We start from the raw sequence: 52190 nt of genomic DNA, 5'->3' as shown, positions 1-52190 counted from the left end.
GGCTGACACCTCGGGGTGAGCCCGCAGGTAGGTTGCCGAGTACTCGTCCCAGCCGGGATCGCGGCGGGTTGGGGGCGGAGTTGCCGCTGTACTCTCCACCCCCGCTGCCAACAAGGTGCGGTTGGCGCGCGCATCTGCGATACTGGTGTTACCAGTCATTTTCGGTTCCCTTCGATGTGACTTCGACCGTCGCCCTGTTGCAGCAGGACGGCGGTTTTCTTTTTGGGTCGGCTAATGCCGGATCGGTAGGACTCGCGTTCTACTTCGATCAGATTGGCTATGTGTTCGTCGATGGTTTGGCGCGCCTTCTCGGGACCGAAGATCCGTAAGGCGTCTCGGGCGAGCCGAGCCATTTGGCCGGTTGAGGTGCCGATGCACACCAACAAGCCGCTGTCATTGACGAATGACATTCCGTGACGTTCTAGTTCGTTCATCGCGTAGACGATGAGCCTGTCAACGTCGCGCGGGTCCAACTTCGCCCGCTTGGCAGTCTGGGTCATCCTGCGTCCGTGAACCCCGCTTCGATGAACTCGTTGAGGTCCGAGCGGCGGACAAGTCGACGACCGGCGATCTTGCCGGACTTGATCTGGTTCGTGTGGATGAGCCATCGAACCGACGCGGGCGTGCGTCGGGTCAGTTCGGCGACCTCCTCGACCGTGAGCAGTTCAGGCTCCGGCAGTGCGGTGAGGGTCATGCGTTCTCCTTCCATCAAAATTGTGGCGTGCAAACAGTATTGCATAGCCTCCAACGATTCTGCAACACCCCCACACTTGTGTGGGAGACTCGATACGTGGAACACACTGAAGAAGCCGCTTTCGCCCAAGCCGTCCAGAGACTGCGGGAAGACCGCGGTTGGAGTCAGGGCGAGCTGGCGCGCCGAATGGTCGCCGCCGGGTGGCCAAGCTACTCACAGATGACCGTGAGTCGAACCGAGAAGCTTGAACGTCCGATCCGTCTGAACGAAGCCCTCGCTCTCGCCCGGGTCTTCAATGTGACCTTGCCTCTGATGATCAGCGGTGGCGATGGCGGGCCCGAAGCCCTCGCTGCGCTCCGAGATGTGAGAGGTCAACTGCTTGCCGCCAACAGGAGTTTCAAGATTGGCGCCGAGTCGGCGGACGAGGTCCTCAGCAGTGTTCGCCGAATGCGGGAGGACGGCCGAATTCCGCCGGACTCCCCATATGCGGAGTGGATCGCGGAGTTGGAGGGCGACATCTACGACCTTCTAGACGGTGGAGATGGGACTAGGCGTGTCGAGCATCAAGCAGAGGCCTAACGGGGTCTGGCGCGCGCGCTACCGCGATCAGAATGGCAAGGAGCACTCAGCGCATCGGAAGACGAAGCGCGAGGCTCAGAGGTGGCTAGACGAGCAGACGGCCGCAGTGGTGACGGGGCAGTGGGCGGATCCGGCTGCCGGCCGCGTCTCCTGGGATGAATGGGTGTCGTCGTGGATGGCGATGCAGGTGTGGGCGCCGGGAACCCATAGCGCGGCGCTCACGGCGGTGGAATCAGTACCGTGGCGTCGCCGCTCGATCCGCGATATCAAGCAGGCCGATGTGCAGAGCTGGGTGACTGTCGAGCGGGATCGGGGGTTGGCCGCTTCGACGATCCGCACGCGACTGAACTACGTGCAGATGGCGTTCCGGGCAGCGGTCGACAATCAGGTGATCGCCCGCAACCCTGCATTGCGAGTTAAGACGCCACGGAAGCAAAAGGCCGAGATGGCTATCAAGATCCTGACTTCAGATCAGGTGGCGGCAGCACTCGAGGCGGCGGGGGAGTTCCGCCTGTTCGTTGCAGTGTGCGCTTTCGCGGGCTTGCGGTTGGGTGAGGCCGCGGGTCTGCAGGCGGGTGATATCGACGTCGACCGGGGAACGATCGCGGTTCGTCGGCAGGTGCAGGGCACATCTGTTCCATCCACCAAGGTGGCACCGCCGAAGGCGGGTTCGGAGCGCGAAGTGTTCGTGCCGCGGGAGCTCGTCGAGATGCTGGCACGTGAAGCACGCGTCTCATCTGATGCCTTCCTGTTCCGAACCCCGCGCGGGCACCTGTACAACCGGAACAACGCTGGACATGAGTGGCGCAAGGTCCGTGAAGCTCTTGGCCTCGACGAAGGGATCACGCTGCACGCACTCCGTCACACCTTCGCGTCGAACCTGATCGCGTCAGGCTGTGACGTGGTGACTGTGCAACGCGCGCTAGGGCACTCTCAGCCGTCGATCACGCTCGATGTCTACAGCCACCTGTGGCCGTCGGCGGAAGACAAGACGCGTTCCGCGACGGCCACATTCATGGGGGAAGTGCTGGGGATTGCGGACTCCCTGCGGACTCGCGACTAATAACCCCAGGTCAGGGCCAACCCCTACCGGTAGTTGATGAACTGCAGATCGATGTCGAGGTCGCTGCCCTTGAGGAGCGCGATCACGGCCTGGAGGTCGTCGCGGCTCTTGGACTGCACGCGCAGCTCGTCGCCCTGGATCTGGCTCTTCACGCCCTTGGGGCCCTCGTCGCGGATGATCTTGCCGATCTTCTTCGCGTTCTCGGAGGAGATGCCGTCCTTCAGGCTCGACAGGATGCGGAACTCCTTGCCGCTGGCGAAGGGCTCTCCCGAGTCGAGGCTCTTCAGGGAGATGCCGCGCTTGATGAGCTTGGACTGGAACACGTCGAGGACGGCGTTCGCGCGCTCCTCGGTGTTCGCGGTGATGAGGATCTGCTCGCCGCTCCAGGCGATCGACGCGCCGGTCCCCTTGAAGTCGTAGCGCTGCTCCACCTCTTTGCGCGCCTGGTTCAGGGCGTTCTCGGCCTCCTGGCGATCCACTTTCGAGACGATGTCAAAGGAACTGTCAGCCATGCCTCAACTGTATCCGGGGGTCTGCGGAAAGTCCCGTGGGCGAGCCTCCCCGAGGCGCGCGTCTTCGGATCACAGGACGCCATCGCCGCCTTGCCGCGTCGTGACTGGATCCACCGCGTCATCCGCGATGCACCCCATCGTCGTATCGGGGACACCGCGCGCTGACGCTTCCACCTCCGGCCGGGCCGAGCACCCGCTAGCCGCTGCTCGCCGTGTAGACGTTCTCGGAGACCCGAGTCATCCCCTCCGGAGCGGGCGCACCGTCGGGGACGACGGTGAACGTGCCCGTGACGCCTCCGAGCGAGAAGGGCGCGCCGTCACCGCCGCACCCGAGCACCCAGCTCTCCTCGTCGGCGTAGGCCAGGAGGCATGCGGAGGTATCGTCTCGAGCGCGAGCGAGCCACAAGGACGTCCCTTCGTCTTCGCCGACGAAGCGGGCTGTCGCCTGGTCCACGTCGTCCCACGCGTAGCCGGGAAGATCTGCCGGAACCTCGTCCCGCGCCCCGGCTTCCCGATCGAGCACCGCGTATGTGGCTCCCACCCCCGTGCATCCGCTGAGCGCGACCACGGACAGGACGGCGACGGAGGCGAGAGTCGCCCGAACGTGGATCCCCATTCAGCGATGCTCTCGCAGATGAGCCGTACGCGGAACCCGCTGACTCTGCCGCAGCGCCTCGGACGGTTCGAACTCCGGCCGAGATGGAAGCGTTTTCAGGCCTCGTGCCCCGCGCTGGGCCGATCACGGGTTGATATCAACGCGGTTGCGGATTGTGATCGCCTTTCGAAACGATGCATACTGTAAGCGCTTGCAGTCTTGCAGGCGCTCAGCACTGAGAGAGGCACACACCAATGAAGGTGAACAAGAGGGGCATGGTCGCCGCGGGCGCCATCGCCATCGTTTCGGCTCTGACGCTCGCCGGCTGCTCGACCGGCTCCGGCGGCGACGACTCTTCCTCCGGTGGAGACAGCGGCGGCACGCTGACCGTCTGGGTCGACGCCGAGCGGGTCGACGCGCTGCAGGGCGCGGCGGACGCGTACCAGGAGAAGACCGGTGTCACGGTCAAGCTGGTGGGGAAGTCCGTTGACGACATGAAGGACGACTTCATCCAGCAGGTCCCGACCGGCAAGGGCCCCGACGTGGTCATGGGCGCTCACGACTGGCTCGGCGAGCTCTCGACGAACGGCGTCGTCGCGCCGATCGAGCTCGGTGACAGCTCCGAGGACTACCTCCCCGTCGCGCTCCAGGCGGCGACCTACGAGGGCACCGTCTACATGCTCCCGTACGCGGTCGAGAACATCGCCGTCCTGCGCAACGCCGACCTCGTCCCCGAGCCCGCGACGAGCTTCGACGACATGGTCTCTAAAGGCACCTTCGTGGTGGAGCAGGGCGCCGAGGGCAACCCGTACCACCTGTACCCGTTCCAGACCGCGTTCGGCGCTCCGGTCTTCGGCACCGACGACAGCGGCAGCTACGACCCGACCGACCTGCAGCTCGGCAGCGAGGGCGGCTTCGCCTTCGCCGACTGGCTGGGTGCGCAGGGCGCGGCCGGCACGCTGAACACCGACATCGACGGTGAGATCGCCAAGCAGCAGTTCCTCGACGGCACCGCCGCCTTCTGGCTGACCGGCCCGTGGAACGTGGGCGCGGCCACCGAGGCGGGCATCAACGTCGAGATCGACCCGATCCCGAGCCCGACGGGGGAGACGGCCTCGCCGTTCGCCGGCGTCAAGGGCTTCTTCGTGAGCGCCGAGTCGAAGAACAAGGTCGCGGCCAACGACTTCCTCGTCAACTACCTCGGCACGGAGGACGTGCAGCTGGAGCTGTTCAAGGCCGGCAACGTCCTCCCGGCCCTCACGGCTGCCGCAGACACCGCGGCGTCCGACCCGATCATCGCCGGCTTCCAGTCCGTCGGCGCCGACGCGGTCCCCATGCCGGCGATCCCCGCCATGGGTGCGGTCTGGCAGTTCTGGGGCGTGGCCGAGGCCGCCATCATCAACGGCGAGGACCCGCAGGCGACGTGGCAGAAGCTCGTCGACGACGTGACCGCCGCGATCGAGTAACGGCCGACAAGATGACGACCCTGCCGGGGCGGGCCGCCCAGCCCGCCCCGGCAGGACCATGACGAGGACGACATGACAGACACCGAAGAGCGCACAGCGCCCCCCACGCCTCGGCAGCGCCAGGCGGCGAAGATCGCCGAGGCGGCCTCCCGACCGATCGGGTGGATGCTGCTCAAGATCCTGTTGCTGGCGATCGTGGACGCGATCGCCGTCTACGCCGTGTTCGTGCTGCTCGTGCAGCGCGAGTGGCTGGTGCTCGGCCTCGTCGTCGCGGTGACGGTCGTCGTCAACTACATCTACTTCTCCCGCAAGCGCATCGCGGCGAAGTACCTCACGCCCGGGATCATCTTCCTGGTGCTGTTCCAGGTCTTCACGCTGCTCTACACGGGCTACATCGGCTTCACGAACTACGGCACCGGTCACAACGGGAGCAAGGAGCAGGCGATCTCGTCGCTGCTCGCCTCCGCGCAGGAGCGCGTCGAGGACTCTCCGACGTACCCCGTGACGGTGGTCGAGCAGTTCGGCACCTACGGCCTCCTCGTCACGGATCCCGAGGACGGCGATGCGCTCCTCGGCACGGCGGAGCAGCCTCTCGCCGAGGTCGATGCGGAGTTCGAAGGCGGCAAGGCCGTCGCCGTGGACGGATGGACGACTCTTCCGCTCGCCACCGTCTTCACCCTGTCGGAGGAGCTGGAGCAGCTCTCCGTCCCCTTCAGCGACGACCCCAACGACGGCAGCCTCCGTGCGCCCGACGGGCAGAACGGCTATCTCTACGTCTCGACGCTGACCTACGACGCCGATGCCGACACGATCACGGACACCGCGACCGGCACGGTCTACAGCGACACCGGCGACGGTGCGTTCACCGCGGAGGACGGCGAGCAGCTGCTGCCCGGCTGGCAGACCACGGTCGGCTTCGACAACTTCGTCCGCGCGGTGACCGACGAGTCCATCCGCGGCCCGCTCATCTCCGTCACCGTCTGGACCTTCGTGTTCGCGCTGGTGTCCGTCGCGACGACCTTCTTCCTCGGCCTGCTGCTCGCACTCGTCTTCAACAACACGCGGATGCGCTTCCGCAACGGCTACCGGATCATCCTCATCCTCCCGTACGCCTTCCCCGCGTTCCTCTCCGCGCTCGTCTGGGCCGGGATGATGAACGAGAGCTTCGGGTTCATCAACCAGGTGCTGTTCGGCGGCGCGGCCATCCCGTGGCTCACCGACCCGGTGCTGGCGAAGGTGTCCGTGCTGCTGGTGAACCTCTGGCTCGGCTTCCCGTACATGTTCCTCGTCTGCATGGGGGCGCTGCAGGGCATCCCGGAGGACGTCAACGAGGCCGCCGTGATGGACGGCGCGAACCCCTGGCAGGTCTTCCGCCGGATCAAGCTGCCGCTGCTGCTGGTGACCGTGGCGCCGCTGCTGATCTCGTCGTTCGCGTTCAACTTCAACAACTTCAACCTGATCTACATGCTGACCAAGGGCGGCCCGCGCTTCAGCGACGTGTCGATCCCCGTCGGCCACACCGACATCCTCATCTCGATGGTCTACAAGGTGGCCTTCACCGGGCAGACCCGCGACTACGGACTCGCCTCCGCCTTCACGATCCTGATCTTCGTCGTGGTCGCGACGATCTCGATCATCAGCTTCCGCAAGACCAAGGCCCTCGAGGAGCTGAACTGACATGAGCACCGTCCCCAGCACCGCCACCGCCCCGCGCACCGCTCCGCCGCGTCGCTCCTTCGGCGCCTGGTTCGCCGACACCGGGTGGCGTCACCTCGTCGCCATCGTGGTGAGCGCCTTCGCCCTCTTCCCGCTCCTGTACGTCGTGTCGGCATCGCTCAACCCGAAGGGCACGCTCACCGGGTCGAACCAGCTCTTCTCGGCCATCGGGATCGACAGCTACGTGCGCATCCTCAGCGACCCGCAGAATCCGTACGGGACGTGGTTCCTGAACACGCTGCTCATCGCGGTCGTGACGGGCGCGGTCACCGTCTTCATCGGCGCCTGTGCGGCATATGCCTTCTCCCGCATGCGCTTCGCGGGCCGCCGCGTGGGGCTCGTCACCATCGTCGTGGTGCAGATGTTCCCGCAGCTCCTCGCGGTCGTCGCGATCTTCCTGCTGATGTCGACGCTGGGGGACTGGTTCCCGGCGATCGGCCTCAACACGCACACCGGCCTGATCCTCGTCTATCTCGGCGGCGCGCTCGGCGTGAACACCTACCTGATGTACGGCTTCTTCAACACGATCCCGAAGGAGATCGACGAGGCGGCCCGCATCGACGGCGCCGGGCACGCGCGGATCTTCTTCACGATCATCCTGCGTCTGGTCGCCCCGATCCTCGCGGTCGTCGGTCTGCTCTCCTTCATCGGCACGGTGAACGAATACGTGATCGCCAGCGTCATGCTCGTCGACGTGGATCAGCAGACCCTCGTCGTCGGTCTGACCAAGCTCGTGGCGAACCCTCGCTACGCCGACTGGTCGGCCTTCTCGGCCGGCGCGGTCATGGCGGCGATCCCGGTGATGGTGCTCTTCCTCTTCCTGCAGAAGTACATCGTCGGTGGTCTGACCGCGGGGGCGACCAAGGGCTGATCGACGCATCGGCGGGTACTAGCGTGCGTCACATGCTACCTTGTGAGGCATGACAGCGGACGTCGGGGCGCAGATGCGCAAAGGAGTGGTCGAGTACTGCGTGCTCGGCTTGCTCTCGCGTGAGCCCATGTACGGCTGGCAGCTGTCGGAGGCACTCACCGGCGCCGGGCTGATCGCCAGCATCGGCACGCTCTACCCGCTGCTCGGGCGGTTGCGCGACAACGGCTGGGTGACGACGTTCGACCGGCCGTCCGAGAGCGGTCCGGCGCGCAAGTACTACCGGCTCACGGATGCCGGTATCGATCAGCTCGCGCGCTTCCGGGCGCAGTGGGCGCCGTTCGCCCGTGCCGTCACGGGCATGGTGGGGGAAGGATGACCATGACCGAGAAGACCGCAGCCGAGCTGCGCGACGACTACCTGGCCCGGCTCGACGAGGCGATGCGCGGGCTCCCGCACGGCGTCGCCTCGGACATCCGCGGCGGGATCGCGGAGGAGCTCGACGGGCTCGACGCGGCGACGGTCGCGGAACGGATCGATCGGCTGGGCGATCCGCGAGGGATCGCGCGCGAGGCGGAGGACGAGGTGCCGACGGCGCTGCCCGTCGTGCTCCCCGCACCCACGCCGGCGCCGGCGGCACCACGCACGCCGACGACAGCGACGAGGGGATTCGCGATCGCGGCCGCGCTCACCCTGAGCTTCGGCGGGATCGTGGTGCCGGTCGTCGGCTGGTTCGTGGGCGCGGTGCTCGTGAGCCTCAGTGCGATGTGGCGGACCTGGGAGAAGGCCGTCGCGATCCTCGTGCCCTTCGTGGTCACCGGGCTGTCCTTCCTGATCGCCTCGACCATGACCGGCTTCTCGACGGGCTCGGCCTCCGGGAGCTCGACCGACGGCGACGCGGTGTCGGAGGTGGTGAACCCGCTCGTCCCGTCCTTCGGGGAGTGGCACCTGCTCCTGTTGCTGGGCTTCCTGCTGGTCCCGGCCTCCGGGCTCTGGCTGCTCTGGCGGATGCGCGGCCGCGGCCTCCGCTGACGGAGGCCGCCGCGTCGCGGCGTTGCTCACGACCCGCGCGGCGGCCCGGGCCTACGGTGAGACCATGGCACGGGTGGGTGGACGCAACCTCGGGATGAGCTGGTTCGCCGGCATCGTGTGCGCCGGGATCGTCGGCGCCCTCGTCTGGCTCTCGCTGCCGATGCTCCCGATCCTCGCGCAGTTCGCCGGTGACGCGCTCCGCAGCACTTTTCCCTGAGCGGCGGAGACCGCGGGACCACGCGTATGGCGACACGACGGCACGCCTCCGGAAGCGCCGGGACGGGCGGCGGTAATCTCGCACTGCACATCCCCGATGAGAGGCGCATCCCATGAGTGATCCCGAGGCTCGTCAGCCCGAGAAGTCGAACGACGTCGACGACGTCGTCGGCAGCGCGAACGCCGGTCTCGACGCCGCCGCGGCGGCCCGCGGAGATGCTCCCGGCGGCGCGGACGACGGCGACCGCTCGCGCGCCGAGGACGTGACCCCGGCGTCCGCAGAGACGCCCGCCGACCAGGCCGCCCCGCGACAGGAGCCTGCTGTCGATCCCGATCTCGCCGCGTTCGAGGCCGCCGAGCGGGAGCACCCCGGCACCTTCGCCGCCTCCGCACCTGCTCCGACCCGTGCCGAGGATGACCGTCCCGTCGCCGACCGCTTCGGCGACGAGCGCCGCGACGCGACCCCCGAGACCTCGCTGTACGCGACGCCGGAGACCTCGCTGTACGACACCTCGGCCCCTCGCGGACACGAGGAGTCGGCCATGGCGGGCGCCGCCTACGCGTCCCACGCCGACGACACCGACACCCGCATCGTGCCGTCCGAGCCGCTCACGAACGGCGCCGCCGCTCCGCAGCAGCCGCAGCAGCCGCAGCCGATCTTCGTGCAGGCGCCGGAGCCGCCGCGCGAGCGGGGCAACCGGGGTACCGCCGGCGCCATCGGTCTGCTCGCCACCGTCGCCTTCGCGCTGCTCTACCTCGCGACCATCCTGGGCCTCGGCGCCCTCGCCGGCGACGTGAACGGGGAGAACATCGGCGAGGCGCTCGTCGCCCCGCTGCTCACCTGGGGCTTCTGGACGCCGGTGGTCGTGTTCTTCCTCGGCTTCTGGCTCCTCGGAGCGATCATCAACCGCGGACGCTGGGGCCTGTGGGTCGTGTTCGGCATCGTGGTCGGGCTGATCGCCTACGCCGGACACATCCTGGGGCAGCTCTTCGAGGCGCCCTTCTGGAAGCTCACGGCGTCGCAGGGTCTCGAACTCGCGGGGGAGCAGCTGCTGGCACCGCTGGCCATCGCGGCCTTCGTCTTCGCCCGCGAGCTCACGATCTGGTTCGGCGCCTGGGTGGCCCGTAGCGGCGCCCGCAAGACCGAGCTGAACGAGGAGGCGCAGCGCGAGTACGAGCGCACCCTCGAGGCCGGTCCGACCCTGTCGAGGTAATCACGAACACCACCACGCCGAACCCCCGCGGGCCCGAGTCCGCGGGGGTTTCGGCTGTCCTCGCGGCGGTGATGGCCACCATCGCCTTCTTCGCTCTTGCCGTCTTCGGTCTCGGTGCCCTCAGCGTCGCCACCGACCGCGACATCATCGACGTTCCGGGCCTGGGTCAGATCCCCGGGGTGACCGGCATGGTCGCGGCCGTCGTCGTGTTCGCCCTCACGCTGTGGGCGACGGTGCGGCGGGGACACGCCTCCTTCGGCTCTGCTCCCGTGATCGCGCTGCTCACGGCACTCGTGCACCTGGCCGCCGTCTGGTTCGCCGTGGTCGTCGCGACGAGCGATGTGGTCGTGGCCACCGCCGTCGCCGGAGATCTCGTCCGCGGCGGCGCGAGTCTCGTGCTCCTCGCCGCCGCGGCGGTGGCCGCCTGGGGCGGGATCGCCCTGCGCCGCACGAGGTCGGCGAGGCCGCAGTGGCCGTGGGAGCGCGACGAGGGGGAATGACACCCCGTAAATCCGCGCCGTGAGCGGCGACGCGCCGTACGCTGGTGGGGTGGAGCGCTCATTGGAGACGCAGGTCGACCAGGCCGTCGAGGCCTGGTTGCGCTGGGTGCCGCGCTGGGAGCCGGCGACGCACCGCGGCCGGACCGCGCCCTGCCGACGCTGTCTCGGCTCGCCCATCCTCGCCGCCGCGGGCATCGCCGGCACCACCCCGCACGGCGTCCAGCACGGCCTGTCGACGCGCATCAAGACGATCGTCGACCACGCGGTCGCCGAGTACACCGCGCGGAACCTCCCGACGCTGCAGCGCGAGCTCGACCAGCAGGCCGCGCGCAACAGGGCCCGCAGCTACCGACCGACCGAAGACCTCGACCCCGAGTTCGAGGGCATGCCGCTGGACCCGGAGCCAGTGCCCGGTGCACCGTTCCTCTTCACGATCGCCGGCCTCGCCGACGACTCCGCGGCAGAGCTGCCGCCGCTGCCGCCGCTCTCCGACGAGGCCAAGACGGCGCTGCGACAGGAGGTCGCCCTCGCGGACGAGTACGCGAACCTCGTCGGACGCGAGATCTGCGGGATCCTGCTCCGGCACCGGATCACGATCCAGGCGGCGGTGTCCCGACATGTCGAGCCGCAGATCGAGGCGCTCCTCGCCGAGCTGACGGAGTCGCTGGACTCCCCGTTCGACCCCGACATCCCCTGACTCCGCGCGGTCCGCGCGAGGGCGACCGTCATTTGACCGTCAGGTTACGCGGCATTACACTTGATCAGGTGTGTGCACGTCCTGACGTGCGCGCTGGGCGTCGGCACCTCGCCGGTCCGCCCCCACGGCATACCCACCACACCAAAAGCTCGTCGGTTCCGGCGTGCCGGTGGGTCATGATGTGAAACCCATCACGCTGTCACCGTGCAGCACTATGAGGAGAGAACGTGCCAACCATTCAGCAGTTGGTTCGCAAGGGCCGCTCGCCCAAGGTCACCAAGACCAAGGCGCCCGCGCTCAAGGCGAACCCGCAGCAGGCCGGGGTCTGCACCCGCGTCTACACCACCACCCCGAAGAAGCCGAACTCGGCGATGCGCAAGGTCGCTCGTGTGAAGCTCCGCAACGGGACCGAGGTCACCGCGTACATCCCCGGTGAGGGCCACAACCTGCAGGAGCACTCCCTGGTGCTCGTCCGCGGCGGTCGTGTGAAGGACCTCCCCGGTGTGCGTTACAAGATCGTCCGTGGCGCTCTGGACACCCAGGCCGTCAAGAACCGTAAGCAGGCTCGTTCCCGCTACGGCGCGAAGAAGGGTTGAGTTAGATGCCTCGTAAGGGTCCCGCCCCCAAGCGCCCCGTCGTCAACGACCCGGTCTACGGCGCTCCGATCGTCACCTCGCTGGTGAACAAGATCCTCGTCGACGGCAAGAAGTCGCTGGCCGAATCGATCGTCTACGGCGCCCTCCGCGGTGTCGAGGCGAAGAACGGCCAGGACGCCGTCGCCACCCTGAAGAAGGCGCTCGACAACGTGCGCCCCACGCTCGAGGTCCGCAGCCGCCGCGTCGGTGGCTCGACCTACCAGGTTCCGGTCGAGGTCAAGCCGCACCGCGCGAACACCCTCGCGCTGCGCTGGCTCGTGAGCTACGCCAAGGGTCGTCGTGAGAAGACGATGACCGAGCGTCTCCAGAACGAGATCCTGGACGCGTCGAACGGCCTCGGTGCCGCGGTCAAGCGCCGCGAGGACACCCACAAGATGGCCGAGTCGAACCGCGCGTTCGCTCACTACCGCTGGTAACCCCTTCGACGGGCTCAGGGTCCCTTCCGCGTCCCTGGGCCCGTCGCACCCCCTCTTCGCAGTACACCTGCTGCTCCAATAGATAAGGACACTCCTGTGGCACAAGACGTGCTCACGGACCTGAGCAAGGTCCGCAACATCGGCATCATGGCGCACATCGATGCCGGCAAGACCACGACGACCGAGCGCATCCTGTTCTACACGGGCGTCAACCACAAGCTCGGCGAGACGCACGACGGTGCGTCGACCACCGACTGGATGGAGCAGGAGAAGGAGCGCGGCATCACGATCACGTCTGCCGCCGTGACCTGCTTCTGGAACAAGAACCAGATCAACATCATCGACACCCCCGGTCACGTGGACTTCACGGTCGAGGTGGAGCGCTCGCTCCGCGTCCTCGACGGTGCGGTCGCCGTGTTCGACGGCAAGGAGGGCGTCGAGCCCCAGTCCGAGACCGTGTGGCGTCAGGCCGACAAGTACAACGTCCCCCGCATCTGCTTCGTCAACAAGATGGACAAGCTCGGCGCGGACTTCTACTTCACGGTCGACACGATCATCAACCGCCTCGGCGCCAAGCCGCTGGTGCTGCAGCTCCCGATCGGTGCCGAGAACGACTTCGTCGGCGTCATCGACCTCGTCGAGATGCGCGCACTGGTGTGGCCCGGCGACGCCAAGGGTGACGTGACCATGGGCGCCTCCTACGAGGTGCAGGAGATCCCGGCCGACCTCAAGGACAAGGCCGAGGACTACCGCCAGCAGCTGCTGGAGACGGTCGCCGAGACCGACGAGGAGCTTCTCGAGAAGTTCTTCGGCGGCGAGGAGCTCACCGTCGCGGAGATCAAGGGCGCCATCCGCAAGATGGTCGTCGCCAGCGAGATCTACCCGGTCCTCTGCGGCTCCGCCTTCAAGAACCGCGGTGTGCAGCCCATGCTGGACGCCGTCGTCGACTACCTCCCGTCCCCGCTGGACGTGCCCGCCATCGAGGCGCACGACCCGAAGGACGAGGAGAAGATCATCGAGCGTCACCCCGACGCGAAGGACCCGTTCGCGGCCCTGGCCTTCAAGGTCGCCGTGCACCCGTTCTTCGGTCGTCTGACGTACGTGCGCGTCTACTCGGGCGAGCTCGAGTCGGGCGCCCAGGTCATCAACTCGACCAAGGGCAAGAAGGAGCGCATCGGGAAGATCTTCCAGATGCACGCCAACAAGGAGAACCCGGTCGACAAGCTGACCGCGGGCAACATCTACGCCGTCATCGGCCTGAAGGACACCACCACCGGTGACACCCTCGCCGACATCGCGCAGCCGGTCGTCCTCGAGTCGATGACGTTCCCGGAGCCGGTGATCGAGGTCGCGATCGAGCCGAAGACCAAGGCCGACCAGGAGAAGCTGGGTCTCGCGATCCAGAAGCTCGCTGAGGAGGACCCGACCTTCCGCACGGAGCTCAACCCGGAGACCGGTCAGACGACCATCAAGGGCATGGGCGAGCTGCACCTCGACATCCTCGTGGACCGCATGAAGCGCGAGTTCCGCGTCGAGGCGAACGTCGGCAAGCCGCAGGTCGCGTACCGCGAGACGATCCGCAAGGCCGTCGAGAAGCACGACTACACGCACAAGAAGCAGACCGGTGGATCGGGCCAGTTCGCCAAGATCCAGTTCAACATCGAGCCCCTCGAGCTCGACGGCGAGAAGACGTACGAGTTCGTGAACGCGGTCACCGGTGGCCGCATCCCGCGCGAGTACATCGGCTCGATCGACGCCGGTTTCCAGGACGCCATGAACGTCGGTGTCCTCGCGGGCTACCCGATGGTGGGCGTCAAGGCGACCATCGTCGACGGTGCGGCGCACGACGTCGACTCCTCGGAGATGGCGTTCAAGATCGCGGGCTCCATGGGCTTCAAGGAGGCCGCTCGCCGCGCCAACCCCGTGCTGCTCGAGCCGCTGATGGCCGTCGAGGTCCGTACTCCGGAGGAGTACATGGGCGACGTCATCGGCGACCTGAACTCGCGTCGTGGCCAGATCCAGTCGATGGAGGACGCCGCCGGCGTCAAGGTCGTGCGCGCCGCGGTGCCGCTGTCCGAGATGTTCGGCTACATCGGCGACCTGCGCTCGAAGACCTCGGGCCGTGCCGTCTACTCCATGGAGTTCGACAGCTACGCCGAGGTCCCGCGCGCGGTGGCCGACGAGATCGTCCAGAAGGCCAAGGGCGAGTAATCGCTCTTCTGGGAGCCCTGGGTCGCTGAGCCTGTCGACGCACCCGGGGTTCCCAGGTCACCTACAACTTCACATTCCCTCTCTACTAAACTGAGAACCTAACCCGTAGAGAACCGGTCGCAAACCAGTGCCCGGCACCTCTACAACGACGTCCTGAGGAGGACCCAGTGGCTAAGGCCAAGTTCGAGCGGACCAAGCCGCACGTCAACATCGGAACGATCGGTCACGTCGACCACGGCAAGACCACGCTCTCCGCAGCGATCTCGAAGGTGCTTGCTGACAAGTACCCGTCCGACACGAACGTGCAGCGCGACTTCGCTTCCATCGACTCGGCGCCGGAAGAGCGCCAGCGCGGTATCACGATCAACATCTCGCACATCGAGTACGAGACCCCGAAGCGCCACTACGCCCACGTTGACGCCCCCGGCCACGCCGACTACGTCAAGAACATGATCACGGGTGCGGCGCAGATGGACGGCGCGATCCTCGTCGTCGCGGCCACCGACGGCCCGATGGCGCAGACGCGCGAGCACGTGCTGCTCGCCAAGCAGGTCGGCGTTCCCTACCTGCTCGTCGCGCTGAACAAGTCCGACGCGGTCGACGACGAGGAGATCCTGGAGCTCGTCGAGCTCGAGGTCCGCGAGCTGCTCTCGAGCCAGGGCTTCGACGGCGACAACGCTCCCGTCGTTCGTGTCTCCGCTCTCAAGGCCCTCGAGGGCGACGAGAAGTGGGTCGACGCGATCCTCGAGCTCATGCAGGCTGTCGACGACAGCGTTCCGGACCCGGAGCGTGACCGTGACAAGCCGTTCCTCATGCCCGTCGAGGACGTCTTCACGATCACCGGTCGTGGCACCGTCGTCACGGGTCGCGCCGAGCGTGGCACCCTGGCCATCAACTCCGAGGTCGAGATCGTGGGTCTGCGCCCGACGCAGAAGACGACCGTCACCGGTATCGAGATGTTCCACAAGCAGCTCGACGAGGCCTGGGCCGGCGAGAACTGTGGTCTGCTCCTCCGCGGCACCAAGCGCGAGGACGTGGAGCGCGGCCAGGTCATCGTGAAGCCGGGTTCGGTCACGCCGCACACCGACTTCGAGGGCACGGCCTACATCCTGTCCAAGGACGAGGGTGGCCGCCACAACCCCTTCTACACGAACTACCGTCCGCAGTTCTACTTCCGCACCACGGACGTCACCGGCGTCATCACGCTGCCCGAGGGCACCGAGATGGTCATGCCCGGCGACACCACCGACATGACGGTCGAGCTGATCCAGCCGATCGCCATGGAGGAGGGCCTCGGCTTCGCCATCCGTGAGGGTGGTCGTACGGTCGGCGCCGGTACGGTGACGAAGATCATCAAGTAAGCATCTGCTTCCTCGCAAAGGGGTCGAGCCTTCGGGCTCGGCCCCTTTGTCGTCGGTGGACGGCGTGATGACGCGCGCCGATCCCCTAGGATGAAGACGCCGCAAGGCTGCGGTGCAACCGTCGATTCCGGAAACGACGTCCGGTCGGGCGATCCGATATATCAAAATGACGGTTCCTACAGAGTCGTACCGTGCCCATGTGGTTCGTAGAGGAGAAGCATGTCGCCGGGGGAGTGGTTCGTCGCTTTCAGACGCGCGTGGCTGGGGATGCTCGTGGCATTCCTGCTGTGCATCATCGGATCGGGGGCGCTGCTCCTGGTCACGCCTCCGGCGTACGAGGCTGAAGCCGAGATCGTGTTCAGCGCCGACCCCGGGGCGACGAACTTCGTGCCCCGCACCGTGGCGACGAACGCAGCGGTCCGGGCGCGTTCCGCGAGCGTGATCGCGACGGTGGCCGAGAAGTTTGACGTGAACCGGTCGGAGCTCGCCGACGGCGTGTCGGCGACCTGGATCGCCGACACCTCGATGACGGCCATCATGGTCACTCACACCGATCCGCGGCTGGCGGCTGATCTGGCGACCGCGATCGCGGAGACCGCGGCGGACCAGGCCGGCTCCGACGTCCGTGCTCGCGCCTATGGCGCAGCCATCCCCGAGTCGCCGGTGCGGCCTCAGGTCGCGACCACTCTCGCCGTCGGGGTGCTTCTCGGTATCGCGCTCGCGCTCGTCTACGTGGCGCTGCGGTTCGCGCTCTCCCGCCGGATCCGCTCCGTCGCCGATGCGGCCGACCTGACCGGACTCCCGGCCTATGCGCTCCCGAGCGGCGCGCTCACGCCAGAGCAGACCCATGAGCTCCAGATGCTCACCAGCGTGTGGGCGGGGGAGGGGCGGGTCATCGCCCTGCTGCCCGTGGACGCCACGATCGACGCCTCCGAGGTGGTGGAGCGCATCGAGGCGGGGCCCGCAGGGCTGACCGTCGTGCGCTTGCCGCTGTCCCGGAAGGGCCTGCCGGATGCCGGTGCCCTCCAGCGCGACGGGGCCCTCGTGCTCCTCATGAAGATCGGCGAGACCAGCAGACGTGCCGCGGACACCCTGGGCCACCTCCGACGCGAGGGCGTCGCGAACCTGCGCGGCGTGATCGTCCTCGGCAGCGGAGCGCGCCGGCGTGCGACGAGCACCGTGAGCGATCCCGGGAACGGAGCACGCGCATGAGCACGGTGGATGAGCCAGGGCGGAGCAAGGCGAGTCTCTTCGCGCTCGACGGACTCGCGTGGACGGTGGCAGGGCTGCTCGTTGTCCTCCTGCGCTACGACTTCCTCGTGCCGGCCGTCGTGTGGCCGTTCACCGCGATCGTGGTCGCCGGCCTCATCGCCGGACAGTTCGCAGCCGGCTTCCTCCTGCACCTGTACCGCGGACGCTATCTGTACGGGTCGATCGAAGAGGTCCGTGCTCTCGGCGTGACCGCGCTCATCGTCGGGGTCCTCCTGGGCGGCGCCCTGCTGGTGTGGATGCGACAGCCGGCGGAAGCGCTCCGCAGCGCGCTCTCGGCCACCGCCATCGCGCTGATCCTCATGCTCGTCTTCCGCTACGTGCCCCTCGTCTTCACCCGGAACGCCAAGGAGGCCCCCGCGGCATCCCGCAAGGTGCTCGTCTTCGGCGCCGGCTGGGTGGGGCAGCAGCTCATCAGCCGGATGCTGAACGAGACACAGGATCCCGTCTTCAACCCCGTGGGCCTCATCGACGACGACCTGAAGAAGCGCAACCTGCGGGTGAAGGGCGTCCCCGTGCTGGGCACGCTCTCCCAGCTGAACGCCGCCGTCGAGGTCAGCGGAGCGACCGAGCTCATCATCGCCGTCGGACGCGCGGATGCGCCCCTGCTGCGTCGCGCCACCGACGCCGGCACCGCCGCCGGCCTGAACGTGCTCGTCCTCCCCGAACTCGACAAGGTGCTGCAGGGCGCGAGCCGGATCCGCGACCTGCGCGACGTGAGCATCGAGGACCTCATCGGTCGTCAGCCCGTCGACACGGACGTCAAGTCCATCGCCGGGTACGTGACCGGGAAGCGCGTGCTCGTGACCGGTGCCGGCGGGTCGATCGGAGGCGAGCTGTGCCGCCAGCTCGCGCAGTTCGGCCCGGAGACCCTCATCATGCTCGACCGCGACGAGAGCGGACTCCAGGGCAGCCAGCTCAGCATCTCGGGCCACGGCCTGCTCGACACCGACGACGTGGTCCTGGCCGACATCCGCGATGTGGAGTCGTTGCGCGAGATCTTCCGTCGGCACCGCCCGCAGGTGGTCTTCCATGCGGCGGCGCTGAAGCACCTCCCCATGCTCGAGCAGTACCCCGAGGAGGCCTGGAAGACGAACGTCCTGGGCACCCGCAACGTGCTCGAAGCCGCCCTCGACGTCGATGTCGACACCTTCGTCAACATCTCCACGGACAAGGCGGCGAACCCGTCGAGCGTGCTCGGACACTCGAAGCGCGTCGCCGAGAAGCTCACGGTGTGGGCGGCGAACACCTCAGGGCGCCGGTACCTGTCCGTGCGGTTCGGCAACGTCATCGGCAGTCGGGGCTCGATGCTCCCGATGTTCCGTACCCTCATCGAGGCCGGCGGCCCGGTGACGGTGACGCACCCCGAGGTCACGCGGTACTTCATGACGATCTCGGAGGCGTGTCAGCTCGTCGTCCAGGCGGGCGGTATCGGCCGTCCCGGCGAGGTCCTCATCCTCGACATGGGCGAGCCCGTGCGGATCCTCGACATCGCCCAGCGCATGATCGCGATGTCCGGCGAGTTCATCGAGATCGTCTACACCGGCCTGCGACCGGGGGAGAAGCTCCACGAGGAGCTGATCGGAGCCGACGAGGTCGTCGAGCGGCCGTTCCACCCCCAGATCCAGCACACCTCGATCGGGAGCATCAGCCCTCAGGCGCTCGACCTCGACGGGTGGATCCGACGACTACGCCCCGCGGAAGAGGTCGCACCCGGGTCCGTGCTCGGGCGAGAAGGAGAACTCCAGCGATGAGTGATCGCATCTACATGTCCTCCCCGGACGTCGGCGAGCGGGAGGAGCAGGCGATCCTCGCGGCGCTGCGCTCCGGATGGGTCGCGCCGCTGGGGCCCGACGTCGACGCGTTCGAGCGTGAGCTGAGCACGCGGGTCGGCGCCCGGCACGCCGTGGCTCTGAGCTCGGGGACCGCGGGGCTCCACCTGGGTCTCCTCGCCCTCGGCGTCGGTGCCGGGGATGTGGTCATCACCTCGAGCTTCACGTTCGCCGCCACCGCGAACGCCATCGCCTACACCGGTGCGACGCCCCACTTCATCGACGCCGACCCCCAGACGGGGAACATGGACGTGGTGCTGCTGGCCTCCGTCCTCGCGGAGCTCGCCGGCCAGGGCACGCCGGCGGCCGCGATCGTCCCCGTCGACCTGCTCGGCAAGGTGGCCGACATGGAGGCCATCGAAGACCTCGGCCGTCAGTACGGCATTCCGGTGCTCGCCGACGCGGCAGAGTCGCTCGGCGCCCGACGTCACGGCCGCGCGGCGGGGAGCTTCGGGACGGCCTCGGTGGTCTCCTTCAACGGCAACAAGATCATGACCACGTCCGGCGGCGGGATGCTGCTGACTGACGACGCGGAACTGGCCGACCGGGTCCGCTACCTCGCGACCCAGGCCCGGCAGCCGGTGGCGCACTACGAGCACACCGAGATCGGGTACAACTACCGCCTGAGCAATCTGCTCGCGGCACTCGGGCGCGCGCAGCTCTCCCGGCTCGACGACATGATCGCGCGTCGCCACCGCTGGCGCGACGAGTATCGGGCGCTCTTCGCCGAAGTGGACGGCGTCACGATCTTCGGCGGCGACGACGATGCGGACGACAACGCGTGGCTCACCGCGGTGCTCGTCGACGAAGCCGTGACCGGCTGGAACGCGTCGGAGCTCTCCGCGCACCTGGGCGCGCACGACATCGAGTCGCGGCCGTTGTGGAAGCCGATGCACCTGCAGCCGGTGTTCGCCGCTGCTCCCGCCGCGGTCACCGGAGTCGCCGAGCGGTTCTTCCGGACAGGCATCACCCTGCCCTCCGGTTCGGCGCTCTCGGATGAGCAGATGCACCGTGTGCAGGGCCTGATCCGCGAGTTCCTGGTGGAACGGGCATGAGCCGTATCGTCTCCGACGCGCTGAAGCGGACGGGGGACGTCCTGGTCGCTGCCGTCGTGCTGATCGTCTCCCTGCCCCTGCAGGTCGTCGTCGCGATCCTGATCCTCGCGCGGCTCGGTCGCCCGGTGGTCTTCCGGCAGCCGCGTCCCGGCCGGAACGGGGAGATCTTCACGCTCTACAAGTTCCGCACGATGCGCCCGATCGATCCGCACCGCGGGGTCGCGAGCGATGAGGACCGGCTCACCCGTCTCGGCCGGCTGCTCCGCGGCACGAGCGTGGATGAGCTGCCGACGTTCTGGAACGTGCTCCGCGGCGACATGAGCCTGGTCGGCCCGCGTCCGCTCCTCGTCTCCTACCTCGACCGCTACACCCCGGAGCAGGCGCGTCGGCATGAGGTGCGACCGGGGGTCACCGGTCTCGCGCAGGTGAGCGGGAGGAACGCCGTCGACTGGGACGAGCGGTTCCAGCTCGACGTGCACTACGTGGACCGGCGTTCCCTGCGCCTGGATCTCTGGATCCTCTGGCGCACGGTGGCCGTCGTCGTGCGCCGCGACGGCGTCAGTGCCCAGGGCCACGCCACGATGCCGGAGTTCCGCCCCGAGCGGAGGGACGTCGATGCGTGACCTCGTCATCCTCGGCGCCGGCGGGTTCGCCCGCGAGACCCTGGACGTCGTCGAGGCGATCAACGCAGTCGCCCCGACGTACACGGTGCGGGGTTTCGCCGACGACGCCCCCCGCGACCTCGCGCTGCAGCGCCTGAGCGAGCGCGGTCACCGCCACCTCGGCGGCATCGATGAGGTGCTGACCGCCTTCCCCGACGCCGGCGTCGTCATCGCCGTCGGCGCGCCGGTGCAGCGTGCCGCCCTCGCCTCGCGCGTGGAAGACGATCGCGCCGTCACGCTGGTCCATCCCGGAGCCTCCATCGGGTCGCGCACCACGATCGCCGCGGGCTCGGTGGTCTGCGCCGGGGCGCTGGTCTCGACGAACGTCCGGATCGGACGCCACGGGCACCTGAATCCGGGCGCGATCGTCGGGCACGACAGCGTCCTGGACGATGCCGTCTCGGTGAATCCCGGCGCCGTGGTCTCCGGAGACGTGCATATCGAGGCGCAGGTTCTCGTCGGCGCCAACGCCGTCGTCCTCCAGGGGCTGCGCATCGGCGAAGGCGCGACGATCGGCGCCGCGGCCTGTGTCACGAAGGACGCCCCGCCGCGGGTGACACTGGTGGGGGTCCCCGCCCGCGTCCACCAAACGACAGGAAAGAGTCACAGCTCGTGAAGGTCCTCATCACCGGCGGAGCCGGCTTCATCGGTTCCAACCTCGTGCGCCGGTTCAACGCCGAGGCCCCGGAGGTCGACGTCCACGTCCTCGACGACTTCAGCACCGGGCGGGAGACGAACCTGTCGGGCACCGACGCGACGGTGCACCGCGGCTCGGTCGCGGATGCCGAGGCGGTCGCCGCGGCGTCGGCGGGCGCGGACGCGATCGTGCACCTCGGGGCGCTCGGCAGCGTGCCGCGCTCCATCGACGACCCGATGGCGTCACATGTCGCCAACCTGACCGGCACGCTCACCGTGCTCGAGGCCGCGCGGCGGGAGAACGCATACGTGGTGATGGCGTCGTCGAGCTCCGTCTACGGTGCGAATCCGGCACTGCCGAAGTCGGAGTTCGACTGGACCCGGCCGATGAGCCCGTACGCCGCGACGAAGCTCGGGGGAGAGGCGTACGTGCTGGCCTACCAGTACTCGTACGGCCTGCCCACGCTGGCCTTCCGCTTCTTCAACGTCTACGGGCCGTATCAGCCGGCGGACCACGTCTATGCCGCCGTCATCCCCCGCTTCCTGGACGCGGCGCTCGCCGGTCGGCCGCTGACCGTGCACGGCGACGGGCTGCAGTCCCGAGACTTCACGAGCGTCGACAGCGTGACGCAGGCCCTCATGGTCGCCGTGCGCGACCGCGTGGTGTCCGAACACCCGGTGAACCTCGCCTTCGGCACCCACACGTCGCTGCGCGAGCTGATCACCGTGATCGAGCACGAGATCGGCACCTCGGTCGCCGTCGAGCACGTCGACCCGCGCCGCGGTGACGTGAGAGCGTCGCAGTCGGACGGCGTGCGGTTGCGCGAACTGTTCCCGGATGTCCAGCCCGTGCCGCTGGAGGCAGGGATCGCGAAGACGGTCGCGTGGTTCCGGAGCAAGGACTCGTGAGCGCAGCCGTCCCGGCGCGCATTCTGATCGGGGTCACCGCGGACGTCTCGGTCGGGCTGCTGGCCGGTCTGCCGCAGACGCTCGCCGCGGCAGGATGGGACGTGCACGTGGTCAGCTCCCCGGGGGAGCGGCTGGATGCCCTGAGCGCGGCCCCCGGCGTCACGGTGCATCCCCTTCCGATGGCGCGGGAGATCGACCTGCGGCGCGATCTCCGCGGTCTTCGCGAGTGGATGCGGCTGATCCGCCGGATCCGGCCGGACGTCGTGTTCGTCGGCACCCCGAAGGCGGCACTGCTGGGGATCACCGCGGCCCGGATCCTCGGCGTGCGCACGCGTGTGTACCACCTGCGCGGCCTGCGTCTGGAGACCGCCACCGGAACGATGCGCCGCATCCTCACCATGATGGAACGGCTGACCATCCGCCTCTCGACGAGGACGCTCGCGGTGAGCCCGAGCCTCCGGGACCGGGTCCTGGCGCTGGGGCTGGCTCGCGCCCCGCGCGTCGTCGTGCTCGGACGGGGGAGTTCGAACGGGGTGGACGTCGAACGCTTCACACCGGACACCCGGGCGGCGGACGTCGACAGTCTGGACCCCCAGGTGCCGGTGATCGGGTTCGTCGGCCGGCTGAACCACGACAAAGGTCTGGAGGTGCTCGCCGACGCCTGCCGTCTCCTCGACGAGGAGGGGGTCGTGCATCAGCTGCTGATCGTCGGCGGCGTCGACGGCGCGGAGCTGACCGCGTTCGCGCAGCTCCATCGATCACCGATCGTGCTCGGCGCGGTGGCGGACACGTCGGGGTACTATCCGCTGATGCGCGCGCTCTGCCTCCCCACGCTGCGGGAGGGCTTCCCCAACGTGGTGCTGGAGGCGTCCGCCACCGGGGTCGCGGTCGTGACGACCGATGCGACCGGCGCGGTCGACTCCGTGATCCCCGAGCGCACCGGCCTGATCGTGCCGGCCGGCGATGCGGCGGAGCTCGCCGTCGCACTGCGCCGCGTGCTCGAGGCCCCGGATCTCGCCGCCCGGCTGGGAGCGGCGGGGCGCGACTTCGTGGTCGAGAACTTCGGCCGCGCGGGGGTGCAGTCCGCAGTGGCCGACTTCCTCCGCGGCGAGCGGGACCGAGGACGGCGATGACCGACGTCCCGAACGGCCTCGCGTCCCTCGTCGTGGTCGTCCTGCTCCTCGGGCTCACCGTCCTGACCTGGTTCGTCGCTCGCCGCGCGTTCCTCCCCGTGGCGGTGCACAACGGCGTGTGGGCGGTCACGCTCACGCTCGTGGCATCCGGGCTCATCGCCTACCACCGCGCCTCCCTCGCGGCGTGGGGAGTGCTGGTCGTCGGGCTCGTCTTCTTCTCGATCGGCGCCTGGGGTGGCGCGGCGCTCGGATCCCGTACCGCGCGGAAGGCGGACCTCGCCCCGCGCGATCACGCGCTCGTGAGCCGGCGCACGCTGCTCATCCTGTCCGGGGCGTATGTGGTCGGCTTCGCCACCTACCTCTGGACGATCCTCCAGCGGTTCGGCTGGGAGACGTTCCTCTTCCAGCCGGTCGCGATCCGTGGCGCCACCGAGTCCTACCTCGCGGGTGTGCCCCTGTGGGCCCGCGTGCTGATGTACGTCGGGCCGCTTCTTCTGGCGCTGTTGATCGTGCCCGGCTCGGTGCGCGGCGGCCTCGCCTGGTGGTGGCGCGTTCCCGGCGCCGCGATGCTCGCGGTGTCGATGCTCGCGCTCCTGCAGCGCACGAACCTCTTCGCCGGGGTGCTGCTCGCGATCGGTGCGCTGCTGCTGCTCTTGTATGGTCGTGCTCGGGACGACGGCGCATCGCGTGGCTGGTATCGGCGGCGATGGGTGCCGGTGGCGGTGATCGGAGGCATCGGTCTCGGCGCGCTCGTCGCGTTCCAGGTGCTCGCCGGCGCGCTGGGCAAGACGGGCGATGTCGGTGCCAACGTCTCGCCCCTCCTCAGCGCATCCGGACTCTCCAGCCCCTTCATCTATCTGACCGCCGGCGTCCCCGCCTTCCTGTCGCTGGTCGACTCGACCAACGGCGCGTGGCCCCCCACGGGCGGGTCGCGTGTCGTGTACGGCGACTACAACCCCCAGACGTTCGGGACGGCGTACTTCGAACCGGTCCTCAGCTTCCTCCCGGGCTTCCGCACCTGGAACCCGGTGGCGCCGTTCGCCGACGTGGGCACGCTCACGAACGTGTACACCTGGGTGGAGCCGTTCTACCGCGACGGCCGCGTCATCGGCGTCGCCGTGGGCGTCGCCGCGATCGGGGCGCTCGTCGCCTATCTGTTCGCCACAAGGCGGGCGTCGGCGACGCGCTGGTGGCTCGCAGCCCTCCTCGTCTCCACGCTCTTCCTCGCCACGTTCACGCAGAAGACCAACAACACCCTCTACCTCGTGACCGCGGCGATCATCGTGGTCCTCGGCATCGTGAACGCCCGAAGGAGGGGACGGACATGACCGCGCTGCACACGTACACGAGCTACGGCCGGGCGGCGGGGAGCGCGCGCGTCCGGGTCTTCGACTGGCTGGATCGTGTGGACGTACCGGCGATCTCGCACTCCTATCTCGACGGTGCGAACAACTCTCCCCGGACGTTGCTCCGGGATCCCCGGCGGGTCCTCGCCGCCGAGAGCGCGTTGCGCCGCGCCTCCGTCCGAGACGCGACGGTCCTCGTCTCGCGCCAGGCGAGCCCCTTGAGCCGGGGCGGCGTGGAGGCGCGGCTGCTCCGCCGCGCGGCCACGGGTGTGTACGACTTCGACGATGCGCTCTACCTCGACCGCCGCGGGCCCTTCCCCAAGGCGTCGATCTGGCGGGCGGCGGTGTCGGCCGCGGATCGGGTGATCGCCGGAAATGCGACCCTGGCCGAGGAGGCGAGCCGGCTGAACCGCGACGTGCTCGTCATCCCCAGCTGCGTCGACCCGGACCAGTACACACGGAAGACCGACTTCGCCGCGCAGGAGACTCCGCGGGCGGTGTGGATCGGCTCACCGGCCACCGAACGGTACCTCGGCGACATCGCGCCCGCGCTGCTGCGCGCACACACCGAGCTCGGCATGCGGCTGACCGTCATCAGCGCAGGGCGCGCGTCGCTCGGGCCTCTGGACGCGCTCGTCGACCGGGTCGAGTGGTCCCCGCTGACCTTCGGATCAGCGCTCGCCACGGCCGACATCGGGCTGATGCCGACTCCGGACACCCCGTGGGCGCGGGGCAAGTGCGGGTACAAGCTGCTGCAGTACGGTGCCGCCGCCCTCCCCATGATCGGAGACCCGGTCGGCGTCAACGCCGAGATCCTGCAGCGGGCGGACGGCCTCGCGCCGCGCGCGCCAGGGGAGTGGACGGACGCGCTGCTGGGCTTCTTCGGGGAGAGCGCGCAACGACACCGGGATCGGGGGAACGCGGGTCAGCGAGCCGTCGTCGAGCATTACAGCTTCTCGGCGTGGGAGCCCGTCTGGCGTCAGGCCGTCATCGGCGCCTGACCGGAGCGCCTGGCCACGACGAGCCAGCACGCGGAAGACACGAGCGTGGAGACGGCGTAGGCCCAGATCGCCCCGCTCAATCCGGCCAGCAGAGCGCCCAGAAGAGGCCCGACGACGCCGAGCGCGGTCTGCACCAGGCGGGCGGTGAGGAGGCCGCGGCGGGAGGCGCGGAGGCGGGAGACGATGTAGAACGTGTGCCCGACCATGTTCGCCATGACGAAGAGTGCCGTCGGGAGGGCGAAGGGCACGAGGTCGCGAAGCGTGCCCAACGGCCAGGTGGTCGCCCCGAGCAGCAGGAGGGCAGCGGCCGCGAGGGCACCGAAGGCGATGCCCCCGGCGAGGACGAGCCCGATGGTGGGAGCCGACATCCGCAGGCGCGCGATGCGGGGGCGGATCGGGTTCAGCAGCAGCCGCACCGGCGCCGCCACGTTCGAGACCGCGCGGTACACGCCGAACGGGCCCACTCCGAGGATCGGGGCGAGTGCGTACGGCGTGCCGATGGCCGAGGCGTCCATGATGAGAGAGTCGCGGAGCAGCGGGGCGATCGCGGCGCGCCGCTGACGGATCCAGCGGGGCAGCGCCCCGGGACGCACCCGTGCGGGCCACGGGGAGAAGACGGCTGCCGCGATGCTCGACGCCGCCCAGGTGCCGAGCACCCACGAGAGCTCTCCGTTGTGGAGGAGGAGAGTGAGCGCGCTCAGCGCGAGCGCGACGACCGCCCCCACGGCGTCGCCCAGGAAGGAACCGCGGGCGTCGCCGTGCTCGACCGCGTAGAAGCGGGCGGTGGAGCGGTAGGCGCTGCCGGCGATCGCCAGCGCGACGAGCCACCAGTACGGGCTCAGCGCGGAGTCGGTCACCGCGACCACCAGGCCCGCGACCGCGGCGAAGAGCAGAGCGAACTCCGTGGAGGCGCCGCCGAAGTCGCGCCAGGGCACGGGGGTCTCGACGCGCGAGCGGGTCGCGGCCTCGCAGATGACGGAGAGGGCCAGGGACAGCGCGAACGCCCCGGCGAGGTAGACGATCGAGAAGAGCCCGAAGTCGGTCGGTGCGAGCGTGACGAGTCCGAGCACCTGCACGGACAGCGTCGCGACCGCGGCGGCCGATGACGTGAGGATCAGGCGCAGCGAGCTCACAAACGAACGACCCGGGCGCCCGTGAGCCGGCCCTTGGTGTCGAGCACCGGGTTCGGCGAGTCCTGGAGCAGGCTCAGGTCGAAGTCGGAGTGGTCGGTCACCAGGATCACCAGGTCGGCGGCGGCGATCTCCGCGGCGGAGTACTCGACGCGCTCCACCGCGGCCGGCCAGCGGTGCGTCTCGACATGGGCGTCCGCACCCCGGATGGACGCGCCGAAGGCGGTGAGCAGTTCGATGAGACGGAGCGACGGGGACTCGCGGATGTCCGCAGTGTCGCGCTTGTAGGCGAGACCGACGAGCAGGATCGTGGAACCGTTGAGCGAGCGCCGGTCCTCATTGAGGAGCTCCATCGACCGCTGCGCGACGTAATCGGGCATGTGGTCGTTGACGTCGTTCGCCAGCTCGACGAACCGGAAGCTGCGTCCGAGCTTGCGGCGCACCTGCCAGGAGAGATAGCTCGGGTCGACGGGCAGGCAGTGCCCGCCGACGCCCGGTCCCGGGGTGAACTTCATGTACCCGAACGGCTTGGTGGCCGCCGCGTCGATCGACTCCCAGATGTCGACGCCGAGATCGTGCGCGAAGACGGCGAGCTCGTTCACCAGCGCGATGTTCACGTGGCGGAAGGTGTTTTCCAGCAGCTTGGTGAGCTCCGCCTCCTTCGGCGTCGTCACCGGGACGGTCTCGTCGACGAGTCGGTCGTAGAAGTCCTTCACCCGGGCCAGCGAGGCCTCGTCGATGCCGGAGACCACCTTCGGCGTGTTGACGAAGCCCCACTTCGGGTTGCCGGGATCGATGCGCTCCGGGCTGTAGCCGACGGCGAAGTCACGGCCGGCGACGAGGCCGGAACCGGCCTCGAGGAGCGGGACGAGGATCTCCTCGGTGGTGCCGGGGTACGTCGTGGACTCGAGCACGACGGTCGCTCCGGGGGTCAGTCGCGTCGCCAGCGACTCTCCGGCGGACTCGATGTAGGAGATGTCCGGCAGGCCTTCCCGCAGCGGGGTGGGGACCGTGATCACCGCGACGTCGAAGCCCTCGGCATCGTCGTAGTCGGACGAGGCGAGGTACCTCCCGGTCTCGATCGCCTCGGTCAGCTGCGCGGTCGAGATGTCATCGACATACGACTCACCGCTGCGCAGGGCGCTGATGCGCACCGCGTCGACATCCAGGCCGACGACCGTCATGCCCACCTCCACGGCGCGCATGGCGACCGGGAGCCCCACATAACCCTGACCGACGATGACAGCTTTCACGTACGCTCCTCCATGGTGTGGTCGAACCCCGCCATGGGCGTGCGATGCCGTGTGCGTCGCTGCTCAGGTCCACGTCGGTAGTATATTGCGGTGACCCGAGACTCCCGACGTGCGCGTCGAGCCCACCGAGAGCAGACGAGCCGCCGCCGACGACGGACGCGGATCATCCTCTGGATCGTCGGAGTCGTCCTCGCCCTTCTGATCGCCGTCGGGGTCATCGCCGCCCTTCTCATCCCCCGGGCGCTCGACGCCAGGGACAAGCTCGAGGCCTCGGTGCCGCTCGCCCAGAGCATCCCGGGGATGATCGCCACCGGAGACACCGCCGGCGCTCAGGCCGCAGCCGAGGAGCTGACCGAGACCGCCACGTCCGCCCACGAGCAGACGAGCGGATTCCTCTGGGAGTCGCTGGAATGGGTGCCCGTCGTGGGACCGAACCTCCACGGCGTCCGCATGGCGACGGCGGCCGTCGAGGAGCTGGCCACCCAGGCCCTGCAGCCGGCCTCCGCCATCGACATCGCGGCGCTCCGGCCGTCCGACGGCGGTCTCGACCTCGAGGCGATCCGCGGGATCGGCGACATCGCACACTCCGCGGATGACGCGGTCCGCAACGCGTCGGCCCTGCTCGCCGACGTCGACCGCGACGCGCTCCTCGGACCGGTCGCCTCCGGTGTCGATCGCATCGAGAAGATCCTCGGCCCCGCCGGCACCACGATCACCGGTGCGCTCCCGCTGATCGACGCCCTCCCGGAGATCCTCGGTGCGGGCGGCCCCCGGGATGTCCTGGTCATCTTCCAGAACAACGGAGAGGTGATGTCCGGCGGCGGCACCATCGGCTCCCTCGCCCAGGTGCACATCGACAACGGTGCGATCTCGATCGTCGACCAGTCGTCCGCTTCCGGGCGCGACTTCCCGAACTTCCTCCCCCCGGTCGGAGGGGTGACGGACGAGGAGGCCGATCTCTACGGCAACCTGTTCGGAAGCTACGTGCAGGCGCTCACGCGCTCGCCGCGCTTCGACCGGACGTTCGAGATCGCGCGGGACATGTGGCGCGAGGCCAAGGGGGTGGAGGTCGACGCGGTGGTCGCTCTCGACACCGTCGCTCTGAGCTACCTCCTCGTCGCGACGGGTCCCGTGGCCATCCCGGGCGGGCTCGAGATCTCCAACGCGAACGCGGTCGCCATGCTTCTCGGCGACCTCTACAAGACCTACGAGCCCGCGCAGGTCGACATGATCAACCAGGTCTTCGCGGGCCTCACGCTGCAGAAGCTCATGGGTGGCCAGGTCGACTTCGCGAAGCTGTCCTCCGTTCTCGGACTGGCCGCGGAGGAGGGGCGCATCGCGATCTGGAGCTCGCGGGAGTCCGAGCAGGAGCTCATCGCCGGGACGCCGCTCGACCGCCGCGGTCCCACGGCGGCGGAAGGCGCAGAGGCCTTCGGCGTCTACTTCATCGACCGGACCCCCGGGAAGATGCAGCGGTACATGACGCAGCAGATCGACGTCAGTCAGCCGGTCTGCGCTGCCGACGGCCGTCGGCACGTGTTCGTCACGGTGACGCTGGGCAACACCGTCGATCCGGCAGCGGTGCCGTCCCTGCCGGAGTACGTCACGGGCATCGGCCTGGAGACGCCGAAGGGCTCCATGCAGGTGGAGACCCTCGCCTTCGCGCCTCCGGGGTACTCGCTGCTCGGTCAGCGGACCGACACCACGCTCACGCGGGACGAGGTGCATCGCGACCAGGAGTTCACCGTCGGCACGATGCGCCTCTACCTGGCCCCGCAGGAGACGCGGACGCTGACCTATGAGTTCGTCGCCGACTCCGACCAGCCCACGAAGATCGAGGTCGACACGACCCCCGTCGTGACCCCGACCACGCTGACCCAGAACGCCGTCACCTGCCAGTGACCGCTGTGAAGGTCGCCCGCCCCACTCTGCAACGCCTGGACGCGATGGGCGATGTCATCGCGGCGGTGTGCCTGGTGTATCTGATCGTGTTTCCGGTGGGACACAATCTTGTTCTCGCGTCGGTGCTGCTCCTGCTCGGGATGTGGTGCATCCTCCGTCTGATCCGCCGTCCCCGACACTTCCCCCCGCTGCTGCTGGTCGCGGCGGGATGTGCAGGGGTGGCAGTGCTGATCGGTGTCGTCGGAGGAATCGGTGACCCCGGCTTCGCTCACTCGCTCATCAGCTGGGTCGCCGCCCCCCTGCTGTTCTGGGTGTGGGCGAGCCAGATCGATCAGCGCACTCTCCGCCTGTTCCTGTGTGCTGCCGCCGTAGCGACCATCGTCCTGGCGGCGATCGTGCTCGCCTTCTGGGGGGCTGGCGCCCTGGGGATCACGTCCCCAGGCTGGATCGGCGCTCTTTTCGACGCCGACATCTCTGGCGTCTGGCCGAACGTGGTCGTCGGCGTGTACGGGGCATCTTCGCTGATCGCGGTCGGCCCTCTCTGGATCGTCGGGATGTTCTTCGGAGGGCGTCAGCTTCCCCGGCGCGGTCTCATGATCGCGGCCGCCACACTCGCGACCTTGGCAGCCGTGGTCAGCACCCGCAGGGCCGCGCTCGCGTTGACGCTCGCGGTGCCCGTGCTCATCTTCGTCGTGTATGTGGTCATGGCGGGGCGCGCGTGGTTCACCCGTCGCCACATCAGGGTCGTGATCTCCACCATCGGCGTCGCGGCGGCTGCGGTTGCAGGAGTTCTCGTCACTCCGGCTGGGCAGCGGATGAGCGCGGGGGTGTTTGCTCTTATGACGGGGCGAGGCGGGACCGCCGATGAGGACCTGCGGATCGAGCAGGTCGGTCGACTGTGGGCGGGGTTCGTGGACTCGCCGGTGTTCGGCCATGGGATCGGTGCCGTGATCCCCGGATACGCGCGCAGCGAAGACCGGCCTTGGGCCTTCGAGATGCAGTATCACCTGATCCTCTTCCAGGTCGGCGTTGCCGGGGCATTGCTTCTCATGGCCAGCGCTGTCCTCGTTGTCTGGGCGGCTGTGCGCGTCGCCACACTCCGACCCGACGCGCGGCCGGCGATCTTCACGACGGGCGCAGGGGCGCTCGCCGTCATCGCGGCTAACGCACTCAACCCTCTGCTGCAGGCGCCCGGCCACTTCTGGCCGGTTTTCCTGTTCATCGGCGCGATCGCCGCGTTCTGGCCGGACTCGCCGATTCGACAGTGGTCCCTGGGGGCGACCGCCCCTGGTGACGACGCGCCGCTTCGTGCAGACTAGGCGCACATCGCACATCGTCTCCGAAGGGGAATCATGGGTATCGAGGACGCCGTCAACAAGGGCAAGGACCTGTACGAGCAGAACAAGGACAAGCTCGCCGAAGCGGTCAAGAGCGAGCAGGCAGAGGACGTCAGCGACAAGGTGCTGGACGGCGTCGCCGACTTCGCGAAGAAGATCGCACCCGGCGCGGCCGACAAGATCGACGAGATCCGCGACAGCGCGGACAAGAGCATCGGCAACGAGTAGAGCCGGATGTACCGGAGAGCGGCGGTCCCCGAGATCGGGACCGCCGCTCTTCCGCGTCGGGAGGATGCCGGTGCACGGCGCCCTCGGATGTGGCGCATTCGCGGATACATCGAGTAGGATCATCTCGACCGCCTGGGGATCTTGCGGTCGGGGACGCCGAAGGGGTTCGGCTCCCGAATCACGCGGTTCGTCCGCGTTGGAAATCTGGGGAAAACGATTTTGGGGATCATCGTGCGACGCGCGCACTCCGTGCGCCTGAGCGTCTCCCCGCCTGCGCGGCGGGTCTTCCGCCGTGCCCTCGGTCGAGGCGTCCGGCGTCCCTTCACGCTGGATTCCTCGCGTTCGGTGTGCCCCCTCGCACTGAACGCCCTCCCCAAGCGGGGCGAGGCATGGGGATGCCTCGCCCCGCGCTCCTCCGCGGGCTGAACGCGCGCGGAGGGGGGAGTCCCTGAGAGTCCGGTGAGCGCGACACGCCCGGGTTTGCAGAAGTGAAATCCGCCGTGGCAGAATAGACAGGTTCGATATTCCGTCGCCGCTGTGCGTGCGCCGGATCACTGCCAGGGCAGTGCATAGACGGCGCCTCCTCCGGGAGGCTGCAGGGTTCTAGGCCGCGGGTAGCAGAACACAATCCCGACACCTTCATCATCGAGGGCACTGCCGTGCGCGGCGGGGGTCGGGCATCCGTCACCTTCGGGTGTGCGGCTGACAGCAGAACAGTGGTGCAGCCTCTTCGACAGGCTCCCTGACCGCGAGGTCGAGAGCCCGAGAAGACGAGTGCCGAGGCGCGAACAGCGCCGACGTGCGTCCAATGCCCCAAGGCCACCCGGTCTCGGACGGTAAGACGCTTAAAGAGAGAGAGCAGACAATGGCGGGACAGAAGATCCGCATTCGCCTGAAGTCGTATGACCACGAGGTCATCGACACGTCCGCACGCAAGATCGTCGACACCGTGACCCGTGCGGGCGCGACCGTCGTCGGACCCGTGCCCCTTCCGACCGAGAAGAACGTCGTGTGCGTCATCCGGTCGCCCCACAAGTACAAGGACAGCCGCGAGCACTTCGAGATGCGCACCCACAAGCGTCTGATCGACATCGTCGACCCGACGCCCAAGGCCGTCGACTCGCTGATGCGTCTCGACCTGCCGGCCGACGTCAACATCGAGATCAAGCTCTGAGGTTCGACATGGCTGACATCAACTCCAAGGTTTCCAAGGGCATGCTCGGCACCAAGCTCGGCATGACCCAGGTCTGGAACGAGAACGGCAAGCTCGTTCCCGTCACCGTCATCGAGCTCGCGCCGAACGTGGTCACCCAGATCCGTACCCCCGAGAAGGACGGCTACAACGCCGTGCAGATCGCGTACGGCCAGATCGACCCGCGCAAGGTGAACAAGCCCCTCTCGGCTCACTTCGAGGCTGCCGGCGTCACGCCGCGTCGCCACGTGACCGAGGTCCGCACGGCCGACGCCGCCGACTACACCCTGGGCCAGGAGCTCACGGTGGACGGCACGTTCGAGGCCGGCCAGCTCGTCGACGTCGTCGGCACGAGCAAGGGCAAGGGCACCGCCGGTGTCATGAAGCGCCACAACTTCAAGGGCGTCTCGGCATCGCACGGTGCACACCGCAACCACCGCAAGCCCGGCTCCATCGGCGCATCGTCGACCCCGAGCCGCGTCTTCAAGGGCATGCGCATGGCCGGCCGTATGGGTGGCGAGCGCGTGACCGTCCTCAACCTCACGGTGCACGCCATCGACATCGAGAAGGGACTCATGCTCGTCAAGGGCGCCGTCCCCGGTGCTCGCGGCCGCATCGTCTACGTCCGCAACGCAGTGAAGGGTGCCTGATCATGGCTGACTCCACTCTCGCGCTCGACGTCCTCAAGGCAGACGGCAAGAAGGCAGGCTCGGTCGAGCTTCCCGCCGCTCTGTTCGACGTCAAGACGAACATCCCGCTCATCCACCAGGTCGTCGTCGCGCAGCTCGCGGCGGCTCGCCAGGGCACGCACTCGACCAAGCGTCGTGGCGAGGTCTCCGGTGCCGGCCGCAAGCCCTTCAAGCAGAAGGGCACGGGTAACGCCCGTCAGGGCTCGATCCGCGCGCCGCACATGACCGGCGGTGGCATCGTGCACGGCCCGAAGCCGCGCGACTACTCGCAGCGCACCCCCAAGAAGATGATCGCGGCCGCCCTGCTGGGCGCGCTCAGCGACCGCTTCCGCGGTGACCGCCTGCACGCGATCGACACGTTCGGCACCGACGGCGCGCCGTCGACCAAGGCCGCCGCGGGCTTCCTCGCCCAGGTCGCCACGTCGAAGAACGTCCTCGTGGTCATCGAGCGCGGCGACGAGCTCGCGCTCAAGAGCCTGCGCAACCTCGGCAACGTGCACCTGCTGTCGTACGACCAGCTCAACGCCTACGACGTGCTCGTCTCCGACGACATCGTCTTCACCCAGGCCGCGCTCGAGGGCTTCATCGCCTCCAAGTCCGGCGCCAACCAGGAGGTCTCCGCATGAGCGAGCAGGCATCTGTTCTCCAGACGGCCCTGAACAAGGACCCGCGCGACATCATCCTGAAGCCGGTCGTGTCCGAGAAGAGCTACGGCCTGATCGACGAGGGCAAGTACACCTTCCTCGTCGACCCGCGCGCTTCGAAGACCGAGATCAAGCTCGCCATCGAGAAGATCTTCGGCGTCAAGGTCGCGTCCGTCAACACGATCAACCGCGTCGGCAAGGCCCGTCGCACCCGCTTCGGCACCGGTAAGCGCAAGGACACCAAGCGCGCCATCGTGAGCCTGAAGTCGGGCACCATCGACATCTTCACGGCAATCGGCTGATCCGGGGGATAAGGACAATCATGGCTATTCGCAAGTACAAGCCCACGACCCCGGGCCGTCGCGGCTCGTCGGTGGCTGACTTCGCCGAGATCACCCGATCGACGCCGGAGAAGTCGCTGCTGCGCCCGCTCTCGAAGACCGGTGGTCGCAACAACCAGGGCCGCATCACGACCCGTCACATCGGTGGTGGCCACAAGCGCCAGTACCGCGTCATCGACTTCCGTCGCAATGACAAGGACGGCGTGAACGCCAAGGTCGCTCACATCGAGTACGACCCCAACCGCACCGCGCGCATCGCGCTGCTGCACTACTTCGACGGCGAGAAGCGCTACATCCTCGCGCCGGCGAAGCTGAAGCAGGGCGACATCGTCGAGTCGGGCCCCGCGGCGGACATCAAGCCGGGAAACAACCTCCCGCTGAAGAACATCCCCACGGGTACGGTCATCCACGCCATCGAGCTCCGCCCCGGTGGCGGCGCGAAGATGGCGCGCTCGGCCGGTGCGTCGGTCCGCCTCGTCGCCAAGGACGGCCCCTACGCCCAGCTGCGTCTGCCCTCCGGTGAGATCCGCAACGTCGATGCGCGCTGCCGCGCGACCATCGGCGAGGTCGGCAACGCCGAGCAGTCGAACATCAACTGGGGCAAGGCCGGCCGCATGCGCTGGAAGGGCGTCCGCCCGACCGTCCGCGGTGTCGCGATGAACCCGGTCGACCACCCGCACGGTGGTGGTGAGGGCAAGACGTCCGGTGGACGTCACCCCGTCTCCCCGTGGGGTCAGGCCGAGGGCCGCACCCGCCACGCCAACAAGGAAAGCGACAAGTACATCGTGCGTCGTCGCAACGCCGGCAAGAAGCGCAAGTAGGAGTAAGAGAAGATGCCTCGCAGTCTCAAGAAGGGCCCCTTCGTCGACGAGCACCTGCTTCGCAAGGTGGTCGTGCAGAACGAAGCCGGCACGAAGAACGTCATCAAGACCTGGTCCCGCCGGTCCATGATCATCCCGGCCATGCTGGGTCACACGATCGCGGTCCACGACGGTCGCAAGCACATCCCTGTGTTTGTCTCCGAGACCATGGTCGGTCACAAGCTGGGCGAGTTCGCGCCCACCCGCACCTTCCGCGGCCACGAGAAGGACGACAAGAAGGGCCGTCGCCGCTGACGCGGCGGCGATAGAGGAGAGAGAAATGGTGGAGTCCATCGCACGCGTGCGACACATCCGCGTGACCCCTCAGAAGGCTCGTCGTGTCGTCGCGCTCATCAAGGGCAAGCAGGCCCAGGAGGCTCTGGCGATCCTGAAGTTCGCTCAGCAGTCCGCCAGTGAGCCGATCTACAAGCTTGTCGCGTCGGCCATGGCCAACGCGCAGGTCAAGGCGGATCGTGACGGCGAGTACCTCGACGAGCAGGACCTGTACGTGAAGAACGCGTACGTGGACGAGGGCACGACGCTCAAGCGTTTCCAGCCCCGTGCACAGGGTCGCGCTTTCCAGATCAAGAAGCGCACGAGCCACATCACGGTCGTGCTCTCGACGCCGGAGGCGGCTCCTGCCGCGGCCGGCGACAGCAACAAGAAGGCGAGCAAGTAATGGGACAGAAGGTCAACCCGTACGGCTTCCGCCTCGGCATCACCACGGACCACGTGTCGCGCTGGTTCTCCGACTCGACGAAGCCGGGTCAGCGTTACGCCGACTACGTGGCCGAGGACATCAAGATCCGTCGCCTGCTGCAGACGCAGCTCGACCGTGCCGGCGTCTCGAACATCGAGATCGAGCGCACCCGTGACCGCGTCCGCGTCGACATCCACACCGCCCGTCCGGGCATCGTGATCGGTCGTCGTGGTGCAGAGGCCGAGCGCATCCGCGGCGACCTCGAGAAGCTCACGGGCAAGCAGATCCAGCTGAACATCCTCGAGGTCAAGAACCCCGAGGCCGACGCTCAGCTGGTCGCCCAGGGCATCGCCGAGCAGCTCTCGGCTCGCGTGGCGTTCCGTCGCGCGATGCGCAAGGGTCTGCAGGGCGCGCAGCGCGCCGGCGCCAAGGGCATCCGCATCCAGGTCTCGGGCCGTCTCGGCGGCGCCGAGATGAGCCGGTCGGAGTTCTACCGCGAGGGTCGTGTGCCGCTGCACACGCTGCGCGCGAACATCGACTACGGCTTCTACGAGGCCAAGACCACCTTCGGCCGCATCGGCGTGAAGGTGTGGATCTACAAGGGCGACCTCACCGCCAAGGAGCTCGCGCGCGAGCAGGCCAACGCGCCGAAGTCGCGCCGTGACGACCGTGGTGACCGCCGCCGTGCCCCGCGCAACGAGGCACCTGTTGCAGAAGGAGCGTCGGCATAATGCTCATCCCCCGTAAGGTCAAGTACCGCAAGCAGCACCACCCGGGGCGCTCGGGTCAGGCCACCGGCGGCACGAAGGTCTCCTTCGGCGAGTTCGGCATCCAGGCCCTCACCCCCGCGTACGTGACGAACCGTCAGATCGAGTCCGCTCGTATCGCGATGACCCGTCACATCAAGCGTGGCGGCAAGGTGTGGATCAACATCTACCCGGACCGTCCGCTCACGAAGAAGCCTGCCGAGACCCGCATGGGTTCCGGTAAGGGTTCCCCCGAGTGGTGGGTCGCCAACGTCAAGCCGGGCCGCGTCCTCTTCGAGGTCGCGGGTGTCGACGAGCAGCTCGCTCGCGAGGCACTGACCCGTGCAATCCACAAGCTGCCGCTCAAGGCACGCATCATCAAGCGCGAGGAGGGCGACGCGTAATGGCGATCGGCACCAAGGAGCTCGCTCCGGCAGAGCTCGACACGTTCGAAGACCAGCGCCTCGTTGAGGAGCTGCGCAAGGCCAAGGAGGAGCTGTTCAACCTCCGTTTCCAGTCGGCCACCGGCCAGCTGGAGAGCCACGGCCGCATCCGCGCCGTCAAGCGCGACATCGCGCGCCTCTACACGGTGATCCGCGAGCGCGAGCTGGGCATCCGTGCGACGCCCGCTCCGGTCGAGGCTCCCGCGAAGAAGGCGACCAAGTCGAAGGCGAAGAAGGCGGACGCCGCCGAGGACGCCCCGAAGGAAGAGGCTGAGTGATGGCCACCAAGAAGGAAGCCGCCGTCGAGGCTGAGCACGCCGCTCACGACGTGCGCGACGCCGACGCCCGCGGGTACCGCAAGGCCCGTCGTGGCTATGTCGTCAGCGACAAGATGGACAAGACGATCGTCGTCGAGGTCGAGGACCGCGTGAAGCACCCGCTTTACGGCAAGGTCATCCGCCGGACGTCGAAGGTCAAGGCGCACGATGAGGCGAACTCCGCCGGCATCGGCGACCTGGTCCTGATCAACGAGACCCGCCCGCTGAGCGCCACGAAGCGCTGGCGTCTGGTGGAGATTCTGGAGAAGGCCAAGTGATTCAGCAGGAGTCCCGTCTCAAGGTCGCCGACAACACCGGCGCCAAGGAGCTGCTCACGATCCGCGTGCTCGGTGGCTCGCGCCGCCGGTACGCCGGTCTGGGCGACACCATCGTCGCGACCGTCAAGGACGCGATCCCCGGTGGCAACGTCAAGAAGGGCGACGTCGTCAAGGCGGTCATCGTCCGCACCAAGAAGGAGACCCGTCGTCCCGACGGCTCCTACATCAAGTTCGACGAGAACGCCGCCGTGATCCTGAAGAACGACGGGGAGCCCCGCGGCACCCGTATCTTCGGGCCGGTCGGCCGTGAGCTTCGCGACAAGAAGTTCATGAAGATCGTCTCGCTGGCACCGGAGGTCATCTGATCATGGCGAAGATCAAGAAGGGCGACCTGGTTCAGGTCATCTCGGGCGCCAAGCCCGAGCGTGGTGGCGACCGCGGCAAGCAGGGCAAGGTTCTCGACATCCTCGTCGAGCAGAACCGCGTCGTCGTCGAAGGCGTGAACTACGTCACCAAGCACACGCGCGTCGGTCAGACGCAGCGTGGCACGAAGACGGGTGGTCTCGAGACCGTCGAGGCGCCCATCCACATCTCGAACGTCGCACTCGTCGACCCCTCGACCAAGAAGCCGACCAAGGTCGGCCACCGGGTCGAGGAGCAGACCAAGGACGGCGTGAAGCGCACCGTCCGCGTGCGCTTCGCGAAGAAGAGCGGTAAGGACCTCTGATGGCAACGACCGACGCTGCGGTGGCTGGCAAGATCCAGCCCCGCCTGAAGGCGAAGTACAACGCCGAGATCAAGAAGGCTCTGCAGGACGAGTTCGGCTACGAGAACGTCATGCAGATCCCCGGCCTGGTCAAGGTCGTCGTGAACACCGGTGTCGGCGAGGCTGCTCGCGACAGCAAGGTGATCGATGGGGCGGTCGACGACCTCACCAAGATCACCGGCCAGAAGCCGATCGTCACCAAGGCCCGCAAGTCCATCGCGCAGTTCAAGCTGCGCGAGGGCCAGGCCATCGGCGCGCACGTCACCCTCCGTGGCGACCGTGCGTGGGAGTTCGTGGACCGCCTGGTCTCGCTCGCGCTGCCCCGCATCCGCGACTTCCGCGGTCTGTCGGCCAAGCAGTTCGACGGCAACGGCAACTACACCTTCGGTCTCCAGGAGCAGAGCGTGTTCCACGAGATCGATCAGGACAAGATCGACCGCGTCCGTGGTTTCGACATCACCGTCGTGACCTCGGCGAAGACGGACGACGAGGGCCGGGCGCTGCTCCGTCACCTCGGCTTCCCGTTCCGCGCGGACGACGCCCAGGCGTGACCCTTCGACGGGCTCAGTGGTCTCGTGTCACTGAGCCCGTCGATGTGCACGTACAATTGAAGATTGCGTGCTCATCGCAGGCCGTCTGTCGTGTAACGGCAGCCGGAACCTCATGATCGAAAGTAGACAACAATGACAATGACAGACCCGGTCGCAGACATGCTGACCCGTCTGCGCAACGCGAACTCGGCGCACCACGACTCCGTGACGCTGCCGTCGAGCAAGCTCAAGACGCACATCGCAGAGATCCTCCAGCAGGAGGGCTACATCGCCGGTTGGGAGACCTCCGACGCGCGCGTGGGCAAGAACCTCACGCTGACGCTGAAGTACGGTCCGAACCGCGAGCGCTCGATCGCGGGCATCAAGCGCGTGTCGAAGCCCGGCCTCCGCGTGTACGCGAAGTCGACCGAGATCCCCACGGTCCTCGGCGGCCTCGGCGTGGCCATCCTGTCCACCTCCTCCGGTCTCCTCACGGACCGCCAGGCTGAGCAGAAGGGCGTGGGCGGAGAAGTTCTCGCCTACGTGTGGTAATCCGAAATGTCGCGTATTGGACGACTTCCCATCGACGTTCCCGCGGGCGTGACCGTTTCGGTCGACGGCCGCGAGGTCGCGGTGAAGGGCCCCAAGGGTGAGCTCACCCTCACGGTGGCCAGCCCCATCGAGGTGTCGGTCGAGGAGAACCAGGTTCTCGTCACCCGCCCCGACGACGAGCGCGAGTCCCGGTCGCTTCACGGCCTGACCCGCACGCTCATCAACAACAACATCATCGGCGTGACCCAGGGGTACACCAAGGGTCTCGAGGTCGTCGGCACCGGTTACCGCGTGCAGCAGAAGGGCAACTCGGTCGAGTTCGCCCTCGGCTTCTCGCACCCGGTCCTGATCGACCCGCCCGCCGGCATCACGCTCACGGTCGAGGGCACGAACAAGCTCACCGTCAGCGGGATCGACAAGCAGGCCGTCGGCGAGGCGGCTGCGAACATCCGCAAGATCCGCAAGCCCGAGCCGTACAAGGGCAAGGGTGTGCGCTACGCCGGCGAGGTCGTGCGTCGCAAGGCCGGAAAGGCTGGTAAGTAACCATGGCTGTGAAGTCGAAGTCCGACGCCCGCGCGCGTCGTCACGCCCGTCTTCGCAAGAAGATCGTGGGCACCGAGGTGCGTCCGCGCCTCGTCGTCAACCGTTCGGCGCGTCACGTCTTCGTGCAGCTCGTCGACGACAGCAAGGGCCACACGGTCGCCTCGGCCTCCACGCTCGAGACCGACCTGCGTTCGCTGGATGGCGACAAGACCGCCAAGGCCCGCAAGGTCGGCGAGCTCCTCGCCGAGCGCGCGAAGGCCGCAGGCGTTTCCGAGGCAGTGTTCGACCGTGGCGGCAACCGCTACGCGGGTCGTGTCGCCGCCATCGCCGACGGCGCCCGTGAAGGGGGTCTGGCACTGTGAGTGACAACAAGGAGAACGAAGTGACCGAAGCGGCTGCTGCCACTTCCGAGACGGCCGCCGGCACCACGCAGGCTGAGCCCACTCGCGACCAGCGGGACGGCCGCCGCGGCGGACGTGACCGCAACCAGGGCGGCCGCGACCGTAACTCGCGCGACCGCGGCGACAACCAGTTCCTGGAGCGCGTCGTCACCATCAACCGCGTCTCGAAGGTCGTGAAGGGTGGTCGTCGCTTCAGCTTCACCGCTCTCGTGGTCGTCGGCGACGGCAACGGTCTGGTGGGCGTCGGCTACGGCAAGGCCCGTGAGGTCCCCCTGGCGATCTCGAAGGGTGTCGAAGAGGCCAAGCGCAACTTCTTCCGCGTCCCGCGCGTCGGCAGCACCATCCCGCACCCCGTGCAGGGTGAGTCGGCCGCCGGTGTGGTGCTCCTGCGCCCCGCCGCCGCCGGTACCGGTGTCATCGCCGGTGGTCCGGTCCGCGCCGTGCTCGAGTGCGCCGGTATCCACGACGTGCTGTCCAAGTCGCTCGGCTCGTCGAACACGATCAACATCGTGCACGCGACGGTCACCGCCCTGAAGGAGCTCGAGGAGCCCCGCGCCGTCGCCGCACGTCGTGGTCTCGAGTTCGACCAGGTCGCCCCGGCCCGGCTCGTCCGCGCCGAGGCCGAGGCCATCGCCGCACAGAAGGTAGGTGCCTGATGGCCGCGCGACTCAAGGTCACGCAGATCAAGTCCAAGGTGAGCGAGAAGCAGAACCAGCGCGACACGCTGCGCAGCCTCGGTCTCAAGCGGATCGGTGACACCACCGTCCGCCCCGACGACGCGCAGACGCGCGGCTACGTCAAGACCGTCGCCCACCTCGTCAAGGTTGAGGAGATCGACTAATGGCTGAGAAGAACGAGGCCGTCGAGGCCGAGAAGGCCACCAAGAAGGCGGCCGCCCCCAAGGCCGACGCTGCCAAGAAGCCCGCCGCGAAGAAGGCACCGGCCAAGACCGCTGCCGCCGACGCGAAGGCCGACGGCTCCGCCAAGGCCGCGCCGAAGAAGGACGCCCCGGCGTCCCGCCCCGGTGTGCTGAAGGTCCACCACCTGCGTCCCGTCCCGGGTTCCAACACCGCGAAGACCCGTGTCGGTCGCGGTGAGGGCTCGAAGGGCAAGACGGCCGGTCGCGGCACGAAGGGCACCAAGGCCCGCAACACCGTGCGCGTCGGCTTCGAGGGTGGCCAGATGCCGCTGCACATGCGCACGCCGAAGCTGCGCGGCTTCAAGAACCCGTTCCGCGTCGAGTACCAGGTCGTGAACCTGGAGAAGCTCGCGGAGCTCTACCCCCAGGGTGGCGACGTCACCGTGAGCGACCTGGTCGCCAAGGGTGCGGTTCGCAAGAACGAGAAGGTCAAGGTTCTCGGCAACGGCGACATCGCCGTGAAGCTCACCGTCGCGGTCGACAAGGTCTCGGGTTCTGCCGAGCAGAAGATCGTGGCTGCGGGCGGATCCGTCAAGTAACCACTGCGGAAGAGGGGTCGGAGATTCTCCGGCCCCTCTTCTGGTTCGGCGGGGGAGAAGCCGACCGCTCGCATTCCCCGGACCTCGGAGTGGGTTACCCTGGTGTTTCAGCCGCCCCTCGGGGGTTCGGCCACCTTTTCAGGAGGAACGTTCTTGTTTAGCGCCATCGCGCGGATCTTCCGCACGCCCGACCTGCGTCGGAAGATCGGTTTCACTCTCGCGATCATCGCGATCTACCGTCTCGGCTCGAACGTCCCCGCGCCGTTCGTCAACTTCCCGAACGTGGAGCAGTGTCTCGCGGCCAATGCCGGCACCGAGGGTCTGCTCGGACTCGTCAACCTCTTCTCCGGCGGCGCCCTGCTGCAGCTGTCGATCTTCGCGCTCGGCGTCATGCCGTACATCACCGCGACGATCATCACGCAGCTCCTGCGCGTCGTCATCCCGCACTTCGAGGCGCTGCACAAGGAAGGCCAGGCCGGACAGGCCAAGCTGACCCAGTACACGCGGTACCTCACGATCGCCCTCGCGCTCCTGCAGTCGACGACGCTCGTCACCGTCGCCCGCACCGGCCAGCTCTTCGGCACGACCGACATCGGCGCGTGCACCCAGCTCCTCACGAACGACGTCTGGTGGGCGCAGGTGCTCATCATCATGGCGATGACGGCCGGCACCGGTCTGATCATGTGGTTCGCCGAGCTCGTGACCGAGCGGGGCATCGGCAACGGCATGTCGCTGCTGATCTTCACCTCCATCGCCGCGACGTTCCCCGGCGCGATGTCGATCATCTGGCAGACGCGCGGCTTCGAGGTGTTCCTCCTCGTGCTGCTGGTCGGCATCATCGTGATGGGGCTCGTCGTCTTCGTCGAGCAGTCCCAGCGGCGCATCCCCGTCCAGTACGCGAAGCGCATGGTGGGACGCCGGACGTACGGCGGCACGAACACGTACATCCCGATCAAGGTGAACATGGCGGGTGTGATCCCGGTCATCTTCGCCTCGTCGCTGCTGTACATCCCCGCGCTCATCGCCCAGTTCAACACCCCGCAGGACGGCTCGACGCCGCCCGCGTGGGTCAGCTGGGTCAGCGCGAACTTCACCTCCGGCAACAGCCCGATCTACATGGCGGCGTACTTCCTGCTGATCATCGGGTTCACCTACTTCTACGTCGCGATCACGTTCAACCCCGTCGAGGTCGCCGACAACATGAAGAAGTACGGCGGCTTCATCCCCGGGATCCGGGCCGGCCGTCCGACCGCGGAGTACCTGGACTACGTGCTGACCCGCATCACGCTCCCCGGTTCCCTCTACCTGGGCCTGATCGCCCTCATCCCGCTGATCGCCCTCGCCACGGTCGGCGCCAACCAGAACTTCCCGTTCGGTGGCGCGTCGATCCTCATCATCGTCGGCGTGGGTCTCGAGACGGTCAAGCAGATCGACGCCCAGCTGCAGCAGCGACACTACGAAGGACTTCTCCGATGACAGCATCCGCACGTCTTCTCATCGTCGGTCCCCAGGGTTCCGGCAAGGGCACGCAGGGTGTGCGCATCGCCGAGTCCTACGGGATCCCCGTCGTCTCGACGGGCGACATCTTCCGCGCGAACATCAAGGAGGGGACGGCTCTCGGCCAGCAGGTCACGGCCATCCTCGACAAGGGCGACCTCGTTCCGGACGAGCTGACGAGCGAGATCGTGCGCGACCGGCTGAGCCAGGACGACGCGCAGAACGGCTTCCTCCTGGACGGCTACCCCCGCAACACCGCGCAGGTGGCGCACCTGGACGCGTTCCTCGAAGGACGCGGCGAGGCGCTGGACGCGGTGATCCTCCTCGACGTCCCCCGCGAGGAGAGCATCGCCCGTCTCGCGCTCCGGGCCGCCGAGCAGGGGCGCTCCGACGACACGGACGAGGCCATCGCGCACCGACTCGACATCTACGAGAAGGAGACGGCGCCGATCATCGAGGTCTACAGCAGCCGTGGCATCGTCGACCGCATCGACGGTGTGGGCTCCCTCGAGGAGATCACGGAGCGGATCGCCGCCGCCCTAGCCGCTCGCGGGCTGCGTTCCGCCGCCTCCGCCGCCTGAGATGTTCCGCCGCTCGATCTACAAGACCCCGGCTCAGTTGCGAGCCCTGGTCGAGCCCGGCCTCATCACCGCTGAGGCCCTCGACGCCGTCCGCGCCCTCATCAAGCCGGGGGTGAAGACGATCGAGCTCGACGCCGCCGCCAACCGCGCCATCCTGCAGCGGGGGGCGGAGTCGAACTTCCAGCTCGTCAAGGGCTACCACCACACCATCTGCGTCTCGGTCAACGAGCAGGTCGTGCACGGCATCCCGGGGGAGAGGGTCCTCCAGCCCGGCGACATCGTCTCGGTCGACTGCGGCGCCCAGTTCGAGGGGTGGAACGGCGACAGCGCGATCACGGTCGTCGTCCCCGACCCCGAGCGCCCGGAGCTCGTCGCGCGCCGCGAGGAGCTCTCCCGCGTGACCGAGGGATCGATGTGGGCCGGCATCGCCGCGATGGCCACGGCGTCGTCGATCGACGAGATCGGCGCCGCCATCCAGGACTACATCGAGGCGCAGGGGCCGTCCGCCGTGAGCGGTGAGCCCTACGGGATCCTCCGCGAGTACGTCGGTCACGGCATCGGGCGGAAGATGCACGAGGCGCCCAGCGTCTTCAACTACCGGACACCCGACCGCGGCGCGGACGTGAAGCCCGGGCTCGTGCTCGCCATCGAGCCCATGGTCACCGCCGGCGGCGAGGCGACGTTCGTGGAGGACGACGACTGGACCGTCACGACGGTCGACGGCACTGACGGCTCACATTGGGAACATAGCGTCGCCCTGCATGATGGGGGCATCTGGGTGCTCACCGCGCCCGATGGTGGAAGAGCCGGACTCGCCCCGTTCGGGGTCGAGCCTCGAGAGATCGGAAAGTAATGGCAGCGGCGAAGAGCAACACCAACTGGTTCGCGATCGGCGTCTCCATCGCCGTCGTCGTGGTCCTGGTGGCCCTCGGCGGACTCGTGGTGTTCCTCAACAACCAGGCGACCTCTCCCGGCGCCACTCCGACCGCCAGCGACAACTTCGACGCCGAGGCAGGCTCCGTCTCCATGGGCGACGGCGACACCACCGTGTCGGTCTTCCTCGACTTCCAGTGCCCTGTCTGCAAGTCCTTCGAGGACCAGTTCGGCGCCGCCCTCGAGGCCAAGGCGCAGAGCGGGGAGATCACCCTCGAGCAGCACCCCATCGCGATCCTCGACCGCTTCTCGCAGGGAACCGAGTTCTCCTCCCGCTCGGCCGGCGCCGCGTTCTGCGTCGCCGAGTCCGACTCCGACCTCTACTTCGACTACGCGAAGGTGCTGTTCGAGAACCAGCCGGCGGAGAACAGCCCCGGCCTCACGAACGAGCAGCTCGCCGAGTTCGCCACCCAGGTCGGCGCGGGCGACGACGTCGTGTCCTGCATCACGGACGAGACGTACCGCAAGTTCGGTGCCGCGCAGGCGAAGGCGAACGATATCCAGGGCACGCCGACCGTCGAGATCGACGGCGAGCGGCTCGACCTGCAGAACCAGGAAGACATGAAGCGGTTCACCGACCTGCTCGGCTGACACCCGCGATCCCGCTCGACGCCCCGTTCGGCCAAGTTGCCGGATGGGGCGTCGTCGGATAACATAGATCTTTGGTGCCTTGTGCCATGCGTTCGGCGTGTCCGATCCGGCCCGGTACCGCTCACCACCCACCCACCGCAGATCGACCGGTCTGCAGAAGCGTCAGCGAGGCTATGGCTAAGAAAGACGGTGTCATCGAGATCGAGGGCGTCGTGTCGGAGGCTCTGCCCAACGCGATGTTCCGCGTTGAGCTCAGCAACGGACACAAGGTTCTGGCAACGATCTCCGGAAAGATGCGGCAGAACTACATCCGCATCATCCCCGAGGACCGCGTGGTCGTGGAGCTCAGCCCCTACGACCTGACCCGCGGCCGCATCGTCTACCGCTACCGCTGATCGGTCGAGAAGTAACACCCCAGGCTTCCCGCCTGCCCGGTGAAGACAGCGAACAGGAAACATCATGAAGGTCAACCCCAGCGTCAAGCCGATCTGCGACCACTGCAAGGTGATCCGCCGCCACGGCCGCGTCATGGTGATCTGCAAGAGCAACCCGCGCCACAAGCAGCGCCAGGGCTGAGCCCCCGCTGCGTGAGCGCCGCTCTCGCAATCTCATAACTCAATACGACACGGCAGGATCAGACGCTTCGACAGGCTCAGCGACCGGGTAACCGGCGGAGCCGTGGGGGCTGACACCTCGGGACGGAGGCCCGGGCACCGATCCTGCTCCACACCTCCACAACACCCAGGAGAACCGCATGGCACGTCTTGCCGGCGTTGACATCCCGCGCGACAAGCGCGTGGTGATCGCCCTTACCTACATCTACGGCGTCGGCCGTACCCGCTCGGTCGAGATCCTCAAGGCGACCGACATCGACGAGAGCATCCGCGTGAAGGACCTCAGCGACGACCAGCTCGTCGCTCTCCGCGACTACATCGAAGGCAACTACAAGGTGGAGGGTGACCTGCGCCGCGAGGTGGCCGCAGACATCCGCCGCAAGGTCGAGATCGGCTCCTACGAGGGCCTCCGCCACCGTCGTGGCCTCCCGGTCCGCGGTCAGCGCACCAAGACCAACGCCCGTACCCGCAAGGGCCCGAAGCGCACCGTCGCCGGCAAGAAGAAGGCCCGCTAAGCAGCGGCCAGGGACTAGGAGAACACTTTCATGGCTGCACCCAAGGCCGCCGCGCGCAAGCCGCGCCGCAAGGAAAAGAAGAACATCGCGCTGGGCCAGGCCCACATCAAGTCGACGTTCAACAACACCATCGTTTCGATCACCGACCCGTCCGGCGCCGTCATCGCCTGGGCCTCGTCGGGTGGCGTGGGCTTCAAGGGCTCCCGCAAGTCGACCCCCTACGCCGCCGGCATGGCAGCGGAGTCCGCTGCCCGCCAGGCTGCAGAGCACGGCGTGAAGAAGGTCGACGTCCTCGTGAAGGGTCCGGGCTCCGGCCGCGAGACCGCGATCCGCTCGCTGCAGGCCGCCGGCCTCGAGGTGGGTTCGATCCAGGACGTCACCCCGCAGGCGCACAACGGCTGCCGCCCGCCGAAGCGCCGCCGCGTCTGATGCGTGTGCCGAGCCGCTCGTCCTTCGGGTCGAGCGGCTCGGCGCCCCGCGTGGGGCATCGACTTCCACAACTCAAGACCTCACCCCACCACATGTCATATAGCGGGCATGTGATCGAAAGGAACACAGAGTGCTTATTGCACAGCGTCCCACACTGACCGAGGAAAAGATCGTCGAGAACCGGAGCCGGTTCATCATCGAGCCTCTGGAGCCCGGCTTCGGCTACACGATCGGCAACGCGCTGCGTCGCAGCCTGCTGTCGTCGATCCCCGGCGCCGCTGTCACCAGCGTCCGCATCGACGGTGTGCTGCACGAGTTCAGCACGATCCCCGGCGTGAAGGAGGATGTCACCGAGATCATCCTCAACATCAAGCAGCTGGTCGTCTCCAGCGAGCGCGACGAGCCCATCACCGCGTACCTCCGCAAGACCGGTGCCGGTGAAGTGACCGCCGCCGACATCTCGGCTCCGGCCGGTGTCGAGGTGCACAACCCCGAGCTCGTCATCGCGACGCTCAACGACACCGCCAAGTTCGAGCTCGAGCTCACCATCGAGCGCGGCCGTGGCTACGTCTCCGCGACGCAGAACCGCAACGAGTACGCCGAGGCCGGTCAGATCCCGATCGACTCGATCTACTCGCCCGTGCTCAAGGTCAGCTACCGCGTCGACGCCACGCGTGCCGGTGAGCGCACCGACTTCGACAAGCTCATCCTCGACGTCGAGACCAAGTCGGCGATCAGCCCCCGCGACGCCGTCGCCTCGGCTGCCAAGACGCTCACCGAGCTGTTCGGTCTCGCCCGCGAGCTGAACGTCGAGGCCGAGGGCATCGAGATCGGCCCGGCGCCGGTGGAGGCTGTGAACTCCAGCGAGCTGTCGATGCCGATCGAGGACCTCGACCTGTCGGTCCGCTCGTACAACTGCCTGAAGCGTGAGGGCATCAACACCGTTTCTGAGCTCGTCGCCCTGTCGGAGACGCAGCTCATGAACATCCGCAATTTCGGCCAGAAGTCGGTCGACGAGGTGCGCGACAAGCTCATCTCGCTCGGTCTGTCGCTCAAGGATTCGGTGCCCGGTTTCGACGGCGCCCACTTCTACGGCGGCAGCGAAGACGAGTCCTTCTGATACCCGACCCTTTCTGACCAGGAGTTAGACGATTATGCCCAAGCCCACCAAGGGTCCCCGCCTCGGAGGCGGCCCCGCCCACGAGCGCCTGCTGCTTGCCAACCTCGCCGCTGCGCTGTACACCCACAAGTCGATCAAGACGACCGAGACGAAGGCCAAGCGCCTGCGTCCGCTCGCCGAGCGCCTCATCACCTTCGCCAAGCGCGGAGACCTCCACGCCCGCCGTCGCGTGCTGTCGGTCATCGGTGACAAGGAAGTCGTGCACGTCCTGTTCAACGAGATCGCTCCGCTCGTCGCGGACCGCGAGGGTGGCTACACGCGCATCACCAAGGTCGGCAACCGCAAGGGCGACAACGCTCCCATGGCCGTGATCGAGCTCGTCCTCGAGCCCGTCACCCCGAAGGCGAAGTCGGCCAAGAAGGCCGCCGCGGCTCCGAAGGACGAGAAGCCTGCTGCCGAGGAGGCTCCCGCCGAGGAGACCGTCGAGGCTCCCGCGGACGAGACCGCTGCCGACGACACGGCTGCCGAGGCCGGCGCCGAGTCGCAGGCCGAGGGCGAGGCCGCTGAGGCCGCCGCCGAGGACGCTGTCGAGAAGAAGTCCGAGTAGGGACTGCTCTCCCACGAAGCCCGCCGCCCCTCTCGGGGTGGCGGGCTTCGTCGTTCAGCGGGGATCGGTGATCCGATAGCGCGCTCCGGGGCGCCCCTTGGTCGAGTAGTCCAAAGACCGCACGGCCTGGCCTGTGGCGGCGAGGTGCTCGAGATAGCGACGGGCGCTGACGCGGGAGATGGCGAGGTCGTCCCCGATCTCGGTCGCCGAGGCATCCGGTCGGGCGGCGAGGGCGGCGGAGACCCGCTCCAGGGTCTCGGCACTCAGCCCCTTCGGCAACCCGTACCGCTCCCGGAAGGCGATGATCGCGTCGGCCGCCTCGACCCGGCGTACGACGTCGTGCAGCTCGGTGTGGTCGCGGAGCAGGAGCGTCGCCCCCACGTCGGCGGAACCGTTCCCGGAGGCGGTGCTGCGGGCGACGAGCACATGCGAGCCGACGATGACGGGGCGTCCCGCGGCCTCGCCCTCGCGGAGCACCGTGCTGAGCTCCTCCCCGAGGACCTCGTCCGCGGGAGCGCCGTCGAGATCGGCGGCGTCGCGGCCGAGGAAGCGCGCGGCCGCGTCGTTGACGAGGGTGATGCGACCGGCGCCGTCCACCGTGACGACGCCTTCGCTCAACCCGTGCAGGGTCGTCTCCTGGTTCTTGACCAGGGCCGCGATCTGGTGCGGCTCGAGGCGGTAGATGCGGCGACGGATGAACGACGTCACCCATGCGGCCCCGAAGACCCCGAGGACCGCCGCGACGAGCATGGCGGAGATGAGACCCACGAGGTTGCTGGTGAACTCCTCGTTCAGCTCGGACTCCAGGATGCCGACGGACGCGGTGCCGATCACCGCGCCGTCCTCGTCGCGGATGGGCACCTTCACCCGCCACGAGGTCCCGAGCGTACCGGTCTGCGTGCCGACGAATATCTCGCCGCCGAGTGGGATCGACGGGTCGGTGGACACCCGCTCGCCGATGCGGTCGCTGTTCGGATGCGAGTACCGGATGCCCTCGTCGTTGGCGACCACGACGTACGCGAGGTCGGAGGCCTCGCGGATGACCTCGGCGACCGGCTGGATGGCGGCGGCCGGATCCTCGTCGTCGAACGCATCGAGGACGACCGGGAGAGCAGCGACGGACTGGGCGACCGCCTGCATGCGGTCTTTGTAGGCCTCGCGAAGCGCGTTCTCCTGGAACGCCCCGGCGGCGATCCCGGTGCCGAGGGTCACCAGGAACACGATCAGCGCCTGCAGCGCGAGCAGCTGCACACGGAGCGTCATCTTCGAGGCCACGGATCCATTCTCCCGGGTGGGTGGACGGGCCGCGAGCCGGCGACGGAGCTGTTCGCGACCAATAGTTACGGAACGCGACCAATGGTTTCCGAAGCTTGAGCGGGCGCATCCGCACCTCGACAGTGGACGGATTGCACCCGAACGCTCAAGGAGGAGCGCCATGAATCACGCCCGTATCGGGACCCTCGCCGCGGCAGTCGCCGCGACCGCCCTCGTCCTCACCTCGTGCTCGACCGCCGACGGCGGAACGGCCGGCTCCGACGGCGGTGACGACGCGGTCGCCATCACCGACGTCAACATCGTCGTCCCCGCCGACCCGGGCGGCGGCTGGGACCAGACCGGCCGCGCCCTCTCGCAGCTGCTCACCCAGGAGGACATCGTCGGCTCGGCGCCCGTCACCAACGTCGGCGGCGCCGGAGGCACGGTCGGGCTCGCGCAGCTCGCCAACGAGAAGGACCCGGCGACCCTCATGGTCATGGGCCTCGTGATGGTGGGCGCGGTGGAGACCAATGCCTCCGCCGTCCGCATCGAGGACATGACCCCGATCGCCCGACTCACCGACGAGCCCCTCGTCGTGGTCGTCCCCGCGGACTCCGAGTACGACACCCTGGAGGACCTCGTCGAGGACGTCGTGGACAAGGGCCAGGAGGTCACGATCACGGGCGGTTCCGCCGGGGGAGCCGACCACATCCTCGCCGGGCTGCTGCTCGAGGAGGCGGGACTCGACGGCGCGGAGATCGCCGAGAAGCTGAACTACACGCCCAACTCGGGCGGCGGCGAGGCCACCTCGCTGATCCTGGGCGGCAAGGTCTCGGCGGGCATCTCCGGCGTGGGCGAGTTCCTGCAGCACATCGAGGCCGGCACCATGAAGGCCCTCGCCGTCTCGTCGGAGGAGCCGGTCACGCAGCTGCCGGACGTCGACACGATCACCGACTCCGGGTACGACGTCGTGCTCACCAACTGGCGCGGCGTGATCGCCCCGGGCGGGATCAGCGACGCGGAGCGTTCGGAGCTCGAGCGCCTCGTCACCGAGCTGGAGGCGTCGGACGCCTGGAAGGACGAGCTGGAGACCCGGGGCTGGGCGGACGCGTTCCTCACCGGCGCGGAGTTCGACGAGTTCCTCGACGGCAACATCGCCGAGGTCACCACGACGCTGCAGAACATCGGGCTGGTCGGCTGAGATGACGACCGGGTCTTCCGGACCCGGCGAGGAGGTGCGGACCGACGGCCGTCGGTCCGCACGTCTCGTCGCGTCCCTGCCGCGGGGGGAGCTCGTCTTCGCCCTGCTTATGGTGGCCCTCGGCGTGTTCGCGTTCGCCGGGGTCTTCACCATCCATGTGCCCGCGGGTGGCCAGGTCGGCCCGACGGTCTTCCCGCTGTTCGTCTCGATCCTGCTGCTCGGCTCCTCCCTCGCCGTCGTGGTGAGCATCCTCCGGGGCCACCGGGGCGTGCCGGAGGAGGGGGAGGACGTCGATCAGAGCCTGCCGACCGACTGGCTCACGCTCGTGAAGATCGTGGCGCTCGTGGTCGCTCATCTGCTCCTCATCGAGCCGCTCGGCTGGGCCCCGGCGGCGGCGCTGCTGTTCGGCGGCGTCGCGTGGGCGCTCGGCGCCCGCCGGTGGTGGATGGCGCTCCTCATCGGCGCCATCCTCGCGCTCGTCGTGCAGGTCGTGTTCGGTGGTCTGCTCGGGCTGTCGCTCCCGTGGGGACCGGCGCTCGGCTGGCTGGGAAGGATGTTCTGATGGACAGCTGGAGTCTGCTCCTCGAGGGGTTCGCGACCGCGCTGCAGCCCCAGTACCTCGTGTTCGCCTTCTTCGGCGTGCTGATCGGCACCGCCGTGGGCGTGCTCCCCGGCATCGGGCCGGCGATGACCGTCGCCCTGCTGCTTCCCCTCACCTACACGCTGGAACCGGCCGCGGCACTCATCACCTTCGCGGGGATCTACTACGGCGGCATGTACGGCGGGTCGACCACGAGCATCCTGCTGAACACCCCGGGGGAGTCGTCGTCGATCGTGACGGCGATCGAGGGCAACAAGATGGCCAAGCTCGGCCGGGGCGCAGCGGCCCTGGCCACCGC

Annotated in this window: 68 protein-coding genes (2 of these 68 running past the window's edge); 60 read left to right on the top strand and 8 right to left on the bottom strand. The window is 68.1% G+C overall.

Going from position 1 to position 52190, the window contains the following annotated elements; genetic code table 11:
* The 3 genes in view from ACIQID_RS15605 to ACIQID_RS15595 are tightly spaced (each overlapping or abutting the next) and all read right to left on the bottom strand, a layout consistent with a single transcriptional unit that may run on beyond the window.
* Positions 1-159, bottom strand: the beginning of a protein-coding gene (locus ACIQID_RS15605) for a hypothetical protein (RefSeq protein WP_400286756.1). 333 nt of this gene lie to the left of the window's left edge; only the first 159 of its 492 coding nucleotides appear in the window; the start codon lies at positions 157-159; its stop codon lies off the left edge, out of view.
* Positions 156-500 (bottom strand): hypothetical protein, encoded by a 345-nt coding sequence (locus tag ACIQID_RS15600; protein ID WP_371512434.1) that lies wholly within the window; start codon positions 498-500, stop codon positions 156-158. Before ACIQID_RS15600 ends, ACIQID_RS15605 begins: the two co-directional genes overlap by 4 nt.
* Positions 497-694 carry a helix-turn-helix domain-containing protein gene (locus ACIQID_RS15595; RefSeq protein WP_315637777.1) on the bottom strand — a complete coding sequence of 66 codons (198 nt, stop codon included), beginning with the start codon at positions 692-694 and terminating at the stop codon, positions 497-499. Before ACIQID_RS15595 ends, ACIQID_RS15600 begins: the two co-directional genes overlap by 4 nt.
* A gap of 96 nt (positions 695-790) precedes the next feature.
* Here ACIQID_RS15595 and ACIQID_RS15590 point away from each other — a divergent pair, with 96 nt between their 5' ends.
* Together ACIQID_RS15590 and ACIQID_RS15585 are read left to right on the top strand one after the other, a co-directional pair.
* On the top strand, positions 791-1273 hold the full coding sequence (locus ACIQID_RS15590) for a helix-turn-helix transcriptional regulator (protein WP_315637778.1): 483 nt from the start codon (positions 791-793) through the stop codon (positions 1271-1273).
* Positions 1248-2336, top strand: coding sequence for a tyrosine-type recombinase/integrase (locus ACIQID_RS15585; protein WP_400286751.1), 1089 nt, complete (start codon positions 1248-1250; stop codon positions 2334-2336). Before ACIQID_RS15590 ends, ACIQID_RS15585 begins: the two co-directional genes overlap by 26 nt.
* Before the next feature lie 23 nt (positions 2337-2359).
* On the opposite strand, the gene ACIQID_RS15580 is transcribed toward ACIQID_RS15585, so the two are convergent.
* Together ACIQID_RS15580 and ACIQID_RS15575 are read right to left on the bottom strand one after the other, a co-directional pair.
* Complete coding sequence (locus ACIQID_RS15580; RefSeq protein ID WP_025102421.1) at positions 2360-2848, bottom strand: YajQ family cyclic di-GMP-binding protein; 489 nt, start codon at positions 2846-2848, stop codon at positions 2360-2362.
* Between the two features lie 196 nt (positions 2849-3044).
* Positions 3045-3464, bottom strand: a complete 420-nt coding sequence (locus ACIQID_RS15575; RefSeq protein ID WP_400286747.1) for a hypothetical protein — start codon at positions 3462-3464, stop codon at positions 3045-3047.
* Positions 3465-3697: 233 nt separating this feature from the next.
* On the opposite strand from ACIQID_RS15575, the gene ACIQID_RS15570 reads away from it, so the two are divergent.
* The 22 genes from ACIQID_RS15570 (at position 3698) to ACIQID_RS15465 (ending at position 25639) form a co-directional block, all read left to right on the top strand.
* Positions 3698-4909 (top strand): maltose ABC transporter substrate-binding protein, encoded by a 1212-nt coding sequence (locus ACIQID_RS15570; protein WP_062765244.1) that lies wholly within the window; start codon positions 3698-3700, stop codon positions 4907-4909.
* Between the two features lie 72 nt (positions 4910-4981).
* A complete protein-coding gene (malF, locus tag ACIQID_RS15565) occupies positions 4982-6586 on the top strand; it encodes a maltose ABC transporter permease MalF (protein WP_292794192.1) in 1605 nt (534 codons plus the stop codon).
* Between the two features lies 1 nt (position 6587).
* Positions 6588-7496: a sugar ABC transporter permease gene (locus ACIQID_RS15560; RefSeq protein WP_062765238.1), complete on the top strand. Its 909-nt coding sequence runs from the start codon at positions 6588-6590 to the stop codon at positions 7494-7496.
* A gap of 49 nt (positions 7497-7545) precedes the next feature.
* On the top strand, positions 7546-7872 hold the full coding sequence (locus ACIQID_RS15555) for a PadR family transcriptional regulator (protein ID WP_168429038.1): 327 nt from the start codon (positions 7546-7548) through the stop codon (positions 7870-7872).
* Positions 7873-7874: 2 nt separating this feature from the next.
* Entirely contained in the window at positions 7875-8525 is a 651-nt protein-coding gene (locus ACIQID_RS15550) for an HAAS signaling domain-containing protein (protein WP_400286740.1), read from the top strand.
* 64 nt (positions 8526-8589) lie between these two features.
* The gene (locus ACIQID_RS15545; RefSeq protein ID WP_164498161.1) at positions 8590-8742 is read left to right on the top strand and encodes a hypothetical protein; all 153 of its coding nucleotides are present in this window, start codon (positions 8590-8592) and stop codon (positions 8740-8742) included.
* A 112-nt stretch (positions 8743-8854) separates the two neighbouring features.
* Complete coding sequence (locus ACIQID_RS15540) at positions 8855-9955, top strand: ABC transporter (RefSeq protein WP_400286736.1); 1101 nt, start codon at positions 8855-8857, stop codon at positions 9953-9955.
* A gap of 71 nt (positions 9956-10026) precedes the next feature.
* On the top strand, positions 10027-10455 hold the full coding sequence (locus ACIQID_RS15535) for a hypothetical protein (protein ID WP_292797461.1): 429 nt from the start codon (positions 10027-10029) through the stop codon (positions 10453-10455).
* Positions 10456-10504: 49 nt separating this feature from the next.
* Positions 10505-11152: a hypothetical protein gene (locus ACIQID_RS15530; protein WP_062765222.1), complete on the top strand. Its 648-nt coding sequence runs from the start codon at positions 10505-10507 to the stop codon at positions 11150-11152.
* A 227-nt stretch (positions 11153-11379) separates the two neighbouring features.
* Complete coding sequence (gene rpsL, locus ACIQID_RS15525; RefSeq protein WP_018187369.1) at positions 11380-11748, top strand: 30S ribosomal protein S12; 369 nt, start codon at positions 11380-11382, stop codon at positions 11746-11748.
* A 5-nt stretch (positions 11749-11753) separates the two neighbouring features.
* Complete coding sequence (rpsG, locus tag ACIQID_RS15520) at positions 11754-12224, top strand: 30S ribosomal protein S7 (protein ID WP_017201608.1); 471 nt, start codon at positions 11754-11756, stop codon at positions 12222-12224.
* Between the two features lie 96 nt (positions 12225-12320).
* Positions 12321-14435: an elongation factor G gene (gene fusA / locus ACIQID_RS15515; protein ID WP_025102411.1), complete on the top strand. Its 2115-nt coding sequence runs from the start codon at positions 12321-12323 to the stop codon at positions 14433-14435.
* Between the two features lie 167 nt (positions 14436-14602).
* On the top strand, positions 14603-15796 hold the full coding sequence (gene tuf, locus ACIQID_RS15510; protein WP_062632876.1) for an elongation factor Tu: 1194 nt from the start codon (positions 14603-14605) through the stop codon (positions 15794-15796).
* A gap of 267 nt (positions 15797-16063) precedes the next feature.
* Complete coding sequence (locus ACIQID_RS15505) at positions 16064-17008, top strand: hypothetical protein (RefSeq protein WP_331202047.1); 945 nt, start codon at positions 16064-16066, stop codon at positions 17006-17008.
* Positions 17005-18819 carry a polysaccharide biosynthesis protein gene (locus ACIQID_RS15500; protein ID WP_400286725.1) on the top strand — a complete coding sequence of 605 codons (1815 nt, stop codon included), beginning with the start codon at positions 17005-17007 and terminating at the stop codon, positions 18817-18819. Before ACIQID_RS15505 ends, ACIQID_RS15500 begins: the two co-directional genes overlap by 4 nt.
* Positions 18816-19952, top strand: a complete 1137-nt coding sequence (locus ACIQID_RS15495) for an aminotransferase class I/II-fold pyridoxal phosphate-dependent enzyme (protein WP_331202045.1) — start codon at positions 18816-18818, stop codon at positions 19950-19952. Before ACIQID_RS15500 ends, ACIQID_RS15495 begins: the two co-directional genes overlap by 4 nt.
* Positions 19949-20575: a sugar transferase gene (locus ACIQID_RS15490; RefSeq protein ID WP_312675650.1), complete on the top strand. Its 627-nt coding sequence runs from the start codon at positions 19949-19951 to the stop codon at positions 20573-20575. Before ACIQID_RS15495 ends, ACIQID_RS15490 begins: the two co-directional genes overlap by 4 nt.
* Positions 20568-21230 carry a NeuD/PglB/VioB family sugar acetyltransferase gene (locus ACIQID_RS15485; protein ID WP_400286720.1) on the top strand — a complete coding sequence of 221 codons (663 nt, stop codon included), beginning with the start codon at positions 20568-20570 and terminating at the stop codon, positions 21228-21230. The genes ACIQID_RS15490 and ACIQID_RS15485 overlap by 8 nt, the downstream gene beginning before the upstream one ends.
* Positions 21227-22159 carry an NAD-dependent epimerase/dehydratase family protein gene (locus ACIQID_RS15480; protein ID WP_312675647.1) on the top strand — a complete coding sequence of 311 codons (933 nt, stop codon included), beginning with the start codon at positions 21227-21229 and terminating at the stop codon, positions 22157-22159. The genes ACIQID_RS15485 and ACIQID_RS15480 overlap by 4 nt, the downstream gene beginning before the upstream one ends.
* Positions 22156-23292, top strand: coding sequence for a glycosyltransferase family 4 protein (locus ACIQID_RS15475; protein WP_400286716.1), 1137 nt, complete (start codon positions 22156-22158; stop codon positions 23290-23292). The genes ACIQID_RS15480 and ACIQID_RS15475 overlap by 4 nt, the downstream gene beginning before the upstream one ends.
* Complete coding sequence (locus ACIQID_RS15470; protein WP_400286713.1) at positions 23289-24620, top strand: O-antigen polymerase; 1332 nt, start codon at positions 23289-23291, stop codon at positions 24618-24620. Before ACIQID_RS15475 ends, ACIQID_RS15470 begins: the two co-directional genes overlap by 4 nt.
* Positions 24617-25639, top strand: a complete 1023-nt coding sequence (locus tag ACIQID_RS15465) for a hypothetical protein (protein ID WP_400286710.1) — start codon at positions 24617-24619, stop codon at positions 25637-25639. The genes ACIQID_RS15470 and ACIQID_RS15465 overlap by 4 nt, the downstream gene beginning before the upstream one ends.
* On the opposite strand, the gene ACIQID_RS15460 is transcribed toward ACIQID_RS15465, so the two are convergent.
* Together ACIQID_RS15460 and ACIQID_RS15455 are read right to left on the bottom strand one after the other, a co-directional pair.
* Positions 25618-26772 (bottom strand): hypothetical protein, encoded by a 1155-nt coding sequence (locus tag ACIQID_RS15460; protein ID WP_400286707.1) that lies wholly within the window; start codon positions 26770-26772, stop codon positions 25618-25620. The genes ACIQID_RS15465 and ACIQID_RS15460 overlap by 22 nt on opposite strands.
* The gene (locus ACIQID_RS15455; RefSeq protein ID WP_312675641.1) at positions 26769-28022 is read right to left on the bottom strand and encodes a nucleotide sugar dehydrogenase; all 1254 of its coding nucleotides are present in this window, start codon (positions 28020-28022) and stop codon (positions 26769-26771) included. Before ACIQID_RS15455 ends, ACIQID_RS15460 begins: the two co-directional genes overlap by 4 nt.
* 90 nt (positions 28023-28112) lie before the next feature.
* Here ACIQID_RS15455 and ACIQID_RS15450 point away from each other — a divergent pair, with 90 nt between their 5' ends.
* The 33 genes from ACIQID_RS15450 (at position 28113) to rplQ (ending at position 48836) form a co-directional block, all read left to right on the top strand.
* Positions 28113-29924 (top strand): DUF4012 domain-containing protein, encoded by a 1812-nt coding sequence (locus tag ACIQID_RS15450; RefSeq protein ID WP_331202037.1) that lies wholly within the window; start codon positions 28113-28115, stop codon positions 29922-29924.
* Positions 29921-31243: a hypothetical protein gene (locus ACIQID_RS15445; protein WP_400286703.1), complete on the top strand. Its 1323-nt coding sequence runs from the start codon at positions 29921-29923 to the stop codon at positions 31241-31243. The genes ACIQID_RS15450 and ACIQID_RS15445 overlap by 4 nt, the downstream gene beginning before the upstream one ends.
* A 33-nt stretch (positions 31244-31276) precedes the next feature.
* Positions 31277-31489, top strand: a complete 213-nt coding sequence (locus tag ACIQID_RS15440; RefSeq protein WP_249521568.1) for a hypothetical protein — start codon at positions 31277-31279, stop codon at positions 31487-31489.
* An 865-nt stretch (positions 31490-32354) separates the two neighbouring features.
* Entirely contained in the window at positions 32355-32663 is a 309-nt protein-coding gene (gene rpsJ / locus ACIQID_RS15435; protein ID WP_017201594.1) for a 30S ribosomal protein S10, read from the top strand.
* 8 nt (positions 32664-32671) lie between these two features.
* Positions 32672-33331 carry a 50S ribosomal protein L3 gene (gene rplC / locus ACIQID_RS15430; protein ID WP_062632874.1) on the top strand — a complete coding sequence of 220 codons (660 nt, stop codon included), beginning with the start codon at positions 32672-32674 and terminating at the stop codon, positions 33329-33331.
* Positions 33332-33333: 2 nt separating this feature from the next.
* Positions 33334-33996: a 50S ribosomal protein L4 gene (rplD, locus tag ACIQID_RS15425; protein WP_187662253.1), complete on the top strand. Its 663-nt coding sequence runs from the start codon at positions 33334-33336 to the stop codon at positions 33994-33996.
* Positions 33993-34316 carry a 50S ribosomal protein L23 gene (rplW, locus tag ACIQID_RS15420; protein WP_025102406.1) on the top strand — a complete coding sequence of 108 codons (324 nt, stop codon included), beginning with the start codon at positions 33993-33995 and terminating at the stop codon, positions 34314-34316. Before rplD ends, rplW begins: the two co-directional genes overlap by 4 nt.
* A 20-nt stretch (positions 34317-34336) precedes the next feature.
* Positions 34337-35176 (top strand): 50S ribosomal protein L2, encoded by an 840-nt coding sequence (gene rplB, locus ACIQID_RS15415; protein WP_130498099.1) that lies wholly within the window; start codon positions 34337-34339, stop codon positions 35174-35176.
* A gap of 12 nt (positions 35177-35188) precedes the next feature.
* A complete protein-coding gene (gene rpsS / locus ACIQID_RS15410) occupies positions 35189-35470 on the top strand; it encodes a 30S ribosomal protein S19 (protein WP_017201589.1) in 282 nt (93 codons plus the stop codon).
* A 25-nt stretch (positions 35471-35495) separates the two neighbouring features.
* Positions 35496-35894, top strand: a complete 399-nt coding sequence (gene rplV, locus ACIQID_RS15405) for a 50S ribosomal protein L22 (RefSeq protein ID WP_025102404.1) — start codon at positions 35496-35498, stop codon at positions 35892-35894.
* Positions 35894-36646, top strand: coding sequence for a 30S ribosomal protein S3 (rpsC, locus tag ACIQID_RS15400; protein ID WP_025102403.1), 753 nt, complete (start codon positions 35894-35896; stop codon positions 36644-36646). The genes rplV and rpsC overlap by 1 nt, the downstream gene beginning before the upstream one ends.
* A complete protein-coding gene (gene rplP / locus ACIQID_RS15395; RefSeq protein ID WP_025102402.1) occupies positions 36646-37065 on the top strand; it encodes a 50S ribosomal protein L16 in 420 nt (139 codons plus the stop codon). The genes rpsC and rplP overlap by 1 nt, the downstream gene beginning before the upstream one ends.
* Positions 37065-37382, top strand: coding sequence for a 50S ribosomal protein L29 (gene rpmC / locus ACIQID_RS15390; RefSeq protein WP_025102401.1), 318 nt, complete (start codon positions 37065-37067; stop codon positions 37380-37382). Before rplP ends, rpmC begins: the two co-directional genes overlap by 1 nt.
* Positions 37382-37699 carry a 30S ribosomal protein S17 gene (gene rpsQ / locus ACIQID_RS15385; RefSeq protein ID WP_025102400.1) on the top strand — a complete coding sequence of 106 codons (318 nt, stop codon included), beginning with the start codon at positions 37382-37384 and terminating at the stop codon, positions 37697-37699. Before rpmC ends, rpsQ begins: the two co-directional genes overlap by 1 nt.
* Positions 37696-38064, top strand: coding sequence for a 50S ribosomal protein L14 (gene rplN, locus ACIQID_RS15380; protein WP_025102399.1), 369 nt, complete (start codon positions 37696-37698; stop codon positions 38062-38064). Before rpsQ ends, rplN begins: the two co-directional genes overlap by 4 nt.
* A gap of 2 nt (positions 38065-38066) precedes the next feature.
* Positions 38067-38426, top strand: coding sequence for a 50S ribosomal protein L24 (rplX, locus tag ACIQID_RS15375; RefSeq protein WP_312675632.1), 360 nt, complete (start codon positions 38067-38069; stop codon positions 38424-38426).
* Positions 38426-39016: a 50S ribosomal protein L5 gene (rplE, locus tag ACIQID_RS15370; protein ID WP_025102397.1), complete on the top strand. Its 591-nt coding sequence runs from the start codon at positions 38426-38428 to the stop codon at positions 39014-39016. Before rplX ends, rplE begins: the two co-directional genes overlap by 1 nt.
* Positions 39017-39148: 132 nt before the next feature.
* Positions 39149-39547, top strand: coding sequence for a 30S ribosomal protein S8 (gene rpsH, locus ACIQID_RS15365; protein ID WP_136028890.1), 399 nt, complete (start codon positions 39149-39151; stop codon positions 39545-39547).
* 6 nt (positions 39548-39553) lie between these two features.
* Entirely contained in the window at positions 39554-40090 is a 537-nt protein-coding gene (gene rplF, locus ACIQID_RS15360; protein ID WP_312675630.1) for a 50S ribosomal protein L6, read from the top strand.
* 2 nt (positions 40091-40092) lie between these two features.
* On the top strand, positions 40093-40452 hold the full coding sequence (gene rplR / locus ACIQID_RS15355) for a 50S ribosomal protein L18 (RefSeq protein ID WP_025102394.1): 360 nt from the start codon (positions 40093-40095) through the stop codon (positions 40450-40452).
* Positions 40453-40472: 20 nt separating this feature from the next.
* Entirely contained in the window at positions 40473-41147 is a 675-nt protein-coding gene (rpsE, locus tag ACIQID_RS15350) for a 30S ribosomal protein S5 (protein WP_200838869.1), read from the top strand.
* The gene (rpmD, locus tag ACIQID_RS15345; protein ID WP_017201575.1) at positions 41147-41332 is read left to right on the top strand and encodes a 50S ribosomal protein L30; all 186 of its coding nucleotides are present in this window, start codon (positions 41147-41149) and stop codon (positions 41330-41332) included. The genes rpsE and rpmD overlap by 1 nt, the downstream gene beginning before the upstream one ends.
* A complete protein-coding gene (rplO, locus tag ACIQID_RS15340; RefSeq protein WP_312675627.1) occupies positions 41332-41949 on the top strand; it encodes a 50S ribosomal protein L15 in 618 nt (205 codons plus the stop codon). Before rpmD ends, rplO begins: the two co-directional genes overlap by 1 nt.
* Before the next feature lie 153 nt (positions 41950-42102).
* Positions 42103-43425, top strand: a complete 1323-nt coding sequence (gene secY, locus ACIQID_RS15335; protein WP_312675625.1) for a preprotein translocase subunit SecY — start codon at positions 42103-42105, stop codon at positions 43423-43425.
* The gene (locus tag ACIQID_RS15330) at positions 43422-44027 is read left to right on the top strand and encodes an adenylate kinase (RefSeq protein ID WP_312675623.1); all 606 of its coding nucleotides are present in this window, start codon (positions 43422-43424) and stop codon (positions 44025-44027) included. The genes secY and ACIQID_RS15330 overlap by 4 nt, the downstream gene beginning before the upstream one ends.
* A gap of 1 nt (position 44028) precedes the next feature.
* On the top strand, positions 44029-44880 hold the full coding sequence (gene map, locus ACIQID_RS15325) for a type I methionyl aminopeptidase (protein WP_312675621.1): 852 nt from the start codon (positions 44029-44031) through the stop codon (positions 44878-44880).
* Positions 44880-45551 (top strand): thioredoxin domain-containing protein, encoded by a 672-nt coding sequence (locus tag ACIQID_RS15320; protein ID WP_312675620.1) that lies wholly within the window; start codon positions 44880-44882, stop codon positions 45549-45551. Before map ends, ACIQID_RS15320 begins: the two co-directional genes overlap by 1 nt.
* Before the next feature lie 173 nt (positions 45552-45724).
* Positions 45725-45946, top strand: a complete 222-nt coding sequence (infA, locus tag ACIQID_RS15315) for a translation initiation factor IF-1 (protein WP_018171468.1) — start codon at positions 45725-45727, stop codon at positions 45944-45946.
* Positions 45947-46010: 64 nt separating this feature from the next.
* A complete protein-coding gene (rpmJ, locus tag ACIQID_RS15310; RefSeq protein ID WP_005050492.1) occupies positions 46011-46127 on the top strand; it encodes a 50S ribosomal protein L36 in 117 nt (38 codons plus the stop codon).
* Positions 46128-46305: 178 nt separating this feature from the next.
* On the top strand, positions 46306-46680 hold the full coding sequence (rpsM, locus tag ACIQID_RS15305; RefSeq protein ID WP_062632862.1) for a 30S ribosomal protein S13: 375 nt from the start codon (positions 46306-46308) through the stop codon (positions 46678-46680).
* Between the two features lie 30 nt (positions 46681-46710).
* Positions 46711-47109, top strand: a complete 399-nt coding sequence (rpsK, locus tag ACIQID_RS15300) for a 30S ribosomal protein S11 (protein WP_017829189.1) — start codon at positions 46711-46713, stop codon at positions 47107-47109.
* Between the two features lie 130 nt (positions 47110-47239).
* On the top strand, positions 47240-48229 hold the full coding sequence (locus ACIQID_RS15295; RefSeq protein WP_025102386.1) for a DNA-directed RNA polymerase subunit alpha: 990 nt from the start codon (positions 47240-47242) through the stop codon (positions 48227-48229).
* Between the two features lie 34 nt (positions 48230-48263).
* On the top strand, positions 48264-48836 hold the full coding sequence (rplQ, locus tag ACIQID_RS15290; protein WP_312675618.1) for a 50S ribosomal protein L17: 573 nt from the start codon (positions 48264-48266) through the stop codon (positions 48834-48836).
* A gap of 54 nt (positions 48837-48890) precedes the next feature.
* On the opposite strand, the gene ACIQID_RS15285 is transcribed toward rplQ, so the two are convergent.
* Positions 48891-50111, bottom strand: coding sequence for a PAS domain-containing protein (locus ACIQID_RS15285; RefSeq protein WP_312675617.1), 1221 nt, complete (start codon positions 50109-50111; stop codon positions 48891-48893).
* Between the two features lie 160 nt (positions 50112-50271).
* Here ACIQID_RS15285 and ACIQID_RS15280 point away from each other — a divergent pair, with 160 nt between their 5' ends.
* The 3 genes in view from ACIQID_RS15280 to ACIQID_RS15270 are tightly spaced (at most 1 nt apart) and all read left to right on the top strand, a layout consistent with a single transcriptional unit that may run on beyond the window.
* Positions 50272-51291 (top strand): tripartite tricarboxylate transporter substrate-binding protein, encoded by a 1020-nt coding sequence (locus ACIQID_RS15280; protein ID WP_312675616.1) that lies wholly within the window; start codon positions 50272-50274, stop codon positions 51289-51291.
* Between the two features lies 1 nt (position 51292).
* A complete protein-coding gene (locus ACIQID_RS15275) occupies positions 51293-51853 on the top strand; it encodes a tripartite tricarboxylate transporter TctB family protein (protein ID WP_331202032.1) in 561 nt (186 codons plus the stop codon).
* On the top strand, positions 51853-52190 hold the 5' portion of the coding sequence (locus tag ACIQID_RS15270) for a tripartite tricarboxylate transporter permease (RefSeq protein WP_085606370.1). It continues 1210 nt past the right edge of the window; the window shows 338 of its 1548 coding nt (coding positions 1-338); it begins with the start codon at positions 51853-51855; its stop codon lies beyond the right edge, outside the window. The genes ACIQID_RS15275 and ACIQID_RS15270 overlap by 1 nt, the downstream gene beginning before the upstream one ends.

Origin of the sequence: Microbacterium sp. NPDC091676 (genome assembly GCF_044756645.1) — a bacterium.
GTDB classification, from domain to species: domain Bacteria; phylum Actinomycetota; class Actinomycetes; order Actinomycetales; family Microbacteriaceae; genus Microbacterium; species Microbacterium paraoxydans_D.
This window is presented reverse-complemented; position numbering and strand designations above follow the sequence as displayed.

What these genes read in the sequence shown, in the direction of transcription:
- ACIQID_RS15600 (WP_371512434.1), bottom strand. Translation starts at nt 500, where the DNA reads ATGACCCAGACTGCCAAGCGGGCGAAGTTGGACCCGCGCGACGTTGAC.
- ACIQID_RS15595 (WP_315637777.1), bottom strand. Translation starts at nt 694, where the DNA reads ATGACCCTCACCGCACTGCCGGAGCCTGAACTGCTCACGGTCGAGGAG.
- ACIQID_RS15580 (WP_025102421.1), bottom strand. Translation starts at nt 2,848, where the DNA reads ATGGCTGACAGTTCCTTTGACATCGTCTCGAAAGTGGATCGCCAGGAG.
- ACIQID_RS15575 (WP_400286747.1), bottom strand. Translation starts at nt 3,464, where the DNA reads ATGGGGATCCACGTTCGGGCGACTCTCGCCTCCGTCGCCGTCCTGTCC.
- ACIQID_RS15570 (WP_062765244.1), top strand. Translation starts at nt 3,698, where the DNA reads ATGAAGGTGAACAAGAGGGGCATGGTCGCCGCGGGCGCCATCGCCATC.
- malF (WP_292794192.1), top strand. Translation starts at nt 4,982, where the DNA reads ATGACAGACACCGAAGAGCGCACAGCGCCCCCCACGCCTCGGCAGCGC.
- ACIQID_RS15560 (WP_062765238.1), top strand. Translation starts at nt 6,588, where the DNA reads ATGAGCACCGTCCCCAGCACCGCCACCGCCCCGCGCACCGCTCCGCCG.
- ACIQID_RS15555 (WP_168429038.1), top strand. Translation starts at nt 7,546, where the DNA reads ATGACAGCGGACGTCGGGGCGCAGATGCGCAAAGGAGTGGTCGAGTAC.
- ACIQID_RS15550 (WP_400286740.1), top strand. Translation starts at nt 7,875, where the DNA reads ATGACCGAGAAGACCGCAGCCGAGCTGCGCGACGACTACCTGGCCCGG.
- ACIQID_RS15545 (WP_164498161.1), top strand. Translation starts at nt 8,590, where the DNA reads ATGGCACGGGTGGGTGGACGCAACCTCGGGATGAGCTGGTTCGCCGGC.
- ACIQID_RS15540 (WP_400286736.1), top strand. Translation starts at nt 8,855, where the DNA reads ATGAGTGATCCCGAGGCTCGTCAGCCCGAGAAGTCGAACGACGTCGAC.
- ACIQID_RS15535 (WP_292797461.1), top strand. Translation starts at nt 10,027, where the DNA reads ATGGCCACCATCGCCTTCTTCGCTCTTGCCGTCTTCGGTCTCGGTGCC.
- rpsG (WP_017201608.1), top strand. Translation starts at nt 11,754, where the DNA reads ATGCCTCGTAAGGGTCCCGCCCCCAAGCGCCCCGTCGTCAACGACCCG.
- ACIQID_RS15505 (WP_331202047.1), top strand. Translation starts at nt 16,064, where the DNA reads ATGCTCGTGGCATTCCTGCTGTGCATCATCGGATCGGGGGCGCTGCTC.
- ACIQID_RS15500 (WP_400286725.1), top strand. Translation starts at nt 17,005, where the DNA reads ATGAGCACGGTGGATGAGCCAGGGCGGAGCAAGGCGAGTCTCTTCGCG.
- ACIQID_RS15495 (WP_331202045.1), top strand. Translation starts at nt 18,816, where the DNA reads ATGAGTGATCGCATCTACATGTCCTCCCCGGACGTCGGCGAGCGGGAG.
- ACIQID_RS15490 (WP_312675650.1), top strand. Translation starts at nt 19,949, where the DNA reads ATGAGCCGTATCGTCTCCGACGCGCTGAAGCGGACGGGGGACGTCCTG.
- ACIQID_RS15485 (WP_400286720.1), top strand. Translation starts at nt 20,568, where the DNA reads ATGCGTGACCTCGTCATCCTCGGCGCCGGCGGGTTCGCCCGCGAGACC.
- ACIQID_RS15470 (WP_400286713.1), top strand. Translation starts at nt 23,289, where the DNA reads ATGACCGACGTCCCGAACGGCCTCGCGTCCCTCGTCGTGGTCGTCCTG.
- ACIQID_RS15465 (WP_400286710.1), top strand. Translation starts at nt 24,617, where the DNA reads ATGACCGCGCTGCACACGTACACGAGCTACGGCCGGGCGGCGGGGAGC.
- ACIQID_RS15440 (WP_249521568.1), top strand. Translation starts at nt 31,277, where the DNA reads ATGGGTATCGAGGACGCCGTCAACAAGGGCAAGGACCTGTACGAGCAG.
- rpsJ (WP_017201594.1), top strand. Translation starts at nt 32,355, where the DNA reads ATGGCGGGACAGAAGATCCGCATTCGCCTGAAGTCGTATGACCACGAG.
- rplC (WP_062632874.1), top strand. Translation starts at nt 32,672, where the DNA reads ATGGCTGACATCAACTCCAAGGTTTCCAAGGGCATGCTCGGCACCAAG.
- rplD (WP_187662253.1), top strand. Translation starts at nt 33,334, where the DNA reads ATGGCTGACTCCACTCTCGCGCTCGACGTCCTCAAGGCAGACGGCAAG.
- rplW (WP_025102406.1), top strand. Translation starts at nt 33,993, where the DNA reads ATGAGCGAGCAGGCATCTGTTCTCCAGACGGCCCTGAACAAGGACCCG.
- rplB (WP_130498099.1), top strand. Translation starts at nt 34,337, where the DNA reads ATGGCTATTCGCAAGTACAAGCCCACGACCCCGGGCCGTCGCGGCTCG.
- rpsS (WP_017201589.1), top strand. Translation starts at nt 35,189, where the DNA reads ATGCCTCGCAGTCTCAAGAAGGGCCCCTTCGTCGACGAGCACCTGCTT.
- rplV (WP_025102404.1), top strand. Translation starts at nt 35,496, where the DNA reads ATGGTGGAGTCCATCGCACGCGTGCGACACATCCGCGTGACCCCTCAG.
- rpsC (WP_025102403.1), top strand. Translation starts at nt 35,894, where the DNA reads ATGGGACAGAAGGTCAACCCGTACGGCTTCCGCCTCGGCATCACCACG.
- rplP (WP_025102402.1), top strand. Translation starts at nt 36,646, where the DNA reads ATGCTCATCCCCCGTAAGGTCAAGTACCGCAAGCAGCACCACCCGGGG.
- rpmC (WP_025102401.1), top strand. Translation starts at nt 37,065, where the DNA reads ATGGCGATCGGCACCAAGGAGCTCGCTCCGGCAGAGCTCGACACGTTC.
- rpsQ (WP_025102400.1), top strand. Translation starts at nt 37,382, where the DNA reads ATGGCCACCAAGAAGGAAGCCGCCGTCGAGGCTGAGCACGCCGCTCAC.
- rplX (WP_312675632.1), top strand. Translation starts at nt 38,067, where the DNA reads ATGGCGAAGATCAAGAAGGGCGACCTGGTTCAGGTCATCTCGGGCGCC.
- rplE (WP_025102397.1), top strand. Translation starts at nt 38,426, where the DNA reads ATGGCAACGACCGACGCTGCGGTGGCTGGCAAGATCCAGCCCCGCCTG.
- rpsH (WP_136028890.1), top strand. Translation starts at nt 39,149, where the DNA reads ATGACAATGACAGACCCGGTCGCAGACATGCTGACCCGTCTGCGCAAC.
- rplF (WP_312675630.1), top strand. Translation starts at nt 39,554, where the DNA reads ATGTCGCGTATTGGACGACTTCCCATCGACGTTCCCGCGGGCGTGACC.
- rplR (WP_025102394.1), top strand. Translation starts at nt 40,093, where the DNA reads ATGGCTGTGAAGTCGAAGTCCGACGCCCGCGCGCGTCGTCACGCCCGT.
- rpmD (WP_017201575.1), top strand. Translation starts at nt 41,147, where the DNA reads ATGGCCGCGCGACTCAAGGTCACGCAGATCAAGTCCAAGGTGAGCGAG.
- rplO (WP_312675627.1), top strand. Translation starts at nt 41,332, where the DNA reads ATGGCTGAGAAGAACGAGGCCGTCGAGGCCGAGAAGGCCACCAAGAAG.
- ACIQID_RS15330 (WP_312675623.1), top strand. Translation starts at nt 43,422, where the DNA reads ATGACAGCATCCGCACGTCTTCTCATCGTCGGTCCCCAGGGTTCCGGC.
- map (WP_312675621.1), top strand. Translation starts at nt 44,029, where the DNA reads ATGTTCCGCCGCTCGATCTACAAGACCCCGGCTCAGTTGCGAGCCCTG.
- ACIQID_RS15320 (WP_312675620.1), top strand. Translation starts at nt 44,880, where the DNA reads ATGGCAGCGGCGAAGAGCAACACCAACTGGTTCGCGATCGGCGTCTCC.
- infA (WP_018171468.1), top strand. Translation starts at nt 45,725, where the DNA reads ATGGCTAAGAAAGACGGTGTCATCGAGATCGAGGGCGTCGTGTCGGAG.
- rpmJ (WP_005050492.1), top strand. Translation starts at nt 46,011, where the DNA reads ATGAAGGTCAACCCCAGCGTCAAGCCGATCTGCGACCACTGCAAGGTG.
- rpsM (WP_062632862.1), top strand. Translation starts at nt 46,306, where the DNA reads ATGGCACGTCTTGCCGGCGTTGACATCCCGCGCGACAAGCGCGTGGTG.
- rpsK (WP_017829189.1), top strand. Translation starts at nt 46,711, where the DNA reads ATGGCTGCACCCAAGGCCGCCGCGCGCAAGCCGCGCCGCAAGGAAAAG.
- rplQ (WP_312675618.1), top strand. Translation starts at nt 48,264, where the DNA reads ATGCCCAAGCCCACCAAGGGTCCCCGCCTCGGAGGCGGCCCCGCCCAC.
- ACIQID_RS15280 (WP_312675616.1), top strand. Translation starts at nt 50,272, where the DNA reads ATGAATCACGCCCGTATCGGGACCCTCGCCGCGGCAGTCGCCGCGACC.
- ACIQID_RS15275 (WP_331202032.1), top strand. Translation starts at nt 51,293, where the DNA reads ATGACGACCGGGTCTTCCGGACCCGGCGAGGAGGTGCGGACCGACGGC.